Here is a 57,671-nt window from a genome sequence, read left to right as displayed (position 1 = left end):
GGACAATCTTTACTTGATTCCTACTGCTGAGGTTCCAGTAACAAACATCTATCGCGATGTCATTTTAAAAGCAGAAGATTTCCCTGTTAAAAACACAGCTTATTCAGCTTGTTTCCGTCGCGAGGCTGGTTCATATGGGAAAGATGTTCGTGGTTTGAATCGTCTACACCAATTTGACAAGGTCGAGATAGTTCAATTACAGCATCCTGACAAGTCATACCAAGCACTTGATGGCATGGTTGCTCACGTTGAAAACATCATCAAGAAATTGGAATTACCATACCGTTTACTTCGTTTATGTGGTGGTGATACCAGCTTTACTGCTGCTTTAACCTTCGATTTCGAAGTATTCTCTGCAGCTCAAGATAAATGGCTTGAAGTAAGTTCTGTATCCAACTTTGAATCGTATCAGGCTAATCGTTTGAAACTACGTTTTAAAGAAAAGAACGAAAAGAAAACCCAATTGGCTCATACTTTAAATGGTAGCGCATTGGCTTTACCAAGAATTGTAGCAGCTTTATTGGAGAACAATCAATGTGCTGAAGGTATCAGAATTCCTAAGGCTTTGGTTCCTTACACAGGATTCGATATGATTGACTAAATACAATTCAAGCAATTGAATTTGATATACCATTCAAAACCCGAGGGATTTCTCTCGGGTTTTTATATTTTTGATTAAGTAAGTTTCAACAACAAGTACTTTCAGTCACCTTATTTCTTTCATTTGAACAAGTATCTATTATATCTCCTGATTCTAAGTTTACTAATTCCTTCCTTGGTGTTTGCACAGGAAAGAAATAGTCAATTGGCTTATCGATACTTCCAAGATAAAGAATACGAAGCAGCCTCAGGTATTTTTAATGAACTGTATCAAACATCCAAATCGAAATCATACTTCACTTACTATATCACCTGCTTACTTAAACTTGAAAACTATACGAAAGCCGAAAAAGCTGTAAAAAAAGAAATTAGGACTTACCCTGATGACAAAGTTTTCCAGATAGAATTAGGATATATTTATAAAATTTCAGGAGAAGTTAATAAAGCCAATAAGCAGTATAACAAAACCATTGAAAACATTATTCCGAACAAAAGAGAATATATTACGGTTGCCAATGCCTTAAGAGGGAAAGGCGAACATGAGCTTGCAATAAAAACTTATGAACAAGGTCGTAAAATCTTAAAACAAGAACATTTGTTCCATTTTGAAATTGCCAATATTCTTATGTTCCAGCGCAATTTCACTCAAATGCTCGATGAATATATGATTGCCTTGTCGGTTACTCCTGAGATTCTTCAACAAATTCAGAATCAATTACAATCTGCACTATCTCAAGATATCAATTCTGACTTAAATCAAATTCTAAAAACAAAACTGATAAGCCAGGTTCAAAACAGCAAGAATAATATCGTCTTTAAAGAATTACTACTGTGGTATTACACCCAAAAAAAACAATTTGATTTAGCTTTTTCACTTGCTCAATCAATTGATCTCATTAAAAACAATGGTGGTGAAAAATTAAGTCTGCTTGCCAAAATTGCAATGGATAATAAAGATTATCTCATCGCTCAACAGTGCTACAAACTAATCATTGAAAAAGGAACCAAATCGAAGTACTACAATAACGCACTGATAGGGGAACTAGAAAGCATACACCTCTCTCTTGAATCAAATATTGAAACCAAATTGAAAGATTGGCAAGCTCTTTCTGAAGCTTACACCAGCTATTTTAAAAGCATAAAAGATATCAATCAGTCAATACACACATTGATTCGTTTTGCAAACCTAAGTGCTTTTAAATTGAAAGCAATTGGAAAGGCCACAAGTCTACTGAATACGGCTTTAGAGGGACGCAATGTCAAACAAAGCGATAAGGCAAATATCAAACTAGAACTAGCCGATATCACTTTACTCGACAATAAAAAATGGGATGCTATACTTCTCTATTCACAAATTGAACAAAAAAATAAAAACAACCCTATTGGATACGAAGCCAAACTTAAAAAAGCTAAAGTATCCTATTACCTAGGAGAGCTCGATTGGGCAAAAGCTCAATTAAATGTTTTAAAAGGAAGTACATCAAAGTTAATAGCCAATGATGCCTTAGACTTATCTCAGCTAATTTCTGACAACACGACTCTGGATTCTACCTATTCAGCAATGAAATATTTTGCAGAAGTTGACTTGCTTATTTTTCAGGATCAAGTAGACTCTGCGAAGATCATGCTAAATGGTTTCTTCAAAAGGTTTCCTGGACATAGCCTAAGCGACGAAGTACATTACAGAATTTATGAAATACATCATTCGCAGCAACACTATCAAGAGGCTATTAACGAATTAAACATCATTATTAAAGAACATCCATACGAAAATCTAGCAGCAAAAGCGCTCTATAAACAAGCCAAACTTTTTGAACTTCAAGATAGAATAAGTGAGAGTGGAATCAACTATAAAAAAATAATTGTAGATTACCCTGAGAGTATCTATTCCGTAGAGGCTCGAGAGCGTTACACAAATATCAGAAATTCAAATTCACAGTAAAACGTCAATTAATATCAGATTACATAACTCAATTCACAATGATTATTTACAACACTAGCTACATTCTGAACAGCGCAATTGAAAAGGATTTTTGCAAATGGATGAACGATAAATTCATTCCACTGGTCAAAGAAACGGGGACTTTCTCACAGCATTATTTCTGTAAAGTGATGGTCCAACAGGAAGATGGTAGCCAAACCTATTCTTTACAGCTATTCTTCAAAAATAAAGCCCAGCTTGATAAATATAATGAAGTTTTTGAACCAAGATGTAAAGCGATTTTTGCAGCTAAATATCAAACGAATATTCTGACTTTCTCATCAACTATGTTTGAGCAAGACGTCAATCACTAGAATATTGCAAAAGATCATACATCAATTCAAAACAAGAATTTTGAAGAAACAAACACAAGCCTATATTTTTGCTCTGACCGCAATCTTATCATGGTCTACCGTTGCCACCGCTTTTAAAATTGCCCTTATGGGGATGAACTATGTCCATCTATTGGCGATTTCATCTGTAGTTGCTATGATCTTTTTTACCATACTCCTCTTTTTTAAAGGAGATTTAAAATTAGCACTGAGATCGCCTAAATCAGAATTGATTCACTCTGCTCTACTAGGCTTTCTCAACCCTTTTCTTTACTATTTTATTCTACTTAAAGCCTATTCTTTATTATCGGCTCAATTAGCATTGAGTTTAAATTATATTTGGCCCATTACTCTTGTTCTACTCTCTATCCCACTTCTGAAACAGAGAATCGGTATAAAAAGTATTGCGTGCATTCTCCTAAGCTTTATAGGTGTTGTTATTATTGCCAACAAGGGTTCAATTACAAGTATAGAAACGCCCAACTCATTAGGTATCGCATTAGCTTTAGGCAGTTCAATTATTTGGGCTTTATTTTGGATTTTCAACACAAAAGATAGTCGTAAAGATCTTCAGAAGTTGTTCTTAAATTTTCTTTTTGGAACCATCTATAGCCTTATCGCTTTATTTGTTTTAGGTGAATTCAATTGGCCAGATTACAAAAGTCTTGGAGCTGCAATATACATTGGCCTAGTCGAATGTGGTATAGCCTATATATTTTGGCTGAGAGCAATGAAACTAACCACTAGCACAGATAAAATTGGAAATTTGGTCTTCCTAAGTCCATTCATTTCTCTATTCCTGATTCACCTTTTTATTGGTGAAACTATATATCTTAGCACTTGGGTAGGCCTAGCTATCATAGTAACAGGCATACTTCTTCAGAAAATAACCATTAAAAAACAAAAGGTTTGAGCAACGATAGAATTATAATGGGGATTGACCCAGGTACAAATTGCATGGGGTATGCCTTGCTTAAAGTCGTTGAAAAAAAACCTGTGATTTTAATTTCGGGAATCTTAGATCTAAAAAAACTTGGTGATCCCTATTTAAAACTTCAACGAATTTTCAAGCGGACTCTTCAGGTTATAGATGAATATCAACCTGATGAACTAGCTATCGAATCACAATTTTTTGGCAAAAATGTTCAATCCATGCTAAAACTTGGCCGTGCTCAAGGTGTTTGTATTGCAGCCGCTCTACAGAGAGATATTCCTATTTGCGAATATGCTCCTAAAAAAATAAAATTAGCAGTTACAGGAACAGGAACAGCCTCTAAAGAACAAATGGCAACCATAATGGAGCGCTACTTTAACATTCCTAACTTCCCCACTAGTTCTGACGAAACAGATGCAATCGCAATTGCTCTCTGTCATTTCTTTCAAGCTAATCCTCTTTTAAGTTCAAAAAAATCTAACTCTTGGTCTGATTTTATCAAGCAAAATCCCGACAGAGTTAAGTAAAATCGAAAATTTTAGCATAAAAATAGCCGCACATAGGCGGCTAAATATATTTAGATTCGAGTTGATTTCTCTATTTAAAATTTTCGCGAATTTTTGCTGCAACTTCTGATAATTCCTCCTGAGAAGGGCTCAATTTTGGATTTGCAAAATTCAAGTCGCCAATTGCGTTCAAAGGAACCAAATGAATATGTGTATGTGGCACTTCGAGACCAATAACCGCGACACCAATTCGCTTACATTTTATTGATTTTTCAACAGCTTTAGCCACACGTTTAGCAAAAAGATTCAATCCTGCTAAAACCTCATCTTCCAAATCAAAAATGTAATCAATTTCTGCCTTAGGAATGACCAGCGTATGTCCCATTGCCAATGGACTAATATCTAAAAAAGCAAAATACATATCGTCTTCTGCAATCTTATGGCAAGGAATCTCACCATTTACGATTTTTGTGAAAATAGTTGACATAGCTCTTATTTTTTATTTAACCCTTAAACAGATACAAATTACATCGATATATCGACAATTTCAAAAGGGATAACACCGTTTGGCACAGTTATTTCAACCACATCACCAATAACCTTACCAATTAAACCTTTAGCAATTGGGGTATTGATAGACAACTTACCTTGCTTAAAATCAGCCTCAGTTTCAGACACCAAAGTATAGGTCATAACAGCACCATTCTTTTGGTTCTTAATAGTTACTTTATTCAACATCTGCACTTTAGATATATCTATTTTACTCTCATCGATAACACGACTATTCGCCACAATCGTTCTTAATTGTGAAATTTTGGCTTCAAGTAATCCTTGAGCTTCTTTTGCAGCATCGTATTCAGCATTCTCCGACAAATCACCCTTATCAATAGCCTCACCAATTTGTCTGGAAATTTCAGGACGCTCAACAGTCTCCAAATGCTTTAATTCTGATTTTAACTTTTTTAACCCTTCTTCGGTTATGTATGAATATTTAGACATAAATCCTCCTATTATTTTTTTCTATCGTTTATTTGGTTTTCTCTTAATTTACCAATCCAATAGTATATTGCTTACTTGATATAAAAACAAAAAAGAATCCCTGCATTGCGGAACTCTTTCAGGTGCATCTATTTTTAAATTTAACACACCCTTTCTAAAATGAATTGACACTGATATAAAAGTACTAAAAAACTTACTTATATATACTTTCTATCCAATATTTCCTTGTAAATTATAGCTTGTCTCCAATCAAACTCTTCATTTTCTTCAATATCTTCCTCATCCTCTACGAACTTTTCGACGACAACTTCTTTAGAAGAGTTAAAACTCTTTGATTCAACTTTCATTTCAGAGCTTGGCAATTGGTCATCCTCTTCATCTACAAATTCGTCTTGTACAACATGGTAAGGATGTTCCGATTCTGGAGCAAAAGTATTTGCTCCCAATAAGCTATCAAATAGACTCTCAATGCTAGCTGGCATTTCATCTTCAGCCCTTTCTGCAGCACCCTCAAAATTTTCTACTGGTTTCTTCTTTTTCTTAAGAGCTCCTACTATAACAAACAAGGCCATTAAAATGAGATAGAGTATATTTCCCCAATTATCGTCCATACTTGAATTATTAATTCTTATTTTTAAGCCCGATCAATAAAGTCAACTTCCATGAAACCAAGCCAATCAAATTTACATTATTTTTTTCTATTCTTACTGACATTAGTTGGATTTTCTTCTTGTAGCAAGGATACCAATCTTGATAAAATTGTACCCTATGCCCATGTGGAATTTGAATATCTGGATAATGAAAATAAGCTTGGAGCAGTCGGGAACACAATATATTTGGATGAAAATGACATTATAACCTCATCCGCTGGGTATAAAAACCACGGGATCATTTTAGTTAAATTAAATGAAGGTTATGCTGCCTTTGATGCCACATGCACACATGATGTAGAATCACAAGAGCATGTAGAACTTGATGGTGTTTTTGCAGTCTGCCCTATTTGTGACAGTAAGTTCAACATTTTGCAAGGTGGTGAACCCTTTAATGGCTCAGTAGCTCGTTACAATTTAAAACAATACAAAACTTCTAGCAATGGAGCTAGTAGTCATGCAAAAATAAGAGTTTACAACTAAAAAGAGTAGTTAGTTGTTCTGCATACACTCCCAACAATTGCCTATACATACCCAGAAAACAGAAAACTAATTATAAAGAATATTCTAGAATAGGAATTTGAAGTAATTATTGAATAAACCACTTAGTTAAAAAACTAATCTTCACATACTAAAGATATAAAAATCAGAATACAAAGCAAATCGACAAAATCTTCTGTTTGCCATAATTTTTACAAAAACATCTTGCAGTCCATAGTAATATTGCATATTTTCAGTCGCTACTCAAAAAAAAATCTAACTGAAAACCTATGAAAAAATTATTATTACTAACTGTATTGGCTCTTCTTCTGGCTCCAATCAACAGTTTTGCCAGCGAAGCAGATCTGGTCGTGCCAAACTTGAAGCAATCTATCTTTAACGGACTTGGTGGAGTTAATGGATGGGACTTACTTCTTTATGGTATTGTCGTTATTGTTTTGGGCCTTTTATTCGGAATGGTACAATTCAATAAAATCAAGAAATTACCCGTACATCATTCTATGGCAAAAGTTTCAAACATCATTTATGAAACTTGTAAAACTTATTTATTACAGCAAGGTAAGTTCCTTATTATCTTGTTTGCCATTATTGGCGTTGCCATTTCGTATTATTTCCTTGCTTTGGCACACATGTCAGTTTCTAAAACCTTACTCATTCTACTTTGGACTGTACTGGGTATTTTAGGATCCTATGGCGTTGCTTGGTTTGGTATTCGTATAAACACGTATGCCAATAGTAGAACTTCATTTGCAGCCCTTAAAAAACGACCTTTCGATGTGATGTCAATTCCTTTGCAAGCAGGGATGAGTGTAGGCCTTCTCCTTATATGTGTAGAGTTAATCATGATGATTGCCATCCTTCTTTTTATCCCCGGAGAAAGTGCTGGAGCTTGTTTTATTGGTTTTGCGATTGGTGAATCTTTGGGTGCATCTGCCTTGAGAATTGCAGGTGGTATCTTTACAAAGATTGCTGATATTGGAGCAGACTTAATGAAGATTGTTTTCAAAATTGATGAAGATGATCCACGTAACCCAGGTGTTATTGCTGACTGTACGGGTGACAATGCTGGTGATAGCGTTGGACCTACCGCTGATGGTTTTGAGACTTATGGTGTAACCGGTGTTGCTCTTATCACGTTCATTATCCTAATGTTTGGTGAAACAGGAATCCTTCCTAATGTTGAATTTGCATCAACTCTAATTGTTTGGATTTTTGCCATGCGCGTCTTAATGATTTTCACTTCTGTTTTCTCCTATCTAATTAATCAAGCCATTGCAAAAATACGCTTTGCAAAAGAAGAGCGTTTTGATTTCGAATCACCTTTAACTTCTTTGGTCTGGATTACTTCTATTATTTCAATCATTGTAACTTATGCATTAAGCTACATTTTAATAAACGACTTACCAGAAGGCCTTTGGTGGAAATTATCCAGCATCATTTCCTGTGGAACATTGGCTGCTGCAATTATCCCTGAATTTACAAAGGCATTTACCAGCTCAAAATCGCGACACGTACAAGAAGTTGTTACAGCTTCACGTGAAGGTGGTGCTTCTCTGACAATCTTATCTGGAATGGTTGCTGGTAATTTCTCTGCATTCTGGAAAGGGATGGTTATGATGGCACTTATGGCAGTTGCATTTTACACGGTTCAAGATCTAAGTTTATTTGGCGAATATCCTGGTATTTTTGCCTTTGGTTTAGTTGCCTTTGGATTTCTGGGAATGGGACCTGTTACCATTGCGGTTGACAGTTATGGTCCAGTAACCGATAACGCTCAATCTGTATTTGAACTTTCTCAAATTGAAAAAATTCCTAATATTAAAGAAGAGATTAAGAAGGATTTTGGTTTTGAACCTAATTTTATAACTGGGAAGCATAATCTGGAAGAGAATGACTCGGCTGGTAATACATTTAAAGCGACTGCTAAGCCAGTATTAATCGGTACCGCTGTTATCGGTGCTACAACCATGATTTTTGCGATCATTCTTTTACTTAAGAAAACGATTCTTTCAAACGGAGAATCTTTATTACAAATTGAACTCACCGATCCTTCAGTTATTCTAGGTTTGATCACCGGTGGTGCCGTTATTTATTGGTTCTCGGGTGCATCTATGCAAGCTGTTACTACAGGAGCTTATCGAGCAGTAGAATACATTAAGAAGAATATCAACCTTGATAAGGTGGAAGCCGACATCGAAGACTCAAAGAATGTTGTGAAGATATGTACTCAATATGCCCAAACAGGTATGTGGAATATCTTTGCTGTCATCTTGAGTTTGACTTTGGCTTTTGCCTTCTTTAGTCCGAACTTTTTTGTTTCCTATCTGATTTCAATTGCAATTTTTGGTTTATTCCAGGCTATGTATATGGCCAATGCTGGTGGTGCATGGGACAATGCTAAGAAAGTTGTGGAAGTTGATTTAAAGGAGAAAAACACCCCACTTCACGATGCGACAATCATTGGAGATACCGTTGGTGATCCATACAAAGACACCTCTTCGGTAGCACTAAACCCTGTTATAAAATTTTCGACTCTTTTCGGATTATTGGCTGCAGAAATTGCCATTGAACTCATTGTTGAAGCCGACAAAACAGGAACAACTAATATCGCTCCTTATATTGGTGTCGTATTCTTAGCTATAGGTTTGTTCTTTGTATATCGCTCTTTCTACGGTATGAGAATTAAAACGGAATCTGAAACTATAATCAAAACAGAAAAATCTGCTTCTAAAAAATTAGAAACGAGTGATGCACTATAAACCATAGACGATCGTCTGAATTCAACACTTAAAACGAAAGCCGCTAGACATAAAGATCTAGCGGCTTTTATAATATAATATTTGGTTCTTTATTTAAAGAATTCCAATACGGTTTCCTTATCTTTCTCAAGCTGCTCTTTCAATGCATCAATCCCATTAAACATCTGCTCATTGCGAATACGCTTATAAAAATGAATACTAATATTCTTGTAGTAGATATTTTGGTCGAAGTCAAAAATATTCACCTCAATTGATCGATTATCCATTTGATGATTCACGGTAGGACGAAAACCAATATTCAACATGCCTGTGTACATCACATCCTCAATCTCAACCTTCACAGCATAAACTCCATCCTTTGGTACCAGCTTGTAACTTTCTTGAGGATCGATATTTGCTGTAGGGAAACCAATTTCATGACCGAGCTTTTTACCATCAACAACAATGCCTTTAATAAAATAGCGATAGCCTAAATACTTGTTTGTTGTTTCAATATCCCCTTCAGCAAGCGCTTGTCTTATCTTAGTAGAGCTGATATCTATAGTATCAACATTAAGAACTTCCAATTGCTCAATATTGAAATTGAGTTGATCTGCATAAACTTTTAGATCCTCGTAGGTTCCTTTTCGTTTGTGTCCAAATTTGTGATCGTAACCAACAACCAAAGACTTCATTCCTATCTGTCCAACTAATATTTTCTCTACAAAATCAGTATACGATAGTTTTGAAAACTCTTTTGTAAAGGGGTAAACAACTAAATGATCAACACCAGCAACTTCCAATAAAATTTTCTTCTCTTCTAAGGTATTAATCAGTCGAAGTTCATCCTGATGGGTATTCAAAACCAAGCGTGGATGTGGGTAGAATGTAAATATGACTGTTTCGCCATTAACATCTTTGGCCAATTCCTGGAGACGTTTAATCACTTTTTTGTGCCCTAGATGCACCCCATCGAAGGTACCAATAGTGACAACTGGGTTTAAGGCAGAAAAATTATTTAAGTCAGTATGAACCTTCATCAGTTAATTAAAAATTTAAGTCCCAATTTATAATGGGTACAAATTTAAGATTTTACTCGTCTAGGAATTTCGAATAACAAAAGTAGAAAAATTTATAGAAGTATAGCCCTCTTCATGTGATTAACAAGGCAAGAAGAAAAGGCTAAATAATCATAAAAAAATAAGTAAAGTTCAGAATACAATATTTTAAATAAACCGATTTCAATCCTTACGCAAAGCATTGCGGGATAAAACTTTAATCTTGGGTAGAGATTTATATTTGGGAATCATCACTTCCTGACTATCTTTGCCGAGTTTGTATTACAATTAAAACCATTTTAATGATCTCATCAGGAAATTCAGATGCGGGCTACCAAAGTCCCGCAAAGAAAATCGTATTAGGAGTGCAGTTTTTATTTGTTGCTTTTGGAGCAACAGTTCTCGTTCCTCTTCTAGTCGGTATTGACCCGGCAGTAGCACTATTCACAGCAGGAGTCGGCACCCTTATCTTTCATTTGATAACAAAGGGTATGGTTCCTGTTTTTTTAGGCAGTAGTTTTGCCTTTATTGCTCCTATTGTAGCAGCAACAGAGCTTTACGGATTTGCAGGGACTCTTTCGGGACTCATTGCTGTAGGTTTTGTATACGGAATTGTGTCAGGTATCATCAAAGTGTGGGGACTTCGAGTAATCGAAAAGATTTTTCCTGCTGTAGTTGTTGGACCCGTTATCATGATTATCGGATTATCCTTAGCTCCTGTGGCCGTAAATATGGCTAAAACCAATTGGACAATAGCCTCAGTCGTTCTACTTACTGCAATTTTAATTGTAGTGTATGCAAAGGGAATAATGAAACTCATTCCTATTTTCTGCGGAATTATTGTTGGATATATTCTTTCAATCGCATTGGGTGCTGTTGATTTTTCACCTATACAAGAAGCTTCATGGATTGCTTTACCAGAATTTGTAAGACCTGAATTTTCTTGGGGAGCTATTCTATATATGCTACCTGTTGCAGTTGCTCCGGTTATTGAACATGTTGGTGACATGTATGCAATTGGTGGGGTTGCCAATAAGGAATTTGTTAAGCAACCAGGTTTGCACCGTACAATATTAGGTGACGGTATTGCAACTGCTTTTGCAGGTTTCTTTGGAGGACCACCGAACACAACTTACTCAGAGGTTACAGGTGCTATAGCATTAACTAAAATCACGAATCCTGTTATTCTGAGAATTGCTGCTATTACTGCAATTTGTTTCTCAGTAATTGGAAAGGTAAGTGCTTTCTTAAAAACAATTCCACAGGCTGTTTTAGGGGGTATTATGCTTCTTCTTTTTGGTATGATTGCTAGTATTGGTATCAAAACTCTTATCGATGCCAAAGCTGATTTTAGCAAAACCAGAAATCAGGTTATTATCTCTATAATTCTAACTGTAGGTATTGGTGGTGCCCAAATTTCATATGGTACTTTTTCATTGGCAGGAATTGGTTTAGCTTCAGTAGTTGGTGTTATCCTAAACCTGATTTTACCAGACAAATCAAGAGCTATAAAAGGCAGTAAAGTCAAAGCTGCTCCAGTTTCGATTCCTACTAAGTAATCGAATATGAATAATTTAGATAAAATAAAAAGGGAGTGCATGATGCACTCCCTTTTCATTTTCTAAAACATCAACTTAATTAACAGCCTCACCAGTCAATTCCTGTTCTTTCACAAACTTATTGATGATATGAGACAGTTTTGGATAACCAATTTCTTCCAAATCATAATAAACACGAGTCGTAGGCTTCTTAATATTAATGATTCGATTCAGGTCGATTGGTGTTCCAATAATCACAGAATCACAATCGCAGCCATTTATTGTAGCCTCCAGGTCTTTCAATTGCTGATCGGAATACCCCATAGCAGGAAGAATACTACCAATATTTGGATAAATATCGAAAGTTTCCTTAAGCTTACCCACTAGGTATGGACGTGCATCGACTTCCTCACATGCACCAAACTTCCGAGCGGCTACTGTTCCAGCACCAATCTTCATTTCACCATGAGTTAAAGTTGGTCCATCTTCAACAATCAGGACACGTTTTCCCTTTATTATTCCTGGATTATCAACCAATATAGGAGAAGCACCATCAACAACAATGGCTTTAGGATTAACTTTTGCAATACTTTCACGAACAGTTTGTATTCCTTCTGGCGATGCAGAATCCATCTTATTGATGACAACAACATCTGCTAGACGTAAATTCACTTCACCTGGATAGTATGACAATTCAGCTCCAGGTCGGTGTGGATCGGCGACCGTAATAGTCAAGTCAGGCTTGTAAAACGAAAAGTCATTATTTCCACCATCCCAAAGAATGACGTCACAACCAGATGGATCATTTTCAGCAGCTCGAATAATCGCTTCGTAATCAACACCTGCATAAATAATGTTTCCACGACTTACGTGAGGTTCATATTCTTCCATCTCCTCAATGGTACAATTATGCTTCTTTAAATCCGCAACCGTTGCAAAACGCTGAACTTTTTGAGCAACCAAATCGCCATAAGGCATAGGATGGCGAATTGCAATCACTCTTAAACCTTTGGCCATCAATTCCTCAATAACCTTACGTGAAGTTTGTGATTTTCCACACCCCGTACGAGTAGCAACAACAGCAATAACAGGCTTATGACTTCTAATCATGGTATCAGAAGGACCTAGCAATTTAAAATTAGCTCCAGCCGCATTAACAATCGCACTCATATTCATCACTTTCTGATAAGAAACGTCAGAATAAGAAAATACACAATCATCAATTCCATGCACTTTTATTAATTGAGTTAATTCCTCTTCGGCAAAAATTGGAATACCTTCCGGATAAAGACCACCCGCTAATTCTGCAGGATATTTACGCCCGTCAATATCGGGAATTTGTGCAGCAGTAAAAGCGACAACTTTATAATCCTGATTGTTTCTGAAATAGGTGTTGAAATTGTGAAAATCACGACCTGCAGCACCAATGATAATTACCTTTTTAATTGCCATGTTAAACCTCCGTGTTTTAAAAGTTAATACTCATAATATTTTCAACATTAAACAGAACAATATGTTCTATCCCCTTAAATTTATACTTTTAAATGAAAAAGACGAAATTTAAATTCCTCAGCTAAAGACTGTTACTTAACATTAATAAAAGACTTGACTTTTAATTCAAAATTCGATATTTTATATCATCTCGATATTTTGAGGAAACTCATACAATAAATGAATTGAAGGGCTATCAAACTTTCATCCGAAAGCTTATCTTCATAAGAAATTAAAAACAGTTTCATGAATTTCTTAGCACACCTCTTCCTTTCTGGCGAATCTGAAAAAATAATGGTTGGTAACTTTATGGCTGATTATGTGAAAGGCAGAAAGCATGAAAACTACAAAGTTGAAATTCAGCATGGTATTCTGCTACATCGATCCATTGATTCTTATACCGACACACATCCTATTGTTAGCCAAAGTGGACAATACTTTAGAGAGGTTTACAGGAAATATTCAAGTGTTATTACAGATCTAATTTACGATCATTTTCTTGCGAAAAATTGGGAGATGTATCACACACAGCCTTTACCCCTATTTGTATCCAGATGCCATGAAGTTTTGGTGAAAAACTATTTAGTCCTTCCCAGACAAGTGAAGATGTTTCTACCCTTTCTTATTAAAAGTAGAAGATTGGAGACCTATGCAGAAATTGAAGGTCTGAGAACGGCTCTAAATATCATGGTTCGATATACCAGTTTGCCAGAAAAGACAGACTTAGCTATAGATATTCTATTGGAAAATTACGATGCTCTTGAAAGTGAATTCCATTCTTTTATGAAAGACTTAATTGCTTATATCGTAAACGAAAAGGAAATTGAACTAAAACATCTGGTGAAAAAAGCTTAGGATATTTTCAGGTCACGAATCATTATTTGAGTTTCGACCTTACCCATATATTCATTTTCCTGTAAAGAATAACAAATATTGAAAGGTGTGCCCTTTGAAATCTTAGGGTACATTTTACCCATTTGAAATCCAATACCACTCACAACATTGGCATCTCGAATATCATCTACTACAGACAACTTCAAATGCTCCTTATTCTTACCAACCTGACGCGAATAGCCATAATCAACAACGTCTTCACTAATAAAAACAGGTGTCATGTTCTTGGGACCAAATGGCTCAAATTGTTTTAACAGACGGTAAAACTTAGGGGTAATATCTGAAAGCTTGATTTTGGCATCAATTTTAATTTGAGGAACCAACATGTCATCAGAAATATTGTTTTGAACATACTCTTCGAATCGCTGTTGAAATTCCTTGACGTTTGCAAGTTTCATAGTGAGACCAGCAGCATACTTGTGTCCACCAAAATTCTCAAGCAGATCACTACATGCTGATACAGCTTGATACAAATCAAAACCAACAACCGAGCGTGCAGATCCTGTTGCCATCCCATTAGATTCTGTTAAAATAACAGTCGGACGATAATAGGTTTCAATCATTCTCGATGCAACAATACCAATGACGCCTTTATGCCAATTTCTATCAAAAAGAACGGTACTTTTTTTCGATTCGGTTTTCTCAGCTTTATTCAGCCGTTCCAAAGCCTCATCGGTAATCGTATGATCCAGTTCTTTACGATCTTCGTTCATGATGTTGATGCTATCGCCAATCAATACAGCAGCATCTTCTTCTTCAACAATTAAAAGTTGAACCGCATGACGCCCCGATTGAATACGACCAGCAGCATTAATTCTCGGGCCAACTTTAAAGACAATATCATTTACAGATAGATCCTTGGTTACACCAGCTAAATTCATGATGGTTTTAAGACCTAATCGAGGATATTGATTCAACTGAATCAAACCAAAATGTGCCAATACACGATTCTCCCCAACAATAGGAACGATATCCGAAGCCACACTTACAGCAACTAAATCAAGTAACGGGATTAGATTTTCAAAGGGCCAGTTAAGCTGTTGACTCAAGCCTTGCATTAACTTAAAACCAACACCACAACCAGAAAGGCAATCACAGGGGTATTCACAATCGACACGTTTAGGATCAAGAACAGCTACCGCTTCAGGTAAAACCTCATCAGGGGTATGATGGTCACAGACAATAAAATCAACGCCCTTTGCTTTAGCGTAAGCAATCTTCTGCATGGCTTTAATACCACAGTCCAATGCTATTACCAAACTCACTTTACTTTCAGCTGCGAAATCTATTCCTTTCAAAGAAATCCCATAGCCTTCAGAATAACGATCTGGAATGTAATAATCTATATAATCGAAATGTTTTTTTAGGAAGGTATAAACTAAAGCTACAGATGTTGTTCCATCGACATCATAATCTCCATAAATCATGATTCGTTCCTGATTGTTTAAGGCTGTCACCAATCTGGTCACAGCCTTATCCATATCTTTCATTAAAAACGGATCATGCAAATCGTCGAGACTTGGTCGGAAAAATGCTTTTGCTTCGTCAAAAGTTCGGATTCCTCTTTGCACTAGCAAATTTGCAACAACTTCATCGACCCCTAATGACTTAGAAAGCGACTCAATCGTTTCCTCATCTCCCGGCTCATTGATTACCCATCTTTTATCCATAATTCGATCTTTAGATCGGGAAATTAGTCATTTTTAAACGTCATATCAAACAAGTCAGCAATATGATTTTTCAAATTATGTTTTACTTCCTCGATATCAAGCTCTTTACCCAGTTCTTTTTTTAAAGAGGTAACTCCTTTGTCCTGAAAACCACATGGATTTATATATCCAAAGTAGTCCAAATCGGTATTCACATTAAAAGCAAAACCGTGCATACTAACCCATCGGCTTACCCGAACACCTATGGCACAGATCTTTCTGACACTAGGCTTATCAATATCCAACCAAACTCCCGTAGCACCTTCAAGTCGATGACCTTCTAATCCATAATCAGCAATGCAATTGATCACAGCCTGTTCAAGATTATCGATATAGTTTTTGATTCCCATATCGTAAGTTTCTAAATTTAGAATAGGATAACCAACTATTTGACCTGGTCCATGATAAGTAATGTCCCCACCTCTATTAATTTTATGAAAAGTAGCATTCTTAGCTTGTAATTGAATCATATCAAGCAGCATATTCTGCTCTTTACCACTTTTACCGATGGTATACACATGAGGGTGTTCACAGAATAAAAGATAATTATTGCTAAGTTTCTTTTCTTCTGCAGGCAAATCAGCATTAGCCTGCTTCGATTTTAAAACCTCATCGAATAATTCCTCCTGATAATCCCAAGCTTCTTTATAATCTATTGATGACAGATCACGAAATATGGTTGCTTTACTCATCTCAAAAAATGTATTTTGTGTTTGAATCAATCTAAAAACTAAGCTTTGTTTTTCACCAAATCTTTAAGATCCAGAGCTTTTACATGACGCTCTGCATGATATGATGATCTCACTAGAGGAGTACTCTCACAAAAAGTAAAGCCTTTCTCCAATCCTATGGTTTCATATTTCTTGAAGGTTTCAGGCGTGATATATTCTTCAACGGCTAAATGCTGACGCGATGGTTGTAAATATTGCCCGATAGTCATCACCTTAACACCAATAGCCAATAAATCATCCATTACCTGATAAATCTCCTCCTCAGTTTCACCCAAGCCAAGCATAATACCCGATTTAGCAACAATGCCTGCATCTGCAATTTGCTTTAATACCTGCAAACTCAAATCGTATTTAGCACGACTACGAACCTCTGGAGTCAATCGACGTACTGTTTCAAGATTATGAGAAATCACCTCTGGTTTTTCATCAATTACTCTCTGAATATCTTCCTGCTTGCCATTAAAGTCTGGAATCAAAACTTCCAGGGTTGTCGTTGGGTTGTCTTTTCTAATAGCTTTAATAGTCTCAGCCCAAATGCCCGATCCTCCATCCTCAAGATCATCACGATCTACAGAAGTAATAACAGCATGCTTTAGCTTCATCAACTTAATTGACTTAGCCAAACGACGAGGTTCTTTCCAATCAGCTTCAAGTGGCTTTCCTGTTTTTACATTACAGAATTTACAAGCTCTGGTACAGATATTTCCCAGAATCATGAAAGTTGCGGTACCATTCCCCCAGCATTCTCCAACATTTGGACATTTTCCACTAGAACAAATCGTATGTAAACCATGATCGCGAACTATTCCGTTCACATATGAGTAATCATCACCCTTTGGCAATTGTATTTTCAACCAATCTGGTTTTCTCTTCATCTTCATTTTTTCAATATTTACTTCATTCACTTTTGGAACGAATCATTGATCTGTTAAGAACAATATCTCTTAATCTTTCTATAAAAGAAGCTTAATCTAACCCCTTACATTAATTGTTTCAAAACTCAATCCCAACAACTTAGTCAGAATCACAGATTGAATGCAAATTTATATTTTTGAGTCTAAAGAAAGACTGTAATTCAAAAAAAATATCAACTATCCTTCAACAGATAAAAAAAACTTTATTTTTAAAGATTCTAAATACTGTCTAATTTTCGGCAATAATAAGAAATAAATCGCTGATTTCCTCTTAACTAAAGCAGTTGCTCTTAATATTTTGCACATATTATTATATCTTTGCATCCAAATTAACATTATTAGATTAGAGATGAATACGTTAGAACTTAGTGAGCAAGAAGTTATTAGAAGAAATTCCCTGAAAGAACTTCAGGCTTTAGGAATTGATCCATTCCCTGCTGCCGAGTACAAGGTAAACGTGTATAGCGACGAAATTCTTGAGAATTTCGATCCTGAGGCGAATAATTATCAGGAAGTAATCCTTGCAGGTAGAATCATGAGCCGCCGTATTATGGGAAAGGCTTCTTTTATTGAACTTCAAGATGCAAATGGTCGAATTCAGGTTTATATTAGCCGTGACGACATTTGCCCAGATGAGGATAAAACTCTTTACAACACCGTTTTCAAAAAACTTTTGGATATTGGTGACTTCGTAGGGATTAAGGGATACGTATTTAAAACTAAGGTGGGCGAAACGTCTGTCCACACCTCTGAACTAACTGTTCTTGCTAAATCTGTTCGTCCACTTCCTATCGTAAAGGAAAAAGACGGAAAAATATACGATGCTTTTACTGATCCTGAGTTACGTTACCGTCAGCGCTACGTTGATTTGGTTGTTAACCCAAAGGTAAAAGATACTTTTATTAAGCGTTCTCAAATTATCAACTCAATGCGTGAGCTATTCAATAGCAAAGGCTATTTAGAGGTTGAGACGCCAATTCTACAAGCGATTCCTGGTGGAGCTTCTGCTCGTCCATTCGAAACTCATCACAATGCATTGGATATTCCTTTATATATGCGTATTGCCAACGAGCTTTATCTAAAGCGTCTGATCGTAGGTGGTTTTGATGGTGTTTACGAGTTTGCAAAAGACTTCCGTAACGAAGGAATGGACCGTACTCATAATCCAGAATTTACTGTAATGGAAATTTATGTAGCCTATAAAGACTACAACTGGATGATGGATTTTACTGAGGAGATGATTGAGAAAGTTGCTCTTGACCTTCACGGTAAAACCAAACTTGGACTAGGAGATAAAGAAATTGACTTTAAACGTCCTTTCAAACGTATCTCAATGACTGATTCTATCAAACACTTTACTGGGTTTGATATTACTGGCAAGTCGGTTGAAGAATTACGTGGATTTTGTAAAGAATTGAATATCGAAGTTGATGAAACTTTTGGTAAAGGCAAATTGATCGATGAGATTTTTGGTGAGAAATGTGAAGGAAACTACATTCAACCAACTTTCATTACTGACTACCCTGTTGAGATGTCGCCATTGTGTAAAAAACATCGCGATAATCCTGAATTGACCGAACGTTTCGAGTTGATGGTTAATGGTAAAGAAGTATGTAATGCATACTCTGAGCTTAACGATCCGATCGATCAATTAGAGCGTTTCCAGGAACAACTAAAATTAGGTGCTCTAGGAGATGACGAAGCGATGTTCATCGATATGGACTTTGTTCGTGCGCTTGAATACGGTATGCCTCCTACATCAGGTATGGGTATTGGTATCGACCGATTAACCATGTTGATGACAGATTCTCATTCTATTCAAGATGTCTTGTTCTTCCCACAGATGCGACCAGAAAAGAAGGCTGTTGTTGATGGTGATGAAAAATTCATGGACTTAGGTATTTCTAAGGAATGGGTTGAAGTAATCCGCAAAGGCGGATACCAAACGCTTGCTGCTATTAGAGAGGTTAAAGCGTCTAAGTTCCACCAAGAAATTTGTGGAATCAACAAGAAAAATAAGATGGGATTGACTAACCCAAGCCAAGAAGAAGTAGCTGGCTGGTTAGCTTAATTTTTCATTCACATAAGACTAAAACTTTGGAGCTTGAATAAGTTCAGGCTCCACGGTTTTAATCATCCAATGAATTAAAATTGTTCTAAGAAAGAACAATCAGATTTCTTCAAGGTCATTCTATAAAGAATTATAGAGTCATCAAACACCGGGGCCTTGAAACCACTTGCACGATGAATCATACACATCTGCATGATACTATTGAGAACCAAAACCTATTACATGAACGAATCTTCTAAAATAGCCATTATTGGTGGAGGAAGTTGGGCTACAGCCATTGCAAAAATCCTTAGGGAAAATGATGTAGAACTCAACTGGTATATGAGAAATGTCGAGACTAGTTCACAGTTTAAAAAATTGGGACACAATCCTCGCTATCTGACTGATGTTGACTTTGATATCGATAAAATTCGTTTTTATAACGACATCAATCAAATCGTTGAAGATTCGGATTTGATCATATTCGCCATTCCATCGGCTTTTTTAAAGAATGCCCTATCAAATCTAACGGTTCAATTTAAAGATAAATTTATCGTTTCAGCCATCAAAGGTATTGTCCCTGATGAGAACATGATTATTGGCGATTTTTTCCACCATATTTATCAGGTTCCAACTGATAATATCGGTGTTATCTCTGGGCCATGTCATGCTGAAGAGGTAGCTATGGAGCGCTTATCATACCTAACAATTTCATGTCAGGATTCTGAGAAAGCCGATTTCTTAGCTGAAAAGTTGGAGTGTCCCTATATCATGACAACCACATCAGATGATATTTATGGTACTGAATATGCAGCTGTTCTTAAAAATGTTTTTGCAATAGCTGCTGGTATCTGTCATGGTTTGCGTTATGGCGATAATTTCCAGTCGGTTTTAATATCGAACGCTATTCAAGAAATCAAACGTTTTGTAGATACCGTTCATCCTATCACCCGAGATATTAAAAGTTCGGCCTACCTAGGCGATCTTCTGGTAACCTGTTATTCACAATTTAGTCGTAATAGAACATTCGGTACTATGATTGGGAAAGGCTATTCGGTTAAAACAGCACAACTCGAAATGCACATGATTGCCGAAGGTTATTATGCTGTAAAATGTATCAAAGAAATTAACGAGAAATATAAGGTTCACATGCCAATCACTATGGCGGTTTACAATATTCTATATGATCGTATTTCTCCTGCAATAGAAATAACCTTATTGACAGAAGAGTTAAGATAAAAACATCAAATTTATTATTATAAATCTACTCTTCCTTGTGAAATTTTGAGGGGGATGAAACTTAGAGCAGAGTAGAAACTTAATTTCAAGAAAATGGAACATATTAAATTAAGTATCGACAAAACCTTGACCTTTGTAGACAGAGAAGAAATCTTCCAGTACAAAGAAGAAAGTAAAAAGCATTTAACTGCCCTTCATGCAGGAACAGGTAAAGGCAACGAATATACGGGCTGGGTTAACTTACCATCACAAATTACGGCTGCTGAATTGAAAGATATTCAAGACACAGCAAATAACTTAAAAGAGCGCATTGAAGTTCTGGTTGTCATTGGTATTGGCGGATCTTATTTGGGAGCAAAAGCAGTAAACGATGCTTTGGCAAACAACTTTGATATGCTTCAGGCAGACAACGAAAATCCATTGGTTCTTTATGCTGGACAAAACATCAGCGAAGATTACCTTTATGAACTAATGGAGATTCTAGAAAATATCGAATTTGGAATCTGCGTGATCTCTAAATCGGGTACAACAACTGAGCCTGCTCTTGCATTCCGATTGTTAAAAGAATTACTTGAAGAAGGTGTAGGAAAAGAAGAAGCTAAAGAAAGAATCATTGCTGTTACTGACGAATCAAAAGGAGCTCTTCGTACTCTAGCTGATCAGGAAGGTTACAAGACTTTTGTTATTCCTGACAATGTTGGTGGTCGTTTTTCTGTTTTAACTCCAGTAGGTTTACTTCCAATTGCAGTAGCAGGTCACGATATCACAAAATTAGTTGAAGGTGCAAAAGCAATGCAAGAATTCACTGTAGCAACAGAATTTGAAGAAAATCCTGCTCTACTTTATGCTGCAACTCGAAACGTTCTGTATTCTAAAGGGAAAGAGATCGAAATTTTAGCGAACTACAACCCAAAACTTCACAATATTGCTGAATGGTGGAAACAACTATACGGCGAAAGTGAAGGAAAAGAAAACAAAGGTATTTTCCCAGCTAGTGTTGACTTGACTAGTGATTTACACTCAATGGGGCAATACATTCAAGAAGGACAGCGTAACATTTTCGAAACCGTTCTCTCTATAGCTAAAACAAAATATAAAGTTGTTATCCCTAAAGACAAAGACAATCTTGACAAACTTAATTTCCTTGCAGGAAAAAGAGTTGACGAGGTGAATAAAATGGCTGAATTAGGAACTCAACTAGCACATGTTGATGGTGGTGTACCAAATATTAGAATTGAGCTTCCTGAGCTTAATGAATTCTATATTGGTGAGTTACTATATTTCTTCGAAATTGCTTGTGGTGTTAGTGGTTACATTCTTGATGTTAACCCTTTCGACCAACCAGGTGTTGAAGCATACAAAAGCAATATGTTTGCCTTATTGGAAAAACCAGGTTTCGAAGAAGAAACGAAAAAGATTAAAGAGCGATTATAAAAATCGGTTATATAAAACTAAAATGGCTATCTCGAAAGGGGTAGCCATTTTTATTAGAATTTTATTTCCGGATCATGTCTTTTAAAGCAAAGTTGTCCAAAATTCAGGGATACTAAGCTGTCTTCGATACAACCAAGCTTAGGGTATGATCACAGGTTAAGCTGTAATAAAAACAGTTAAATCCAAAACTCAAGTTCACTCTATTTTATTTCACAATAAAAAGTACAGAACATACTCTTTATAAGAATTTATATTTGTTGACCAGGATACGCCTCGAAGCATAATTAAGTTCGGAACAAAACTGGAATAAAGATGGACCAAGGCTGGATCAAAGCTGGGTTAACCCAGTTGTGATACGAAGCTGATACGGAGAAGTTACAAGGCAGACGGTAAGAAAACGGCTTTCTTAAGGAGGGAGAAAAGTGAAAACGTATAAATAGTAATAAGAAGAGCTAATCCACAGAAATTAGGGCGATATGCACAATTTCATTATTGAGAATTTTGAAACCCATGTCGTAAGTTTCAGTAGAGAAAGAAAAACTTCAAAACTATGCTTGCCAGACCATATAATTTAAAACAAATACACGCTTATTACACCTCAATATCATTCTTTCTCATCTTGTAAATTCGGATTCTCTTTCCTGAAAACTGTCCCATAAAGAAAGCAAACAGCATAAAAGGATAGGTGAAAATTTCATAACCCACGTCAAAAAAATGTCGAAATAAAATAACAAAAGGGATCGGTAAATGAATGGCTACAAACCACATCACTGAATACTTCTTAAAACCTTGACGAACATAACCAAAAGGAACATTCACCAAATAAGTCGCTATCATTGCAAATAATAAATTCATCTCCATAGGCATGCAAGTTAGCAATAGATATTAAAAATGAAAATCTAGACTTACCAGTTGACTCGAAATTCAATAAAAAAAACGCGATGGTCAAACTCAAAAAAGACTACGAAATATTTATTTTGCATATCTTTTTATTATCAAAATCTTGAATACATTTGCGCTGAAAATTATTCGTATACCATGAAATTAGCTCAGCAACTAAAAGGATTATTAATAGCCCTCTTAGCAACCATTACATTTTCCAATGTTTACATTTTCAGCAAGCTGGCAATGAGAGATGTGAATTTGGCAAGTTTTGGTGTTTTATGGTTTAGCAGTGCTATATTTTGGAATATACTATATAATTGGTACTATAAAAAACGACATCGCTTTAGAAACCTTTCAAAATCGGCAAAGAAAACTCTTCTGCTTATCGCAGGCTCTGAATTAATAGCCACTTCTGCTTTTTTCTTAGCCATTCAATTAACACCCAATCCAACAATTGTTTCGTTTCTAGCTAACACTAGTCCTGTATTTGTTATTATTATTAGCATCATCTTTTTAAAAGAACGATTTACACTGCTCGAATTCCTAGGAATAATCCTAACGATATTGGGGGTTATTCTAATCAACTATACCGACGCTGGCTTTACAATTGAAATCCTGACGAGACCAGAAAGTCTTGCCACTTATATTTTTGCTCTATTTTATGGGATCAGTTTAATTTTAGCTAAATCGGAAATAAGAACACTCCCTTCAACCATGATTACCTTATACCGCAACTTTGCCTTATTAGGTGGCTTTTTATTATATACAATTTACCTTTTTGAAATACCCCAATATACAAGTCTTTCAATCATCTACATTTCAATAGGCTCATTACTTGGTCCATTCCTAGGTACTATATTAACCTATATAGCCTTAAACTATATAGAGGCTTCAAAAGTAACAATCGTTCTATCAAATCGTAGCTTTTTTATAATAATAGGTAGTTTCTTTATTATGAATATGCTTCCAACACAAAATCAATTTATAGGAGGCATAATCACAATTATGGGAACTTTTGTGATCTCCTGGGCAAGTCTAAAAAAGAAAAAACTAGGTAATTAACCATTGGCCGAGATCAGCTGCAACTTCTGCTTATCCATTATAGTTATCGTTGAACCATTGGTGCTGATAATTCCTTCATTGCAGAATTCTTTCAATATGCGAACGACATTTTCTTTGGCCATTCCTGTAAATTCACCCAACTCCTGTCTGGATAGAATAGGGGCAAATTCATCGGATTTAAATACCTCATCAGCAAGTTCCAGTAGGCCCTCTGCCATTCGTCCTGGCATCTTTTTCTGAGCCAAACTTATCATTTTATAGAAAATCCGCAATGATTTCAGACTAATATCTTTTAAGTAACCTTCGGCAAACAAGGGGTTTTTTTGGACATAGGATTTGATCAAATTCATATCGATAAAACAAGCACTAACATCGGTAAGTGCGACTACGCTATAATGATGCGTTGAGTCAACATAATTTCCTGGCCCTGCTAATAAATAGCCTGGCTTAGCCAAACCAAGAATAATTTTTTTTCCATCGAAACCTTCAAGATATATTTTTGCAATACCCGAGGAAAGAAACACGGCACTAGATGTAGGTGAACCAGCTTTGAAAATCGTTTCGCCAGCAGTAAAACTTGACTGAAACCGACTTTCACTCATTTCTTTCATTTCAGCAGATGTCAAATTCTTAAAATTCGGCCAGGCATGGGGACAAGAGCCACAGCAAACATCAGTTCCTTTTCCAAACATATAGGTTTATTTAGGTATAATTCAAATTCTAATATAGTGATAAATATCAACTCAAGCCAAGATTCACATCGCTATTTTTTCTATTAAGAATCATTATTGCAGTAGATTACTGTCATTGGGTATTATGAGGGATTTTTTTCTGTAATCAGTAGATTTATCGAATAAATTCTTTAATCCCCTAACTTATGAAACGAAAACAATTTAAAATCTGGCTTCTCTTCCTTGCAGTAGGAGCAATATTCGCAGCTTGTGAAGGACCTCAAGGTATTGCAGGTTTAAATGGTACTGATGGTGCTAATGGAACCAATGGTGTAGATGGTACTGATGGCAATGCCACATGTATGGCTTGTCACTCTGGTGAAACCAAATCAAACATCGAAGCACAATTCTCAATGTCTGTACATAGTAGTGGCGTAAATGCTGTTGACTATGCAGGTGGACGTGCTTCATGTGCTGCATGTCACTCTCACCAGGGATTTGTTCAATTTGCTAATAATGGTGAAGTTCTAGGTAATATCACAAACCCAACTGCATGGGAATGTGCAACCTGTCATGGATTACATGAGACAATGGAAGCAACCGATTATGCTTTAAGACTTAAAGATCCAGTAAAGCCTATTTTCGATCCTACAACTACAATGGATCTAAAAGGTAATTCTAATTTATGTGCCAACTGCCATCAATCAAGAAGAGCTGAGCCAAATATTGACAAACCAGGCGATACTTATAATATTACAAGTACCCATTATGGTCCACATCATGGTGCACAAGCTAATGTTGTTGCAGGTGTTGGCTTTGCTCAAATTGCAGGTTCTGTTGATTATCCAGAAGCCGGTTCTGCCAAACACTTAAATCAAGCCTCATGTACAGGTTGCCATATGGCAGAATTTGATGCTGAAGAAGGAGAAGGTGGACACTCATGGAAGCCTTCATTATTAGCATGTAATACTTGTCACGACGCTAGTAATACTGACTTTAATTATGGTGGCGTTAGAACTGATGTTGAAGATAAACTTATTGAACTAAGAGACCAGTTAATTACCTTAGGTGTTGTAGGTGGAGATGACGTTGATGGTTATCACCCAGTTGTAGGAACTTATCCTATGAAACAAGCACAAGCATTCTTTAATTGGGTTGGTTTAGAGGAAGACCGTAGTTTTGGTGCTCACAACCCTAAGTATGTGAAAGCTTTATTGCAAAACTCAATTGAAGCTATGGAAGTTGAAATTGCAGCATTACCATAATTACAACTAAATTAAAATAGATATTTGTGAGGAGTTGTTTAATGTAACATTGAACAACTCCTTTACAGATAAAATCAGATGTTCTATACCAAGACATCATCATTAAAGTAGAGATGGCAAGCTTATTGTTACACCATATAGTGTTATCGAAACAAAGTAAGCATCTCATTTCACTTAAATAATAATCATATGAAAAGATATATCAAAGTACTAGCTTTCCTTTTCATGATTGGATTAGTTGCCTGCGAATACGATTATATCGTTGAAACTGTACCAACACCAGAACCTGACCCGGAAAATCCGATCAGCTTTACTGCACAAGTTGAACCAATCTTTCAATCTAAGTGTATAGGATGTCACGATAGCAGAACACCTATTTTAGTGACAGGTTCTGCTTTTGCGAACCTTACTAACGGAGGCTTCATCAACACTGCCAATCCTGCGGAAAGTAAAGTCTACAAAAGATCAACAGACGGACATGGTCAAAATATGGGTTCACAAGAACGTCTCCTGTTATTAACATGGATTACCGAAGGAGCTAAGGATAACTAATCAAATACATGCAATTATGAGAAAATATATATTTACATTATCATGCCTGCTTGTTTTTGCTTTTGGGAGCGTTCTAGCTCAAGAGACTGAAACGGAAACCAAGAAGGTTGACAAACCAGTTAGATCACCTTTTGAAAGTGGATATTTAATTGATAATCAAACAACAGTTATTCAACCGGTGAACACTTTAGAATTTGCTATACAACACAAATTTGGAACCGTTGAAAATGGACATTCTGATCTTTGGGGTTTATTTGCCTCAGGCGCAAATATTCGCCTTGGATTAAACTACGTTGTGGCGAATAATGTTCAAATCGGCTTAGGTGTTACTAAGGACAAAATGACGACCGATTTTAATGCCAAATGGACTATTCTTGAGCAAACAAGAAACAATACAGTTCCTCTTGCTCTTGCAGTATATGGTAATATTGCCATTGATGGTAGAGATAAAGATCAATTTCACGATGATTTTAAATCTTCTAATCGCTTATCATCTTTTGCTCAAGTTATTGTAGGTCGTAAATTTTCAGATGAACTAAGCTTGCAAACAGGACTTAGTTTCTCTCACTACAATTTAATTAATGAGGGAATGTATCACGACAAAGTTGGTGTGCACTTTAATGGTCGATATAAGGTTTCACCACAGGGTTCGATCATTTTCAACCTTGATATGCCACTTGATCTGGGATACTTAGATACAGAAGCTGATAATTATGAAAATCCAGAACCAAACTTTTCTTTTGGTTACGAAATTTCAACCAGTACACACGCGTTCCAAATTTACATGGGCAACTCTAGTGGTTTAATCCAACAGGATATCATGGTGAATAACCATAGTAAAATTGATATGGACAATTTTATGATTGGCTTTACAATTACAAGATTGTGGAATTTTTAATCACTCAAACTTACAATTATGAAAACATTAAAAAAAATAGTCATGGGATTAACTCTGGTTTTTGCTGGAGCCCTATTTATGGCTTTTGCTTTACCACAGGATAAAAAAATGGGCGGACCATGGGAAATTCCAGCTAAGTACAAAGACATGAAAAATAGTATGAAAGATGATGCCGGTTCATTAAAAATTGGCAAAATGCTTTATACTAAGCACTGTAAATCTTGCCATGGGGGTAAAGGAGAGGCCGACGGTCCTAAGGCGGGTAGTATGAAAACTGCAATTCGTTCTTTTAAATCGGCTGAATTTCAGGCACAATCTGATGGTGTCCTTTATTACCAATCCTTTGTTGGTCGTGATGAAATGCCAAATTACGAGAAAAAGGTATTAGACGATGAAGATAGATGGTCTATCATCAACTATCTGAGAACTCTGAAATAAGATTATCAATTCAAATAAATTCCTGAAGTGCTCTGTATTTCAGGAATTTTAATTTACACTTTATAATATGCGTGTTTCCCAACTAAGGCTTTCTTTACTTCTTATCTTTTTAGCTTCATTTGCATTGAATCTAAAAGCAGATAATGATTGTTTACGATGTCATTCGAATCAAACTCACACCATATATAATGAATGGACCGAGCGAAATGAAAAACGCTTAATGAACCCATATTTTATTCTTGATTCTTTAAGAATAAAGGCAGGTGTACATGGCTCTTTCAAATGTATCGATTGTCATTCCTCAGATTATGAGACCTACCCTCATCAAGGAGATTTAAAATTAGAACCTCTTTCAACCTGTATTGATTGCCATGGAGGAGACGAAAATTTCGCAGATTATAAATTTGAACAGATAGAAGAAGAGTTTAAAAAAAGCACTCATGCTCGTGCATTAGGAGATCAATTTACCTGCTCTAAATGTCACAATCAACATTATTATCAAGCAAAAGCGCGCACAAGCGAAAATGTAAAAGACATTGTTAAGTCTAGCAATGAAATGTGTTTGTCCTGCCATGATGATTCTCCAAGGTATCAATTGGTATCTGAATCGCAAAGTCCAAAACTTATAGAGACTCACAACTGGCTCCCTAATCAGAAACTACATTTCGAAAATGTTCGATGTATCGAATGTCATACAGAAGTTTTGGATTCATTGATGGTATCACACAATATTCTACCCAAAGAAAAAGCCCTTAAATTATGCGTCGAATGTCACACATCAGATTCTCATCTTAATGCATCATTATATAAGTATAAAAATATACAAGCACGTAGTCAGAAAGGTGCGGTTGGCAATATCCTTTCTAATAAATCCTACGTTATAGGGGCCTATCAAAATGAGATCTTAAACCTTTTGAGTATTCTTATTTTCTTGGGTGTAATAACAGGTGTTATTGTGCATACTTTTTTCAGAATCATTAAAAAATAGATTTCATGACTACAGAAGGAAAAATATACTTATACCCTGTATGGTTACGCATTTGGCATGCATTAAATGCTTTAGGAATTCTTGTTTTAATCTATACGGGTTTAAATATGCAGTTTGCGAAGCCTGGCTTTGAGTTGATTCGATTCGATTTAGCTGTTACACTTCATAATTACGCAGGCATAATTGTTTCAATTAGCTATCTGATGTTTTTTATTGGTAATATGATAACATCAAACAAAAAATTTTATAGAATAAAGCCCAAAGGATTACGCAAGCGCTTATTCAAACAAGCACGTTACTATGTATATGGGATGTTTAAAAACGAAGCACCTCCTTATCCAATTTCAGAAAAAAGAAAATTTAATCCAATCCAAAAATACACCTACGTTGCAGTCATGTATCTCTTAGTCCCTGTTATTATTATTACAGGTATTGCCCTACTGTTTCCCGAACTTATTATTGAAGAAGCATATAATATGAGTGGTATCTTTTTAACAGCCTTACTGCATGCTATTATTGGATTCTTTATTTCCATATTTCTTATTATCCATTTGTATTTTGCTACAATTGGAAAAAAACCAACCAGTAATTTTAAAAGCATAGTAACAGGTTGGCATTAATAAAACACAAGTCATTATAAATGTTTCGGTATGTATTTCTATACCGAAACAACTTGACTGTGCAGGATGATTATAGGGCGATTACCTCCCAATAAGTATCGGGAGGATAACTTAAATCTGAAACCGATGAAACTCCCCAACTCAGCCAGAAACTGGCTATCCCTTCTTGGAGCAGGAATTGCTGCAATGAACCTATTCATTATTGGATTCTTACTGGCTTTATCCTTCTTTTACAATTTAGGTAGCTCGTATGTAGGTCTCTTTATCTACATTATTCTCCCCATGTTTTTTGTTGGTGGTTTAATTCTGATTCCTATTGGAATGATCAGAACCAACCGTAAATTAAAAAAACATTTACTCGCTGAGGATAAGTTAGAATGGCCCAAAATCGATTTCAATGACCCGAAAACCCGAAATGCGAGTGTCGTTTTTATCGTCGGGACCGTTTTTATATTGATCATCTCATCTATGGGGAGTTATCATGCCTTTCATTACACCGAGTCGGTTGAATTTTGTGGAAAGCTTTGCCATCAGGTTATGGCACCAGAACATACTGCCTATCATCAATCATCACATGAGCGTGTAAAGTGTGTTGAATGTCATGTGGGAGAAGGATCAGGTTGGTATATGAGAAGTAAACTTTCTGGTTTATATCAGGTATATTCTGTGCTAACCAAGAAATATCCTAAACCAATCCCCACCCCCATAGAAAATTTACGTCCAGCTCGCGAAACTTGTGAACAATGCCATTGGCCTCAAAAATTCTACGATAGTAAGTTGAAGAACAAAAAATCGTATTTGGCAGATGAAACCACTACAGATCACAACATCTTCATGAAAATGAAAACCAGCGCTAATATTAGTGCTAAGGGGCTTTCTGAAGGTATTCACTGGCATATCAATCCTGATGTGAAAATTGAATATATTGCGTCAACAAGAACCCGGGAGACCTTACCTTGGGTAAGATATACAAACCTTAAAACGGGTGAAGTAAAACTCTATCTTGAGCCTGACAATTTACTCAGTCAGAAAGAAATTGACAGCCTTAAAACTCGTACAATGGACTGTTTGGATTGTCACAACCGTCCATCTCACGACTATCATGTTCCGCAAAATTTTATTGATGAGCTAATTTCATCAGGAGAAATATCCAAACAATTACCTGATATAAAAGTGGTTTCGATGGATATCCTAAATCAGGATTATCCTAGTACTGATAGTGCCATGATAGCTATCAGAAGTCAAGTTTTAGAATATTACGAGGTTATGTATCCTGAGATGTTAGAATCGAACAAAGCTGAAATCACCAATACGATTACTGCCATACAAAAGGGTTACAAATCCAATATATTCCCAGAGATGAGAGTGAATTGGAAAGCCTACCCTAACCATTTAGGCCATTTAGAGACAAACGGTTGTTTCCGCTGTCATAATGACAAACACGTTACAGATAAAGGAGAAACGATATCAAGAGATTGTAATTTATGTCACGATATTGTTTCACAAGGCAAAACAGGAGAAATGGAAATGTCAACACTTCAGGCTCCTCTTGAATTTAAACACCCTATTGATATCGATAAACAATGGGAAACCAAGCTTTGTTCTGAGTGTCATAACCAACTGTATTAGATTACAAATTGAAACAAAAAGAAACTCTCATTCCGATAAAGAATGAGAGTTTTTATATAGGGTCAATTTAATTTGAGACTTCAACAATCAGATAATCTTTTAATTTCAGATCCTTAACCAAATGTTCTGCCTGAGCACTATGAGCGAACGGACCTAAGCGATATTTGAATAAATTCTTATCTTTTAACTGATGAAGGTAAACCATATTATCAGCTAAATCAGGAATCAGTTGATTCTTAAATAGCCCAAACTGTATGTAATAACGATAGTTTAAAGAGATAGTTAAAACTCTTTCTTTACCTTCGAGACTATCAATATGAATATAAGTTGTAGGCAATTGTAATTTCTGAATTTGTTTTTGAAAAGCCAGAGCTTCCTTCTCACTAAAAAAACGAGCTAAAGGATATTGGTTTAAATTTTCGAAAACAAGTTGATACGTTTTTACTTGCTTGGTAATAGGTGTTTTCTCTTTTACAATATCACCGCCACTTCGCTCAACCTGAATAACCTGACTCTTATCGAGATTCGTCTTCTTATATACAAAGCTAAAAACAGCAAGAGATACAAGTATAGTGACAGATACAATAAGTCGAATCAAGTTTTTTTTCTTCTTGACTTCAAGTTGTTGTCTGTCCAACTCTTTTAAAAGAGCATTAATTCTTACCTGTGAGTCCTCCTGACTTCCCATTAAATTAAATAATTTTCAAATTGAGAATCAACATTAATAAAATGTCTGAATCCTATTTATTATTTATACTAGAATAAACCTATAAACCAACCCAAGGTTGAATTTTAACATGAGTTAAAAGTAATAAAATTTATTTATGTATGATATAAAAAAAATGGAACTCATCGAAGAATCGAGGGTTCCATTTATATTTGAAAGTTCCATCTTCCTTGAGGAAATTAGAACTATACGTGCTTCAAAATATCTTCTAAATTTTCAAATCGTGCTTTATAGTCATTCAGTGAACGTATAATCACTTCTTTAGCTTCATCAAGTCCATATACGTGCGTAATTTCGGCTTCGCTATCCAAACCTGGCATATCCTTATAAGTTAAAAAATAATGCTTTAATCGGGTTATAATAACCTCAGGGCAATCAGAAATATCATTGTAACTACCGTAGGTTGCATCGTTCTTTAAAACGGCAATAATCTTATCATCAGCCTCATTACCATCGATCATACGGAAACCGCCTATAGGACGTACCTCAGCAATAATATCGCCATGAGCAATCGCCTTCTCGGTCAACACGCAAATATCCAACGGATCGCCATCACCTTTAATATCTTTTTTTCCCGATTTCTCACTACAATACTCCCCTACTAACTTACCACAATACGACTGAGGTAAAAAACCATAAAGGGCAGGTACAACATTGGAATATTTTTGCGGACGGTCGATTTTCAAAAAACCACTCACCTTATCAACTTCATACTTAACCGTGTCAGTTGGCACCATTTCGATAAATGCCATCACCGAATTCGGTGCATCATCGCCAACATCAATCCCGTGCCAAGGATGCGACTTATAACGTAAGCCCATCAATCGGCCAATAGGATCATTTAATTTATTTCCCATTAGTCTATATTTTTCAATTTCAATACCAAACAGTTACCTGTTTGCAAAATTTGTATAACAAAAGTAAGAAAACAATATACAAAACAAGCCAATAGGATTTATCTTTTCCCCAATTTGTAAAAATTGAGTATTTAACGCCAATCTAAAGTGAGGTTCCTTCTATACTGCTGGTCGTGCTTTACGCTGCAACTCCTCGCCCCACCCCTCAAAAAGCCAAATGAACTGCGAGATTTCCACTACTTCCGATAGCTATCGGACTCCTAAGCCAAGACCATTAAGCTAGTTATCAGTTGGATTTTCGTAAATGTTAATAGTTATCCAATAACTGTACAAATTACACCCAAGCCAGAGCAAAACAAAAGGGGAAATCCAAGGAGTGTCCAGTAAATTCATAACTCTTAATTCAACATTAAATATCACCCTCCCCAACCATCACGATCCAAACTTCGGTACTGAATAGCTTCAGATAAATGATCGGTCTCAATAGTCTCAGAGCCTTCCAGGTCGGCAATTGTTCGCGAAACTTTAATTACAAAATTTCATTGTAAGTCGATTATTTTTCATTTATATTTAGGCAAACAATTTAATATGAAAGCAGTTATATACGCAAGAGTAAGTTCAACAGATGACTCTCAATCATTCGATCGTCAAATTGATGATTTAAAACGTTGGGCTCAGTATTTAAAATTAGACATCTCTGCAATATTTGCAGAGAAAATATCAGGTTTTAGAAAAGGGTTGGATGAAAGGATTGAATTCAATAAAATGCTTGATTACATTCAGGATAATAATATCAAGCACATAATGGTTAGTGAATTAAGCAGATTATCTAGACGATATATTGATATCGTAAATTTTATTGATGATTGCACTAAAAAAGGTATAGCAATTCATATACAAAAAGAAGGGTTATCAACATTAAATGAGAATGGAGTTGAAAATCCAACTGTCCAAATGATGACAGGAATGCTTTCCAGTATGGCACAACAAGAATCCATTTCATTAAGTCATCGAATTAAATCGGGAAAACAATTTGCAGCAAGTCAAGGAGGATGTTTTAGTGCTAAAATTTATGGTTACGATAAAGGTTCTGATGGCAAGCCTGTTATTAATGAAGGAGAATCTATTCTCGTTAAAAAAATGTTTGAATTACTACTTAATGGTGTTGGAGTAAGGACGATAGTAAACTATCTTAATGAAAATTACGAAACAAAAGAATGGAAAACTGGAAGTGTTCATTCAATCGTACGTAACTCCTTTTATTGTGGGAAAAGAAAATATAATGATTCAATCATTAAAGTTCCAGCGATTGTTGATGAAGAAACATTCAATGCAGCACAAAAATTTATCGATGAAAGAAAGCGATTTGCTGGACGAATTGGTGTCCATGTTAATCCTTTCGCCTCATTCATAAAGTGTAAATGTGGTGCAACAATGAATCAAATCATCATAAAGTCAAATAATATAAATATTTATCGCTGTTCTAAAAAGTGTGATACGAAATCTGTTAATAGACCATTCTTAATCCAGGAAGTACGAAACGTACTAGAAAGTAATGCAAGTCTATCGAAAGATGAATTAGTTAGATCAGATTTAAAACAAAAAATCGATACTAATAATGCCAATCTTACCACACACCTAAAAAGAAAACGAGCATTAAAAATAATGTCTGAAAAAAACTATGAAAGATTATTATCTAGTAAGATTGATGATGTTAAATACGATGCTTTTGAGCGCAAATTTGAGTATGAATTATCTCAAATAGAGATTGATATGAAAGATTTATATGAAACCAATAGAGCGCTTCAAAACAGTCTTGACAACGAAATAATACATTACAGTGATAATCATGATATTTTTAAATCACAATTATTAAAGATATTAGAATGGATAGAAATCGGAGACGATTTTGCTGTTGTTAAAATAAAAGGTTGGGCAAAAGCAATGATACCAATATATCGTGGACATCAATTATTTGCATATAAGAAATCTTTAAAGGAAAATAATGGACAAAATAAATATACAACTCTTGATTGGGACAATTTGCCTTTCGAAGATCATGCAGATACAGAAGAGCTTAATGAAGGTGTTTACCCTAAAGTAAGGAGGATAAAAAAAATAATTCGAGAAAATGGAGTTAAAACATATCAGTATTGGGATGAATAATGTAAAATAAGATTAACATTCATAAAGAAAATTGTCAGATATGTTCTATTTTTAAACATTGAAACAAGTAAAAATTTCATACATGATCTAAACAAAAGATAATATACTACATATAAAGAGTTTGCGTTACTAATTATTTCTCTATACGAAAATCTGGAAAATTTAATAGAAGAGGAAATGGTTGAGTTGACGCGCCTGCATGGGCGTGTTCTATTCTGCTGTGTTTAATCTTCTAGGGTGTTTCCAGATACCTCGTATTATTAAATCATTAGTAGAGGTTCACGCCCTCTTTCAATTTACATAGAGCACTATCCGTATCCGAAAGAACCTTATGGATTCATTATTTTATTTAAAGAATCAATATGAAAAAACTATCTCTTTTAGTCATTATTATCGCGTTAGTAATGTCATTTAATTCTACTGCTCAAGTAGCACCAGTAGGAAAGAAAACTCTTGAAGTAAAAGAAACATTCACTAACGAATATTTAAAAGAAATTACGAATATCGGATTAAGTTCCGCAGTAATTAATGCTCTAAACAAAAGAGTTCCAAAAAAATTAGAAAAATATGGATTCAGTAATATTGCAATTGAGGAAATTGGAAAAGTAAACGGTGTTACTAATTTAAAATTCCAAACAAATATCATTGATAATACGACAGGTAATCGATTTAAAATTCGATTGAACTCTATGACATATAGTCCTCAATATATAATCAAAGAGATAAAGCCACTTAAAACAAAAAAAGTAGTTATCAAGGAAAATATCGAGGATTATTGTAATAGCATAATTGTAGAGAAGGATAAATTTACAAATAAAACCAAATATCATTCACCATACATCAATCCAATATCATTCCTACGAGTTCAAACTGATTCTTCAATAACCAACTATATGAGTATTCAGGTTTCTGGAAGTACAATTAATGTAGGAATTAAAGGTGTTATAATTCTTTTTAAAGATGGTACAAAAATAGAAAGACCTAATGTTGAAGTAGATTCAAAAGTCAGTCGCAATGGTGGAGGATTTACATATTCAGCATTCTTTAATCTAGAGAAAGAAGAAATTGAAACTTTATCGCAAAAGATAATATCTGATGTGAGATTATACATCTATGATAGTGAAATAAAAGATGGTATTAAATATCAAGAGTATTTAAAATGTATTGAGAAAATGTAGTTTGCAAATATTGACATCCTGCATTATTAATAGAAAAGGCAAGCTTCATAAACGATCTTTATGAAGCTTGTCTTTTTTTTATATTCAAACTATCCAATCCCATACAGTAATTTCATTTTTAATCATGATTTACGGCGATATAACACACGATCTTTTTCAAATGATATAGAATGCTACATCAAGATCAAAACGCTTTATATCATTGTTTTCTTAATGAATTAAATATATTCTTGATTTCGTTATTTTTTCAAAAATATAATGTTTCGATTATACACATTAACATTTAAATTGTGCCTTAAATCGTCTAATAACTGTAATAAAAAAAAAAGATTAGACTATAAAGTCTAATCCTGTAAATGTTTCCTACTTTGTGTTGCAATAAAGTGAATTTAATCAGATACTTTATGTGCTTGTTAGATTTCTGCACATTCTTTAGATATAACTTTACCTTTATTCTTTTCACACTCTTCAATCTGCTGTTTAATACATTCTGCCATAAAGTTCCCAAAATTTACAGGAACAGCATTACCAATCATTTTATAAGCGTCAGCAACTTTGGAATAATAAAAAATAAAATCATCAGGAAAAGTCTGAATTCTTGCACATTCTCTTACACTTAAACGTCTATACAAATGTTCTTGTCCTTCAACAAATTTCCGTTTATCCTTTTCAACAAGTTCCATAGTTGGAGCTTGAGGATGTATAGGAGCATGTCTACCACCAGCTTGAATTGTAAATGATTGTTCATCCCATTTTCGCACACGATTTCTAGACATAAACATAGTCGAAAATCCACCTATCATGTATTCATGATTAGGTATAACGCAAGACATTTGGTTTGTATGATTTTTCTCTAAAGCAGGAACTGCATTTTCTTTTAGATCACCTATGGTAGTTAACAAATCAACTTTGGGATAAGTGATGTTTGGAAATTCAAATTTAAACCCAAGGTCTTTTCTAATTCCTACAAAAAACACACGTTTTCTATCCTGTGGAACATTATAATCACAAGCATTTAATAGTTGAAAAGAAAGTTCGTATCCTGCATTTCTAAACATTTCCTTAATATTCTCAAGAGCATCTTTATGTCTAGGTAATAACATTCCACTAACATTCTCTGCTAAAAAGAATTTTGGTTGTTTAGCTTCTAAGATTCTTATAAAGTCGAAAAATAATTGACCTCGTTTATCATTTATTCCTCTTAAAGCACCTGCTTCACTCCAGCTTTGACATGGCGGTCCTCCAATAATTCCATCGCATTCAGGAACCTCATCAGACTTAATATCAACAATACTTCTCCTGTCTAGAGTAGTCTGTTTATGATTTTTCTCATATGTTTCCCAAATAACTTTATCGTATTCATTTGCCCATATTACATCAAATCCAGCCTTTTCAAATCCCAAATCTAATCCGCCTGCTCCTGCAAAAAACGAAACTACTTTCATATTTTAACTTCTTTTTGTTCTAAGTATTTAACCTTCTCTTTGACCATTGTAAATATAGCTTCATTACAATTGTTCTCATAAAGAGTTTTTGCAATTATGTCACCTATATACTCTTGTCGTATTACATCTTCTCTAATATTAAATATTTCAGATAATATAATTAATCTTTTTTCGTCGAAATCTCTTTTCCCATTTTCGATCTTACTTAAATTAGCAGAATCTAATCCAAGTAACGCCGCAAGTTGCGTTAAAGTTAATTCTTTTTCATTTCTGAGTTTTCGAATATATTCGCCAAATGTAATCTTCATAGAGATGTCTTATTTCGACTTGTCATTATTTGACAAATATATTTAAATTATTCGTAATATTTTACATTTTCCAAAATGGTTTTAATCGACTTAAAATTTCCATCATTTATATTTAATATTTTAAGGAGTTTTCTAATATTCTTACCAATACTATTTGCTGACGTGCTTAATGGAGAATCAAATACAATTTCGCCATTAAGTTTCGAATCATCTATAAACCAATTCACATAAACAGCTAATGGTCGATTCCCATCCCATTTATCTGGGGTCATTCTATAATTTACAGCCTTACACGCAAAATAAATACTTTGTGTTTTAGCATAATCAGCGATGGGTCTCAAATCGTTTATTATGGTTTGAGTAGTCAATGTTGGATTTTTCTTTAGTTCTAATATACAATTTGCAACACCTGAATTAGCTACTATTCGACCATTAACATTGGAATTCTTTTTTGAACAATCAAGATTAGAACCTGAATAAACATCTATTTTTTGTGCGTCATTAAGTTTCATCAATCCTGATTTAGCTCCACTTTTACAATTAAGCAATTCGAATTTCCAACCTATCTTTAATGTCTTCGCTACGGTGCGCCCATATTTATTGATAGTTATTAAATAATCATCACGAAATTCATCTTCGATGTCACTTATTGAATCACTAATAATATCTTGAGCATCATCCCCTAGTATTTGTATCGCTCTATCTAAACTAATTTTGTTTTCAAGAAAATCAGCATTATGCTGTTTTATTGATATTTTTAGTTCAATAGAATTATTGTTAGAATCATTTGCCAAGATATAAAGATCTGTTTTACCTTCTCCCTTTGGAGGTCTTGGCTTACCTGATTCCAAAACTGTATAATTTTTAGAATCAAGTGTGAAACTTGTTCCTGCAGTAAATTGATCTAGTATGTCTGTTTCCGTTTGTGAAAATTGTACTGTCATAATGTATTTTTTTGATTTAAATCAAAAGTAACATTATTATGAAACAATTAACATTTAGAGTATACCTTAAACATTAATAGCAAACTTCAAGCAGATTCATCTCAAAGAATCTTATTTTAGTGCGATATTAAATTTAAACCTTATAGTAGCTTAAAGGTTTATAGAAAATGAGTAAGACAAATTGAATTGATTATCGAAATAAGAATAATGGATCGAACGAAAATATTGAAGAACGAATTATTAATACATGAAGCGTCAAACATTATACCGCATGTGAAAAATTGGATTTATAATGGATGTGCAAGAAAGTATCGGACTCTTCTAAAAACTTATTTTAATGATGATGAAATTATAAAAACTAAAATCACTGAAATTCTATTTCTTCTTTCATATTTAACAAACATTGATTCTCATTCAGGTGGCAATGGGTCAATTAAAACTCGACACAAGCATATTAATTTAATTCAAAATAAGATATTAACAGAGTTGTCTTTCGAACACACATGGCGATTTGTTGAAATCATAGTTGATGCAAGTCAATATTTCTGTCTTAATGAGAGTGGAGATGATAATTCAGGTACATACAAAAGACAAGTATTCTATTCTTGTAATATTCCCAATGACATCTTAAACGATATTTCCGTTCAGTCATACAAGTCATTTTTCCCTTCTCCATTGACAGAACAACCAGTTGATTGGAAATACGAGAACAATACAATCAGCGGAGGATATCAGCATATACAATATGAAATGATCAGATCACATGTCCGAGATATTGACTATTCGTTATACTCTAAAAATGTATTTGATTCTATAAATTACATCCAGTCAACAGCATGGTGTATAAATGAATCGGTCTTAATGAGAATAGAACAAGATCTTGTAGAACCAAGGTATAACGATTTTGTAAAGTTTAATAAACCAGATAATAAAAGTTGCAAATTAGAAATTGATCTAAATGATAGCTCTCTAAAGATAAGTGAATCTGAAAGAGCAAAGATTAAAGATAATCGAAAAATATATTTACAATCACTCGAATTATATAAAGCTTATTACAATCAATACGAATCAGCATTAAGCAATTATCGAACTCACAAATTAGCAATTAAACTTGCAAAAAAATATATTGATAAAACAATATACTTTCCTCACTCATATGATTCAAGAGGAAGAATCTATCCTATTCCATCAATATTATCTCCTCAAGGGACAGATGCTATTAAAGCAATGCTTGAATATGCTCAAGGAGAACAATTAACAAAAAATGGTGAAAATTGGTGTTGGGCTTATTTAGCTTCGCTCTATGGCGATGATAAATTGCCATTTACACATAGAGTTCAAAGAGGAAAAGAAATGCTTAATACCTCCTATAAACAAGCTGATAAACCATATCAATTCCTATCGCATCAAATAGAAATGCAAAATTTCATCAACGATTCTAATTACAAAATTAAAACCAGAATTCATCTTGATGCATGTAACAGTGGTAGTCAATTTACATCTGCAATCACAGGAGATATAGCAGGTTGTGAGGCAACAAATGTTATACCGACGTTTGATAAAAATGGGAATCAAAAAAGAGAAGATATTTATATTCGTATAGCTGAAACATCAATCGATCTAATAGATGATGAATTAAATGAGCTGAAATTCAAAATGAATATGAAAAATGAATTCCAACATGAAGATAAAATTGAGAAATTGGAAATATTGATGAAATTATTAGAAACCAACGGAAGAAGCATATGTAAAACCCCCGTTATGATTTCAAATTATGGAGGTACTACAATTGGTATGTCTGATTTAATATGGAAAAGTATTATTCAAAACAATATTGACACTCATTGGATAACAAAGGAAAGTGCATTACATCTATCAAGGATTATTGGAGAAGCAATCTATGGAGAATTAAACGGAGGTAAAGCATTCGAAAAGTATATTCAAGAAATGAATTCAATTTTAACAAAGTCCAATAAAGCTATAAGTTGGAAAACATCTGATGGCTTTATGGTTAACCATGTTAAATACAAAGAAGCTAGTAAAAAACAGATAACATTGAAGCTTCCAAATTCAGAAAAACAAATTAATATTTTTCAAAAAGATCGTTCATCAATAATCGATTCAAAAAAAATGAGGAGAGCAATTAGTCCAAATTTCATTCATTCACTTGATGCGGATTTATTGAGACGAGTTGCATTAAGATTACGAAATAATAACATTAAATCCTCTGATTGGATACATGATTCATTTGGCTGTCATCCAAATCATGTAGATAAGATGTTAGTTATTATCAAGAAGGAATTTATTGCATTAATTAAAACGAATCCAATAGAGTTTCTTCATGAACAATTAATTTCTCAATTAGATGACAGTACAGCACAAGTCAAGAAAATTGACAAAATAAAACTTCCTTATCAAAACGATAATAAAAATACGATTGAAATTAAACTCGACTTAATGAAGAAGAATGAATATTTTTTTAGTTAGAACTGATACACAAAATCATTAATATGCGATTCACAAGATTCGAATCAATTACTGTATTCAATCTCAAAAACGATTATTTTCACTTCTTGATTTAATAAAACCCCTTGAGGAACAAGGTGGTTTACTCAGATTACTTGCAAAAAGGCGCAATTTTATTATCTATCTGATTACATTAACGTTATATCTTTTTGACAATTATTAATCATTAAAATTTCATTTAAAAACGTTACATTTCCATATGTATTCATCTCATTTTTAACATTAACATATAAAAACAATTACTTAAATCTTTTCTTGTTATATCTTATATATTAGGTTAAAACTATCCTTTGATTATCAAGACTTTAAAAGAATGTTAAAATCAAGCTATTAAAGAATTTAATTTTTGGTCAACCGATTTTACAGTCACAAATGCTTTACCAGTTAGTTTCGAAATTTTATTTAAACTCAAACCATCCTTGAGAAGGCTAACGACATCTTTATGTCGTTTTAAATAATCTTTATCTGACATTACAGCACCACGTTTTCTTCCTTTATAGATATCACCTTTAACTTTTGCAATATTAATTCCTTGCATTTGACGTTCTTTAATTGCATTTATTTCGATGCTTGCAACAGAACTTAATAAGTCAATAATCATCTTTGCAATTGCATTCAATGTTCCGTCTTCATTTAGCAGATTCATTTGAATGTTCTCAGCATAGACTTGTACTTTTCTATCAACAAACCAATTCAATTGATTTTGGATATCTATTACGTTTCGTCCAAGTCGATCTATTGAACTAATATGAACATAGTTAATATATCCTTTTTCAATATCCTCCATCAATTTTATTGCTGCAGATCTTTTACTGAATGGAATTAAACCAGACAACTTATCTTCATACAGCTTATATTCTTTACAACCCACATTTTGCCTTGCTGTATTTTGTTCCAATGTCGATACTCTTATGTACTTTGCTTTCATTGTATTTATCATCATGCTGATAAAGATACCGACTTATAATGAAATTTTGTGACTTTTAAAATTCGATCGTAGGCCCGAGCTGAAAGACCAACTTTTTCCATGGCAACTTTCAAAAGCTGCATACCAGCTTCGTTGGGTCGACAGTATTTACGCAGAAGTCGAGAACTCATCATGGCATTGGAATGAATGCCTTCCTCATCGACAAAACGTGCGGATTGAACCTGACGAGCGAGCTCTACCCTTTCTCTAATAACTGAGGACTTTTCAGAAAGTCGTTCGTCTGAAATTTTATCGAAGGAAACGGGTGTCACCTCAATGTGAATATCGATTCGATCGAGAAGAGGCCCAGAAATTCGACTCAAATATTTTTGAACCATACCTGGGGGACAAAGGCAATCTTTATCTGGATGATTATAAAACCCGCAAGGGCAGGGATTCATTGATGAAATCAACATCGTACTTGCCGGGTAATCAACCGTAAACTTGGCACGTGAGATTGTAATCGTTCTATCTTCTAAAGGTTGTCGCATGACTTCGAGCACCGTTCTTTTAAATTCAGGTAATTCATCGAGAAAAAGCACACCATTGTGTGATAAACTAATTTCACCGGGTTTGGGAATTGTTCCGCCCCCAACCAGTGCGACATCGGAAATCGTATGATGTGGACTTCTAAATGGTCGTTTAGTCATTAAACCACTTCCCTTTTCAAGCGTGCCAGCTACCGAATGTATTTTTGTAGTTTCTAAGGCTTCCTGTAAACTTAGTGGAGGTAAAATACCTGGAATACGCTTTGCCAGCATTGTCTTTCCAGAACCTGGAGGGCCAATCATTATGATATTGTGTCCACCAGCTGCGGCAATCTCAAGGGCTCTTTTTACATTTTCTTGTCCTTTTACATCTGCAAAATCATGTTCAAAATGATTCAGATGAGAATAAAACTCTGCTCTTGTATCTACTTCTGTAATGACCAACTCAGCCTCTCCATTAAAGAAATCAATCAGTTCCTTAATATTCTCAATGCCATAAACCTTTAAATTATTGACAACTGCCGCTTCTTTCGCATTTTCCTTTGGTAAAATCAAACCTTCAAAACCTTCTTCTCGGGCCTTTATAGCCATAGGTAAAACACCTTTAATAGGCACTAAACTTCCATCCAAAGAAAGCTCACCCATAATCACATATTTTTGCAAGTCTGGACATTTAATTTGTTCAGTAGCCGTTAATATTCCAACGGCTAAGGGCAAATCATAGGCCGAGCCTTCCTTCCGAATATCAGCAGGTGCCATATTAATAATGATCTTTTTACCTGGAATTTTATAACCAACTTCTCTTAAAGCAGAATCAATACGCTGCTGGCTTTCCTTCACGGCATTATCGGGTAAACCAACCAAAGAAAAACGAACGCCATTAAAAACATTAACTTCAATTGTGATGGTGGTGGCATGAATTCCATACACAGCACTTCCGTAGGTTTTGATGAGCATTTGACCTAATTTTTAAACGATTAGATAATATAAGGAGACTTTAAATTAATGATTTATGTTGAGTTAAATAAAAATATTTTTCAGATTAAGCTTTTTAAAAGCTAAAGTCTGTTTCGATATTCCTATTCGCAAATAGTTTTCAACAGAGATGTTAATAAGTTGATTCTCGAAATATTTAGAAGAGAGAAACATTCTTCCGTTGGAAAGTTTAACTTTAAACTAATTTTAAGAAAAAATTTGAACAACTATGCGCCAATATCTCGAATTGCTAGAGAAAGTGACTCAGGAAGGTAACCAAAAGGGTGACCGAACAGGAACCGGAACAATTAGTATTTTCGGTCATCAAATGCGATTCGACCTATCAGAAGGCTTTCCTGTACTTACAACCAAAAAACTACATTTAAAATCCATCATTCATGAGCTTTTGTGGTTTTTGAATGGCGATACCAACGTCAAATATCTACAGGACAATGGGGTGAAAATTTGGAATGAATGGGCTGATGAGAATGGCGACCTAGGGCATGTTTATGGCTATCAATGGCGTTCATGGCCTAAAGCTAATGGCGAACATGTTGATCAAATTTCTCAATTGGTAAATGATATTAAGAACAATCCAAACTCACGCCGATTAATTGTAAGTGCCTGGAACGTTGCCGATATAGAAAATATGGCTTTACCTCCTTGTCATGCCCTATTTCAATTTTACGTGGCTGATGGCAAATTGTCCTGTCAGTTATATCAGCGTAGTGCCGATATCTTTTTAGGTGTGCCTTTTAATATTGCCTCTTATGCCCTACTAACCATGATGATGGCCCAGGTTTGTGATTTAGAAGCAGGCGATTTTATTCATACATTAGGTGATGCTCATATTTACAACAATCATCTAGAACAAGTTGATCTACAATTGACTCGGAAGCCTAAAAAGCTGCCTCAAATGAAAATCAATCCTGATGTTAAAAGTATTTTTGATTTTAAAATCGAAGACTTTAGTCTGGAAAACTACGAAGCTGATCCCCACATAAAGGGAGCTATTTCAGTCTAGTCTCATTTAAATGGTTAAATTGCTAAAGAGTTAAACTGAATAAGGTATTGGGATTTAAGCATCTGAGTTTTAATCACAAATTCACCCATTAACTCTTTCACTCATTAACGAACTTATACATTCACCAACATACCACTATTATGCCTATATCGATCATCGTAGCAGCTTCTCAGAACAATGTTATTGGAAAAGATAATCAACTGATTTGGCGATTATCTGCCGATCTAAAACGATTCAAGGCTTTAACAACAGGACACCATATTATTATGGGACGCAAAACATTCGATTCAATAGGAAAACCGCTACCAAACCGAACCTCAATAATAATTACCCGTCAGGCGGATTATAAGGTAGAAGGTTGCATTGTGGTTAATTCTTTGGAAGAAGCTCTTGCTATAGTTCCTGCCGATCAGGAAGCTTTTATTATTGGTGGTGGTACCATTTATAAAGAAGCTATTGACAAGGCAGATAAATTGTATCTAACATTAGTGCATAGCAAATTTGATGGAGATACCTTCTTCCCTAAGCTTGAAGCAAAAATCTGGAATAGCGTAAAACGTGAGGATTATATGCCTGATGCTAAAAATGAGTACGCCTATTCTTTTATTGATTACGAGAGAAAATAAAGTATGATTGAACTAAAAGCTTTAAACAAGCTTCATATCTCTTCCTTTTACAAATGGCTTAATGATAGTGAAAGTATCAGATATTCACTCTCTGCTTTTCAGAAAACAAACAGCCCAGACGAAGTGGATGTTTGGTTCCAATCTGTTCTTGAAGACACAAAAGGTTTAAACCTTGGAATTTTCTTGAGAGACAGTGAGCAATTAATTGGGTTTACCGGTATTTGCAAGATTTCAAGACTAAACAAATCAGGAGAATACTTCATTTTTATCGGTGACAAGTCACAATGGAATAAAGGTATTGGATGCGAGGTGACAAGGCTGGTTCTTAAAATTGCCTTTTGCGAAAAGGGACTGAACCGATTGATGCTAACGGTATCGGAACCAAACATTGGCGGATTAAAAGCCTATCAAAAAGCAGGATTCACACCAGAAGGAAAACTCAGGCAGGCTTGCTTTAGGGATGGAGCCTATCACGACAAGATTATCATGTCAATTCTAAAAAATGAATATCTTAAATCGGTTAAAGCATAAAAACAAAAAAGTCTGGTTAATCACCAGACTTTTTTTGTTTTTATATAGAATGCAAACTTAAGCTATTCTCAAATGTTTCATGTTGGTTTTTTCTAATTTCCCAGCAGCATACTTAGCATCAATCATAACTGTTTTTTCATCTGAAGTTGGTAATTCGAACATAGCATCCATCATAATTGCTTCGCATATTGAACGCAAACCACGTGCCCCTAATTTGTATTCCAAAGCCTTATCAACGATATATTCCAAAGCACTCTCGTCGAAAGTCAATTCAATATCATCAATCTTAAACAGCTTATTGTATTGCTTAACAATTGAATTTTTAGGCTCAGTTAGAATATTTCGAAGTGCCTCGCGATCCAAAGGCTCTAAATAAGTTAGAACAGGTAGACGACCAATAATCTCAGGTATTAAACCAAATGATTTTAAATCCTGTGGAGCTATGTATTGCAATAAATTTTGCTGATCAACTTTCTCAGCAGTTTTACTCGCGTTAAAACCAACAACAGCCGTATTTAAACGCTGAGCAATTTTACGCTGAATACCATCAAAAGCACCTCCGCAAATAAAAAGAACATTCTTTGTATTAACAGGTATCATTTTTTGATCAGGATGCTTACGACCGCCTTGTGGTGGAACATTGATTATAGATCCTTCAAGCAATTTCAATAAACCTTGCTGAACACCTTCACCAGAAACATCACGAGTAATTGATGGGTTATCACTCTTACGTGCAATTTTATCAATCTCATCGATAAATACAATCCCTTTTTCAGCAGCCTCAACATCGTAATCTGAAGCTTGTAAAAGACGTGTTAGAATCGATTCGATATCTTCACCAACATAACCTGCTTCAGTCAAAACTGTCGCATCAACAATCGTGAATGGTACGTGAAGCATTTTAGCAATCGTTCTTGCCAAAAGCGTTTTACCTGTTCCTGTTTCTCCAACTAGAATGATATTCGATTTTTCAATTTCGATCTCCTCATCATCCTCTTCCTGAAGTAGCCTTTTGTAATGATTATAAACGGCAACCGAAAGATATTTTTTAGCATCATTCTGACCAATAACATACTGATCAAGGAAAGCTTTAATTTCAGTTGGTTTCAACAACTGAAGGTCGGTCAAGTTAAGATCAGAATTAATTTTTGCCTCTTCCTTAATGATCTCGTGTGCTTGATCGATACAACTATCGCAAATGTGACCACTGATTCCCGCAATTAAAAGATTGGTATCTTTTTTATCTCGCCCACAAAATGAACATTTATCCATAAGTAAAATATAGTCTTTTAGCTTGTCGATGTCAGATATTAAACATCATTAAACCAAGTTGTTTACAATTAAATAGATCTTCGTATTTTCAAAATACGATTCCTTCTTATATTAGAAATGCAAAGTTAAGCATTTTAAGCTAAACTCTGCATTTCCTAGATTTTTATGATTTTTCAAGCCTTATTTCTTAGGCTCTCTTAACAAAACTTCGTCAATCATACCATACTCTTTTGCTTCATGAGCAGTCATCCAATAATCACGATCAGAATTTTTCTCAACCTTATCAAAAGGCATTCCTGAATGATCTGAAATAATGGTATAAAGTTCCTTCTTCAATTTCATAATCTCACGGGCAGTAATTTCAATATCAGAAGCCTGACCTTGAGCACCACCCATAGGCTGATGAATCATCACACGAGAGTGTTTCAAAGCTGAACGCTTTCCTTTTTCTCCTGCTGTTAACAAGACAGCACCCATTGAAGCTGCCATACCTGTACAAATAGTTGCGATATCGCAATTGATATACTGCATGGTATCGTAAATACCTAAGCCTGCATGTACCGAACCACCTGGTGTATTAAAATAGATCTGAATATCCTTATTGGGTTCAGTTGACTCTAAAAATAATAACTGAGCCATGATAATATTAGCAACATAATCATCGATAGGCACACCAAGAAAGATGATTCTATCCATCATCAAACGTGAAAACACGTCCATAGAAGCAACATTTAACTGACGTTCCTCAATAATAGTAGGAGAAATATATGAATTACTGATAGAGGTATATTTATCTAATGAAAGACTGCTAATTCCTCTATGCTGAGTCGCAAACTTTTTAAATTCGTCTTGTGGTATCATAGGATGAAAATATTTAATTTGAGTTTTGATTGGATAAACCTCCCAAAACAAAAGACTATTATTTAATGTACAATTACAACATTTAAGTTTAGCTAAATTAGCTAAAAAAAATGCTTTTATATACATCACTTATACAAAATGCTGAATAAAAAACAACCACGCTCATTAGAGCGTGGTTGCAAATGTATTTATTCTATAAATGCTTATTCAAACATTTTGTTGAATTCTTCAGTCGAAACTTCTTTATCTTCAACCTTAATAGTATTCTTAAGGTACTCAATAACTTTGTCATCTAATTTACGATCCCAGATTTTTCTAGCCTCGTCTTTATTCTCTAACATTTGCTTAGCATAGTTCATCAAGTACTCTTCTGGCACTTCCATCATACCATACTGCTGGAATTGCATTAAAGCTTGTTTCTTAGCAAATTCAACAACCTCTTCTTCACTTACTTTAAGATCGTTTTCTTTTACTAACTTATCTTTAATTAACTGCCATCTGATATCATCCGAATAGTTTTCGAAATCGCTTTCTACTTGCTCTGCAGTCATCTCTTTGTTAGTCGCAATAATCCAACGCTTCAAGAAAGCAATAGGAAGTTCGATTTTTGCTTTCTTAACCAATTTCTCTTTAGAGTCAATTAAGAATTTATAATCGCTATCGTTAACCAACTGAGCCTCGATATCTGCTTTAATTTGATTTCTGAATTCTTCTTCAGAAGCAACTTTTCCTTCACCAAATACTTTATCGAATAACTCCTGATTCATTTCAGCAGGAACAAACTTAGAAATATTTGTAATTGTATATTGGAAATCAGATTCAAGAGTTTCAGCCATTTCTGGAGCAACACCTAGCATAGAAGCTAAATCAGATCTATTAGGGAATGCCTTTGCAGGATTAAAAGTAATAATCTGGTTTACGTTAGCACCTACGAATTTCGCTTTAGACTCTTCGTCTTTCATATATTCCAATGAAATAGCAACATCTTCACTTACGATACCCTCTTCAACAAGATTTCCTTCAGCATCAAGTTGAGCAAAGTTTCCTTTAAGGATTTCTTTGTCTTCAACAACTTCGGCATCTTCGTTAGAACCAAAACGACGAGCGTGCATATCTACACCATTCTGAATCATTTTCTCATCAACTGCAATTTTAAAGAAGTTGATTTTATCTCTTTTGCTTAGGCTAAGAGTATACTCAGGAGCCAAAGCAATATCGAATGCAAATTCAAACTCAGTATCTTTCTCCCAATTGATATCCTTTTGCTCAGTCTCACTAGGAAGAGGCTCACCTAAAATATCCAACTTGTTTTCTTCGATAAACTTATATAGTTCTCGACCAAGAATTTTATTTACTTCATCAGCTAAAACCGGAGTACCATACATTTTTTTAATCAAACCCATTGGCACTTTACCTGGACGGAAACCATCGATACTTGCTTTTCTACGGTGTTCCTTAAGCACAGAGTCAACTTGACTCGCATAATCTTCCTTTACTAACTGTAATTTAATTACAGCATTCAAATCATCAGTGTTGGTTCTTGTGATATTCATTTTTCAGCTATTAGAATGATAAACCCTTTAAAATTGCAAAAAACCGCCTCAAGCATGATGTTTTCACATCTTCAGAAGGGCGGTTTAAGGTTATTTCTCTGTGTGCGGATGAAGGGACTCGAACCCCCACGCCTTACGGCACTAGATCCTAAGTCTAGCGCGGCTACCAATTACGCCACATCCGCGGGTTAATTGCGGTGCAAATATATGTGTCTTTTTTTATTTGTGCAATAGTATTTTTGAAAAAAAACAAAGTTTCTTAATATTTTTTATTTTCTGGCTTTTTAAGCCTGACGGATCAAAATTAATCAACTTTAAAAACTTCTCCTATCTTAATCTATTTCAAACGAATAAGACATAAGCATCGTCTTTTTCAAAAAAAAACAGTCATTTCTATTTTTGACGTCTTAACTCAAAATTCTTTCCTAAGTATACTCGACGCACATCTTCATCATTAGCTAACTCTTCTGCAGTTCCAGATTTAAGGATATTGCCTTCGAATAATAAATAAGCTCTTTCAGTAATCGAAAGAGTTTCCTGAACATTGTGGTCAGTAATTAAGATACCAATATTCTTGTCCTTTAGTTTACGAACAATATCCTGAATATCTTCTACCGCAATTGGATCAACACCAGCAAATGGTTCATCTAAAAGAATAAATTTAGGCTTAATCGATAAAGCTCTAGCAATCTCAGTTCTTCTACGCTCACCACCTGAAAGCTGAATTCCCAAACTCTTGCGAATCTTCTGAAGGCTAAACTCATTTAGCATTTCTTCCAATCGCTGCTCTTGATATTCTTTTGTGAAATCAGACATCTGCAATACAGCTTTAATATTGTCTTCAACACTCAACTTACGAAATACCGAGGCTTCCTGAGCCAAATAACCAACACCCATTTGAGCTCTTTTATAGACAGGCTCATTTGTAATTTCTCTATCGTCAAGATAAATCCGCCCACCATTGGGCTGAATCAATCCAACAATCATATAGAATGATGTTGTTTTACCAGCACCGTTAGGTCCTAGCAATCCAACGATCTCACCTTGCTTCACTTCTACCGATACACCTTTAACAACTGTACGGCTTTTATATTTCTTTACTAAATTTTCAGCTCTTAAAATCATAAAAAATCTTTAGGTTTTGTCCCCGAGTTGTGCAAATATATGAAACTGTAGGGAATAGTCTTAGGCTGATATGTTAATATATCTTGTCAAAATAAATTTCACACTTAGAATGTCATCTGAAACATGGCACGAATACCAAATTCTTCGAAATCCTGATTGGGATTTGGCTCCAAATGATTTAATCTCCACATGGCATCAACACGGAAAAATTTGAAAATATTTTCAATGCCTACGCTGGCTTCAAAATACGGATCTTTTACATCTGACAAACCTGCAGGGAAAATCATTTTAGCTTCGCTGTTTGTCAAAGCGCCATTATTCTTATCGGATAATGTTCCCCAAAGACCTTTAGCTGTAACAACAGAACGCCACTTCAATTTTTTAAACAAAGGAATTCGATTCAGAATAAAACCATGAAAATGATGTTCTAATGATAAGCTCACGTATTGATCACTGGCAAACTCAAAATAATTCATCATATTAAATGCATAAGGGTCGAAAGCATAGGTTTCATTTCCTTCGTGCAAAGATAATAAGGGGTATGGGACCTTACCAAACAATTTAGAAGCCGTTGCTAAATATCGCAACTTACCTAAAGGTTGTAATTCCAGTGTATGATCGACACTTAAATCAGCCTTAAAATATTCATGATTACTCCCTAGTAAATTCTTAACTCCCATTGTCAAGTAAAGATTCACAATAGGCACGGGCCCGCCAAAATGTACTCTTTCAAATTCACCCATCACCACCTTCTCATTCCTAGTCCATCGTGTTCTAAGTTCAATTTCGGAAGCTTTAATTCCAGCTATTGGCAAGTCTCCATTAGGAGAAACAAAAGGTACAATTGGAGTTGGAGAAATATCCCGATAACGGAATTTCAGGGTATTCATAAAACCTTGAAACCATTCCTTTTCGTAATGCGCCTCAAACTGATTAAGCATAGTTAGCTTATTGTTTGGGTTTCTCTTAAGTAATGAGGCTAATATATTACCCTCTGTGAAAGCATTCGGACTCTTTCCAAGCTGATGAATATCATGCTTCCACTGCATACCAAAAGTCTCTCGTGGTAATTTATTAATCATGTATAAGAATCCCAAGCCATACTTTAATCGGTTGTCTTTATCTCCATAAGCGAGATGTGCATTATACATGACCTTAGTACTGAAATCATTGGATGTTCTTCCGCCAAACATGAAGCGATTCCCTTCAATTTCATTAAATGAATAGAGCTTGTAATATGGTCCGTACTCAAAATTCCCCTTCGTATAATAGCCTGTCACAAAAGTTTGAATAATGTCTATAATATTTCTGTATAATGGCACATTTTGAATGGAATCAACCATGGCATAAATCCCTGATTCTCGCTTCGAAAGTTTAAAAGGTCGAGCATTATCCCAATAGGTGGCCTCTTTACCAAGTGCATCATCATTAACAATGACATTATTCTCAAGTTTGACAATCTCTTTACGAATCGGCACATTCAACTTCACATCACGATATGAAATCGTTTTTCTCCCAAAAAATCCCATCTGAGAAGTTGAATCCCTATCCGTCAACATAAAATCAACAAATAAATTCTGTTTTTTCAGGAACCATGTAGAATCATTTAGCTTCTGGTATTCATTGGTACTCACCAAGTCTTTAACCCAATTCAGGTTTACATCTTTGGTAATACGCATTTTCATTATATCAATAGCAAAAGTTGTATCAGCCACCCAAAAATCACCAACAAAACAAGGATCTAATTTTCTTTTAGGCTTAAACGACATATGGTAAGACCAATTACCATCACGGTAAGCACTGTCGGTCAAATAATACTTGTAATAACTCAATCCTCCATCTGCAATAGGACTCACAAAGCCTTTATTAAATAGGTCAATAAAGTTATCGTAGATATTAATATTCTGATGCAACTGACCTGTAAACTGAGCCAAACTTGCATTATCCTCTATACCCGACATTTGAGATGCCTTAATAACTTCTCGCTCAAGCTTAGGACTTTTTCTATAATAATAGTCAGATAGGGATTCGGTAATAAAAACAGGTAAATAGGACTTACCTGTCACAACAGAAGTATCAACATAATCGAAGACAAACTGAAACTGGCGCATGATTTTTTTATTCTTAAAATCTTCACCAATATTATTTAAATCCATTTCCATTTTCGTGTAAGTCTCATATTGATATGACTCTAGACGTGATGGATTGTTCTTCTTTTTGCGTGCAATAATCTTCCTCAATAGAATATGAGCCGGATTCTCTCCAGGCAATATTCTAATTTCCTGCAGGGAAACTGCTTCGGAATGTAGCTCAATATCCAGAGTCTGAAAAGTTCCTTTAAGAACCTTAAAAGCCCTCCCTTTATAACCAACAAAAGAGATATGCAAGGAATCTGTGGGAGTACGAGTTTCAAGGAAATAATTCCCATCAAAATCTGTAGTCGTACCAATAGTTGTCCCCTTAAAAGCGATATTAACAAATGGTAATGGCTCTTGAGTATCGGCATCTATAACTTTGCCTCTAAGCTTTGTAACCTGAGCAAATACAGGCTGACTTATTCCTACCCCCATCAGAATAAACAATAACAATACTAATCCTTTAGATAACTTCCGCATGTATACATTAATAGATGAACATGAATGATGATTCTTGTAATTTAAGAAAAATCCCTAACATTATTAGGGATTCAAAATTAACAATAAATCCTTCCTGACAGAAGAACTAATCTAAATAGTTTTTATTGCTTAGACAATTTATTCAAATTCTTTAGCCTGCTGTTTTTGAATACGTTTAGAAATACCAATCCCTACTTCATATAAAACCAATAATGGCAAACAAACCAAAATTTGAGAGAAAATATCTGGTGGCGTTATAATAGCTGACAAAATCAATATTAAAACGATAGAATGCTTTCGATATTTCCTTAGAAATTCAGGACTTACCAAACCAATTTTACTCAAAAAGAAGATTAAAATAGGTAATTCAAAAATAATCCCACTCGCTAAAACGATTGAGGTAATAGTTGAAATATACGACGTTAAATTAATCTGATTCATCACCTGAGACGACACATTATAGGATCCTAAAAAGTGAACGGATAAAGGTGTGATCACATAGTAACCAAAAGAAACTCCAAGAGCAAATAAGAAACTGGTATAAAAAATCGATCCTCTGGCATGTTTCTTCTCGGTAGAATATAAAGCCGGTCTTACAAAACGCCAGAATTCAAAAAACAAATAAGGGAAACCTGCGATTAAACCTATCACCAGAGAGACGCTTATATGCGTTGCAAACTGACCTGCCATATTGATATTAATCACCTGAAAAGGCTTAGTATTGATCTTTAAGGATTCAATGCCAGTATAATCTGCAAAAAGAGCAAACATTCTATTTGTGAAGAAATCAACATTCTTAGGAGCTAATATAATTTGATCAAAAATGAAATCATAAAATACGAAGGCTGTTATAGCAAATACCAATACGGCCAATACGGCACGAATTAGGTGCCAACGCAACACTTCTAAGTGTTCCAGGAAACTCATTCCATCTTCTTCTTTCTCTGACATATAAAACCAATTACGATAAACAACTACTCAATTTGTGATTAAATGATACCAATCTACACAATACCTTCTTTTAAAATATCATGAAGATGAACTAAGCCAATATACTTGTTATCCTGACAAACAACCAATTGGGTGATGCTATTTTTCTCCATCAAATGAAAAGCATTAATTGCCAATTCATCCTTACCAATTGTTTTAGGAGATACCGACATAATATCCTTCGCTTTAAGAGGTTTTAGATCCTCATACCGCTGCATCATTCTACGCAAATCACCATCTGTAATTATTCCTAACAGCATATTTTCTTCGTCAATAACTGCAGCTGCTCCCATTCTCTTCGAAGAGATTTCAAGAATAACCGAACGAATATCGTCATTTAATTTTACTCGAGGAGCAGTTTGTTTAACAATTAGATCATTCACACGTAAATATAACTTTTTGCCTAAAGCGCCACCCGGATGATATTTTGCAAAATCCTGAGAACTAAACTGACGACTTTCAAGCAATGACACTGCTAGAGCATCGCCAATCACCAATTGAGCAGTCGTTGAATTTGTTGGTGCCAGGTTATTAGGACAAGCCTCTTTATCCACCACAGCTTTAAGTACATAATCTGATTGCTTTGCCAGAAAAGAATCCAAACCAGCAACCATGCCAACTAAAACATTTTTCATGTTTTTGATCAAAGGAGCCAAAACCTTGATCTCTGGCGTATTTCCACTCTTGGATATACAAATAATAATATCATCAGGTCTAATCATCCCTAAATCACCATGGATGGCATCAGCCGCATGCATAAACATTGAAGGTGTTCCCGTAGAGTTTAAAGTTGCAACAATTTTGTTAGCAATATTCGCACTCTTCCCAATTCCAGTTACTACAACGCGCCCCTTACTCTTTAAAATAAGTTCAACAACTTTTGCGAAGTCATCATCAATATAATCAACAAGTTGACTTATAGTTCTCGCTTCCTCTTGAATTGTATTTATTGCTATTTTTTTTATTTTATCCAGTGAATTCAAAACTTATCAGTATTAAATTATTAATGTTCTATTTACCCCCAAATAAAGGCTTAAAAAAGAAAAAAAGTTAAAAGCTGTTAAAAGACTTTAAGTTTTTGTTTTCTTCAAATGTTTATCTAAATTTAAATACAAAAGTATTCATTTATTGAATAAAAAAGACTGAACTGAGGTAAAAATCACACCTTTAAAAGCTAAATCTGCAAAACATTTTTATTAGCTTCGCAGGTTCTCAGCGATATGAAAATAAGCAACAGATAATATTAGAATTATTTTTTTTCACAATTCAACACGAAGCATTTTTCAGTGTAAAAAAAGATATTGTTAATATTTAATGACAACAAATTACAGAAGATGAAAACGGAGTTTGAGCTAGTTAGTCATTTAAAAAAGAATTTTGGTTTTGACACTTTCAAAGGAAGTCAAGAAGAAGTTATAAATAATGTTCTTAATGGTAATGATAGTTTTGTACTAATGCCTACTGGTGGAGGTAAATCACTGTGTTATCAATTACCTGCTATGATGCTGGAAGGAACAGCAATAATTATATCCCCATTAATCGCCTTGATGAAAAATCAAGTTGATGCCATGAGAAATTTTGGCGAAGATGATGGGGTTGCACATTTTATGAATTCGTCCCTTTCAAAATCAGCGACATTAAAAGTTAAGGAAGATGTTATCGAAGGCAGAACAAAACTATTGTACGTTGCTCCGGAATCATTGACCAAAGAAAGCAATATTGAATTTCTAAAAAATATCAAAATTTCTTTCTACGCTGTAGATGAAGCACATTGTATTTCGGAATGGGGACACGATTTTAGACCTGAATACCGTAAAATAAGACCTATTGTTGAAGAAATTGGGAAAGCTCCAATTATTGCCTTAACAGCAACAGCGACGCCTAAAGTTCAACATGATATACAAAAAAACCTTGGCATGCTAACTGCTAAAGTTTACAAATCATCCTTTAACCGTTCGAACCTTTACTATGAGGTGAAACCTAAAGTTGAAGCCACAAAAGAGATTATCAAGTTCATTCGTAAAAATGAAGGTAAATCAGGCATCATCTATTGTTTAAGCCGAAAAAAAGTCGAGGAACTAGCAGAAACACTTCAAGTTAATGGAATTAATGCTGTTCCTTATCATGCTGGTATGGATTCAGCGACTCGATCGGGCAACCAAGATAAATTCCTAATGGAAGATATCGATGTTGTTGTTGCAACCATCGCCTTTGGTATGGGAATCGACAAACCCGATGTGCGCTTTGTAATACACTACGACATTCCCAAAAGCTTAGAAGGCTATTATCAGGAAACAGGTCGTGCCGGTAGAGATGGAGGAGAAGGCCATTGCCTAACTTTCTACAGCTATAAAGACATCCAGAAGCTTGAAAAGTTTATGCAAGGTAAACCGATCGCTGAGCAAGAAATTGGCAAACAGCTTCTTTTAGAAACCGTCTCTTACGCTGAATCAGCAGTTTGCCGACGTATTGTCCTACTTCATTACTTTGGCGAAACTCATACTGAAGAGAATTGTGGCAGTTGCGACAACTGCCTACACCCTAAAAAAGAGTTCCAAGGTGAGGAATATGTAGTTAAGGCTCTCAATGTTGTCAAAACAGTCAAAGAGAGGTTTAAAATCGATCATCTGGTAAATATCTTAACCGGAGAATCAAACTCTTCGACAAAATCATACAAACACGACGAACTTGATATCTTTGGTTGTGGTAAAGACAAAGATCAGCATTTTTGGAATATGGTTTTCCGTCGTGCTCTAATCCATTTGTTTATTGAAAAAGACATTGAGCAGTATGGGGTTATAAAAATTAAGAAGGAAGGACACAAATTCTTAAAAAATCCTACTCCTTTTATGCTTACGGATGATCATGCATTTAATGAATCAGACACAGACACTCCAAAATCAACAGGTACAGCTGCAGTAGACACTACTCTTTTAAAGATGCTTAAAGATCTTAGAAAGAAAATATCGAAAATCAAAGACACTCCACCATACGTTATCTTCCAAGATCCTTCACTTGAAGACATGGCTATTCAATATCCTATTAATATTGAAGAAATGTCGCATATACAAGGTGTTGGAGCTGGTAAAGCAAAGCGTTTTGGCAAAGAATTTGCTGAATTAATTGCCAAGCACGTTGAAGAGAATGATATTGAACGTCCTCAAGATATGGTTGTGAAATCTATCG

At 34.9% G+C, this 57,671-nt stretch carries 52 protein-coding genes and 1 tRNA gene (2 of these 53 only partly in view); 27 read left to right on the top strand and 26 right to left on the bottom strand.

The window, feature by feature from the left end:
* From serS to ruvC, 5 genes are all read left to right on the top strand, one after another.
* Window positions 1–601, top strand: partial view of a serine--tRNA ligase gene (gene serS / locus DWB61_RS02225; RefSeq protein ID WP_125029258.1) — the 3' portion only. It extends 674 nt beyond the left edge of the window; only the last 601 of its 1,275 coding nucleotides appear in the window; the start codon falls outside the window, past its left edge; the stop codon is at window positions 599–601.
* A 123-nt stretch (window positions 602–724) separates the two neighbouring features.
* Window positions 725–2,542 carry a tetratricopeptide repeat protein gene (locus tag DWB61_RS02220; RefSeq protein ID WP_125029257.1) on the top strand — a complete coding sequence of 606 codons (1,818 nt, stop codon included), beginning with the start codon at window positions 725–727 and terminating at the stop codon, window positions 2,540–2,542.
* Between the two features lie 38 nt (window positions 2,543–2,580).
* The gene (locus DWB61_RS02215) at window positions 2,581–2,895 is read left to right on the top strand and encodes a DUF4286 family protein (protein ID WP_125029256.1); all 315 of its coding nucleotides are present in this window, start codon (window positions 2,581–2,583) and stop codon (window positions 2,893–2,895) included.
* Between the two features lie 40 nt (window positions 2,896–2,935).
* Window positions 2,936–3,826 (top strand): DMT family transporter, encoded by an 891-nt coding sequence (locus DWB61_RS02210; protein ID WP_158614347.1) that lies wholly within the window; start codon window positions 2,936–2,938, stop codon window positions 3,824–3,826.
* Window positions 3,823–4,374 (top strand): crossover junction endodeoxyribonuclease RuvC, encoded by a 552-nt coding sequence (ruvC, locus tag DWB61_RS02205; protein WP_225423343.1) that lies wholly within the window; start codon window positions 3,823–3,825, stop codon window positions 4,372–4,374. The genes DWB61_RS02210 and ruvC overlap by 4 nt, the downstream gene beginning before the upstream one ends.
* Window positions 4,375–4,444: 70 nt before the next feature.
* Here the strand turns inward: ruvC and DWB61_RS02200 are convergent, their stop codons facing one another.
* From DWB61_RS02200 to DWB61_RS02190, 3 genes are all read right to left on the bottom strand, one after another.
* Complete coding sequence (locus DWB61_RS02200; protein ID WP_125029254.1) at window positions 4,445–4,840, bottom strand: HIT family protein; 396 nt, start codon at window positions 4,838–4,840, stop codon at window positions 4,445–4,447.
* Window positions 4,841–4,878: 38 nt separating this feature from the next.
* The gene (gene greA, locus DWB61_RS02195; RefSeq protein ID WP_125029253.1) at window positions 4,879–5,352 is read right to left on the bottom strand and encodes a transcription elongation factor GreA; all 474 of its coding nucleotides are present in this window, start codon (window positions 5,350–5,352) and stop codon (window positions 4,879–4,881) included.
* A 197-nt stretch (window positions 5,353–5,549) separates the two neighbouring features.
* Window positions 5,550–5,963: a hypothetical protein gene (locus tag DWB61_RS02190; RefSeq protein ID WP_125029252.1), complete on the bottom strand. Its 414-nt coding sequence runs from the start codon at window positions 5,961–5,963 to the stop codon at window positions 5,550–5,552.
* 51 nt (window positions 5,964–6,014) lie between these two features.
* Between DWB61_RS02190 and DWB61_RS02185 the strand changes: the two genes are divergently transcribed.
* On the top strand, window positions 6,015–6,485 hold the full coding sequence (locus DWB61_RS02185; protein WP_125029251.1) for a Rieske (2Fe-2S) protein: 471 nt from the start codon (window positions 6,015–6,017) through the stop codon (window positions 6,483–6,485).
* A gap of 287 nt (window positions 6,486–6,772) precedes the next feature.
* Window positions 6,773–9,262, top strand: a complete 2,490-nt coding sequence (locus DWB61_RS02180) for a sodium-translocating pyrophosphatase (protein ID WP_125029250.1) — start codon at window positions 6,773–6,775, stop codon at window positions 9,260–9,262.
* Between the two features lie 89 nt (window positions 9,263–9,351).
* On the opposite strand, the gene DWB61_RS02175 is transcribed toward DWB61_RS02180, so the two are convergent.
* Window positions 9,352–10,281, bottom strand: coding sequence for a bifunctional riboflavin kinase/FAD synthetase (locus DWB61_RS02175; RefSeq protein ID WP_125029249.1), 930 nt, complete (start codon window positions 10,279–10,281; stop codon window positions 9,352–9,354).
* Window positions 10,282–10,601: 320 nt separating this feature from the next.
* Between DWB61_RS02175 and DWB61_RS02170 the strand changes: the two genes are divergently transcribed.
* Entirely contained in the window at window positions 10,602–11,858 is a 1,257-nt protein-coding gene (locus DWB61_RS02170) for a uracil-xanthine permease family protein (RefSeq protein WP_125029248.1), read from the top strand.
* A 75-nt stretch (window positions 11,859–11,933) separates the two neighbouring features.
* On the opposite strand, the gene DWB61_RS02165 is transcribed toward DWB61_RS02170, so the two are convergent.
* Entirely contained in the window at window positions 11,934–13,289 is a 1,356-nt protein-coding gene (locus DWB61_RS02165) for a cyclic 2,3-diphosphoglycerate synthase (RefSeq protein ID WP_125029247.1), read from the bottom strand.
* A gap of 285 nt (window positions 13,290–13,574) precedes the next feature.
* Here DWB61_RS02165 and DWB61_RS02160 point away from each other — a divergent pair, with 285 nt between their 5' ends.
* Window positions 13,575–14,183, top strand: coding sequence for an acyl carrier protein phosphodiesterase (locus tag DWB61_RS02160; RefSeq protein WP_125029246.1), 609 nt, complete (start codon window positions 13,575–13,577; stop codon window positions 14,181–14,183).
* Here the strand turns inward: DWB61_RS02160 and recJ are convergent.
* From recJ to lipA, 3 genes are read right to left on the bottom strand one after another with little or no spacing between them, the layout of a single operon-like run.
* The gene (gene recJ, locus DWB61_RS02155) at window positions 14,180–15,892 is read right to left on the bottom strand and encodes a single-stranded-DNA-specific exonuclease RecJ (RefSeq protein WP_125029245.1); all 1,713 of its coding nucleotides are present in this window, start codon (window positions 15,890–15,892) and stop codon (window positions 14,180–14,182) included. The genes DWB61_RS02160 and recJ overlap by 4 nt on opposite strands.
* Window positions 15,893–15,915: 23 nt before the next feature.
* Window positions 15,916–16,623, bottom strand: coding sequence for a lipoyl(octanoyl) transferase LipB (lipB, locus tag DWB61_RS02150; protein ID WP_125029244.1), 708 nt, complete (start codon window positions 16,621–16,623; stop codon window positions 15,916–15,918).
* A gap of 38 nt (window positions 16,624–16,661) precedes the next feature.
* Window positions 16,662–17,567, bottom strand: a complete 906-nt coding sequence (gene lipA / locus DWB61_RS02145) for a lipoyl synthase (protein WP_125029243.1) — start codon at window positions 17,565–17,567, stop codon at window positions 16,662–16,664.
* Between the two features lie 358 nt (window positions 17,568–17,925).
* On the opposite strand from lipA, the gene lysS reads away from it, so the two are divergent.
* The 3 genes from lysS to DWB61_RS02130 all read left to right on the top strand — a co-directional run bounded on the left by lysS (window position 17,926) and on the right by DWB61_RS02130 (window position 22,299).
* Complete coding sequence (gene lysS / locus DWB61_RS02140) at window positions 17,926–19,647, top strand: lysine--tRNA ligase (protein WP_125029242.1); 1,722 nt, start codon at window positions 17,926–17,928, stop codon at window positions 19,645–19,647.
* 222 nt (window positions 19,648–19,869) lie between these two features.
* Entirely contained in the window at window positions 19,870–20,865 is a 996-nt protein-coding gene (locus DWB61_RS02135) for an NAD(P)H-dependent glycerol-3-phosphate dehydrogenase (RefSeq protein WP_125029241.1), read from the top strand.
* A gap of 93 nt (window positions 20,866–20,958) precedes the next feature.
* Window positions 20,959–22,299: a glucose-6-phosphate isomerase gene (locus DWB61_RS02130; RefSeq protein ID WP_125029240.1), complete on the top strand. Its 1,341-nt coding sequence runs from the start codon at window positions 20,959–20,961 to the stop codon at window positions 22,297–22,299.
* Window positions 22,300–22,890: 591 nt separating this feature from the next.
* Here the strand turns inward: DWB61_RS02130 and DWB61_RS02125 are convergent.
* Window positions 22,891–23,160 carry a hypothetical protein gene (locus DWB61_RS02125; RefSeq protein ID WP_225423342.1) on the bottom strand — a complete coding sequence of 90 codons (270 nt, stop codon included), beginning with the start codon at window positions 23,158–23,160 and terminating at the stop codon, window positions 22,891–22,893.
* 177 nt (window positions 23,161–23,337) lie between these two features.
* Here DWB61_RS02125 and DWB61_RS02120 point away from each other — a divergent pair, with 177 nt between their 5' ends.
* Entirely contained in the window at window positions 23,338–24,246 is a 909-nt protein-coding gene (locus DWB61_RS02120; RefSeq protein WP_125029239.1) for a DMT family transporter, read from the top strand.
* Here DWB61_RS02120 and DWB61_RS02115 read toward each other — a convergent pair.
* The gene (locus DWB61_RS02115; RefSeq protein WP_125029238.1) at window positions 24,243–24,938 is read right to left on the bottom strand and encodes a Crp/Fnr family transcriptional regulator; all 696 of its coding nucleotides are present in this window, start codon (window positions 24,936–24,938) and stop codon (window positions 24,243–24,245) included. The genes DWB61_RS02120 and DWB61_RS02115 overlap by 4 nt on opposite strands.
* 185 nt (window positions 24,939–25,123) lie before the next feature.
* Here DWB61_RS02115 and DWB61_RS02110 point away from each other — a divergent pair, with 185 nt between their 5' ends.
* The 7 genes from DWB61_RS02110 to DWB61_RS02080 all read left to right on the top strand — a co-directional run bounded on the left by DWB61_RS02110 (window position 25,124) and on the right by DWB61_RS02080 (window position 31,307).
* The gene (locus DWB61_RS02110) at window positions 25,124–26,182 is read left to right on the top strand and encodes a hypothetical protein (protein WP_125029237.1); all 1,059 of its coding nucleotides are present in this window, start codon (window positions 25,124–25,126) and stop codon (window positions 26,180–26,182) included.
* Between the two features lie 189 nt (window positions 26,183–26,371).
* Window positions 26,372–26,734 (top strand): hypothetical protein, encoded by a 363-nt coding sequence (locus tag DWB61_RS02105; RefSeq protein WP_125029236.1) that lies wholly within the window; start codon window positions 26,372–26,374, stop codon window positions 26,732–26,734.
* Between the two features lie 16 nt (window positions 26,735–26,750).
* On the top strand, window positions 26,751–27,632 hold the full coding sequence (locus DWB61_RS02100; protein ID WP_125029235.1) for a DUF5777 family beta-barrel protein: 882 nt from the start codon (window positions 26,751–26,753) through the stop codon (window positions 27,630–27,632).
* An 18-nt stretch (window positions 27,633–27,650) separates the two neighbouring features.
* Window positions 27,651–28,070 (top strand): c-type cytochrome, encoded by a 420-nt coding sequence (locus DWB61_RS02095; protein WP_125029234.1) that lies wholly within the window; start codon window positions 27,651–27,653, stop codon window positions 28,068–28,070.
* 220 nt (window positions 28,071–28,290) lie between these two features.
* Window positions 28,291–29,058 carry a cytochrome c3 family protein gene (locus DWB61_RS02090; protein ID WP_158614346.1) on the top strand — a complete coding sequence of 256 codons (768 nt, stop codon included), beginning with the start codon at window positions 28,291–28,293 and terminating at the stop codon, window positions 29,056–29,058.
* Between the two features lie 5 nt (window positions 29,059–29,063).
* A complete protein-coding gene (locus DWB61_RS02085) occupies window positions 29,064–29,678 on the top strand; it encodes a cytochrome b/b6 domain-containing protein (RefSeq protein ID WP_125029232.1) in 615 nt (204 codons plus the stop codon).
* Between the two features lie 126 nt (window positions 29,679–29,804).
* Window positions 29,805–31,307, top strand: a complete 1,503-nt coding sequence (locus DWB61_RS02080) for a NapC/NirT family cytochrome c (protein WP_125029231.1) — start codon at window positions 29,805–29,807, stop codon at window positions 31,305–31,307.
* A gap of 67 nt (window positions 31,308–31,374) precedes the next feature.
* On the opposite strand, the gene DWB61_RS02075 is transcribed toward DWB61_RS02080, so the two are convergent.
* The 3 genes from DWB61_RS02075 to DWB61_RS17955 all read right to left on the bottom strand — a co-directional run bounded on the left by DWB61_RS02075 (window position 31,375) and on the right by DWB61_RS17955 (window position 33,421).
* Window positions 31,375–31,995: an SPOR domain-containing protein gene (locus DWB61_RS02075; protein ID WP_125029230.1), complete on the bottom strand. Its 621-nt coding sequence runs from the start codon at window positions 31,993–31,995 to the stop codon at window positions 31,375–31,377.
* A 224-nt stretch (window positions 31,996–32,219) separates the two neighbouring features.
* A complete protein-coding gene (locus DWB61_RS02070; RefSeq protein ID WP_125029229.1) occupies window positions 32,220–32,891 on the bottom strand; it encodes an inorganic pyrophosphatase in 672 nt (223 codons plus the stop codon).
* Between the two features lie 416 nt (window positions 32,892–33,307).
* Window positions 33,308–33,421: a magnesium chelatase subunit ChlI family protein gene (locus DWB61_RS17955; RefSeq protein ID WP_125029275.1), complete on the bottom strand. Its 114-nt coding sequence runs from the start codon at window positions 33,419–33,421 to the stop codon at window positions 33,308–33,310.
* 58 nt (window positions 33,422–33,479) lie between these two features.
* Here DWB61_RS17955 and DWB61_RS02060 point away from each other — a divergent pair, with 58 nt between their 5' ends.
* Both DWB61_RS02060 and DWB61_RS02055 read left to right on the top strand, forming a co-directional pair.
* Entirely contained in the window at window positions 33,480–35,057 is a 1,578-nt protein-coding gene (locus DWB61_RS02060; protein ID WP_125029228.1) for a recombinase family protein, read from the top strand.
* A 362-nt stretch (window positions 35,058–35,419) separates the two neighbouring features.
* Window positions 35,420–36,235, top strand: a complete 816-nt coding sequence (locus tag DWB61_RS02055) for a hypothetical protein (RefSeq protein WP_125029227.1) — start codon at window positions 35,420–35,422, stop codon at window positions 36,233–36,235.
* A gap of 413 nt (window positions 36,236–36,648) precedes the next feature.
* On the opposite strand, the gene DWB61_RS02050 is transcribed toward DWB61_RS02055, so the two are convergent.
* Genes DWB61_RS02050 through DWB61_RS02040 form a run of 3 tightly spaced genes read right to left on the bottom strand, consistent with a single transcriptional unit; the run spans window position 36,649 to window position 38,932 of the window.
* A complete protein-coding gene (locus DWB61_RS02050) occupies window positions 36,649–37,680 on the bottom strand; it encodes a DNA cytosine methyltransferase (RefSeq protein ID WP_125029226.1) in 1,032 nt (343 codons plus the stop codon).
* Window positions 37,677–37,988 carry a helix-turn-helix domain-containing protein gene (locus tag DWB61_RS02045; protein ID WP_125029225.1) on the bottom strand — a complete coding sequence of 104 codons (312 nt, stop codon included), beginning with the start codon at window positions 37,986–37,988 and terminating at the stop codon, window positions 37,677–37,679. The genes DWB61_RS02050 and DWB61_RS02045 overlap by 4 nt, the downstream gene beginning before the upstream one ends.
* Before the next feature lie 47 nt (window positions 37,989–38,035).
* Entirely contained in the window at window positions 38,036–38,932 is an 897-nt protein-coding gene (locus tag DWB61_RS02040) for a hypothetical protein (protein WP_125029224.1), read from the bottom strand.
* A gap of 207 nt (window positions 38,933–39,139) precedes the next feature.
* On the opposite strand from DWB61_RS02040, the gene DWB61_RS02035 reads away from it, so the two are divergent.
* Window positions 39,140–41,419 (top strand): DNA-directed RNA polymerase, encoded by a 2,280-nt coding sequence (locus DWB61_RS02035; protein WP_125029223.1) that lies wholly within the window; start codon window positions 39,140–39,142, stop codon window positions 41,417–41,419.
* A gap of 361 nt (window positions 41,420–41,780) precedes the next feature.
* On the opposite strand, the gene DWB61_RS02030 is transcribed toward DWB61_RS02035, so the two are convergent.
* Together DWB61_RS02030 and DWB61_RS02025 are read right to left on the bottom strand one after the other, a co-directional pair.
* Entirely contained in the window at window positions 41,781–42,386 is a 606-nt protein-coding gene (locus DWB61_RS02030) for a recombinase family protein (RefSeq protein ID WP_158614345.1), read from the bottom strand.
* A gap of 11 nt (window positions 42,387–42,397) precedes the next feature.
* The gene (locus DWB61_RS02025; protein ID WP_125029221.1) at window positions 42,398–43,870 is read right to left on the bottom strand and encodes a YifB family Mg chelatase-like AAA ATPase; all 1,473 of its coding nucleotides are present in this window, start codon (window positions 43,868–43,870) and stop codon (window positions 42,398–42,400) included.
* A 247-nt stretch (window positions 43,871–44,117) separates the two neighbouring features.
* Here DWB61_RS02025 and DWB61_RS02020 point away from each other — a divergent pair, with 247 nt between their 5' ends.
* The 3 genes from DWB61_RS02020 to DWB61_RS02010 all read left to right on the top strand — a co-directional run bounded on the left by DWB61_RS02020 (window position 44,118) and on the right by DWB61_RS02010 (window position 46,069).
* Window positions 44,118–44,912: a thymidylate synthase gene (locus tag DWB61_RS02020; protein WP_125029220.1), complete on the top strand. Its 795-nt coding sequence runs from the start codon at window positions 44,118–44,120 to the stop codon at window positions 44,910–44,912.
* 140 nt (window positions 44,913–45,052) lie between these two features.
* Window positions 45,053–45,538, top strand: a complete 486-nt coding sequence (locus tag DWB61_RS02015; protein ID WP_125029219.1) for a dihydrofolate reductase — start codon at window positions 45,053–45,055, stop codon at window positions 45,536–45,538.
* 3 nt (window positions 45,539–45,541) lie between these two features.
* Window positions 45,542–46,069, top strand: a complete 528-nt coding sequence (locus DWB61_RS02010; protein WP_125029218.1) for a GNAT family N-acetyltransferase — start codon at window positions 45,542–45,544, stop codon at window positions 46,067–46,069.
* Between the two features lie 57 nt (window positions 46,070–46,126).
* On the opposite strand, the gene clpX is transcribed toward DWB61_RS02010, so the two are convergent.
* From clpX to DWB61_RS01970, 8 genes are all read right to left on the bottom strand, one after another.
* Window positions 46,127–47,341: an ATP-dependent Clp protease ATP-binding subunit ClpX gene (gene clpX / locus DWB61_RS02005; RefSeq protein WP_125029217.1), complete on the bottom strand. Its 1,215-nt coding sequence runs from the start codon at window positions 47,339–47,341 to the stop codon at window positions 46,127–46,129.
* A 180-nt stretch (window positions 47,342–47,521) separates the two neighbouring features.
* Complete coding sequence (clpP, locus tag DWB61_RS02000; protein WP_125029216.1) at window positions 47,522–48,202, bottom strand: ATP-dependent Clp endopeptidase proteolytic subunit ClpP; 681 nt, start codon at window positions 48,200–48,202, stop codon at window positions 47,522–47,524.
* A 203-nt stretch (window positions 48,203–48,405) separates the two neighbouring features.
* A complete protein-coding gene (gene tig, locus DWB61_RS01995; RefSeq protein ID WP_125029215.1) occupies window positions 48,406–49,755 on the bottom strand; it encodes a trigger factor in 1,350 nt (449 codons plus the stop codon).
* A gap of 103 nt (window positions 49,756–49,858) precedes the next feature.
* Window positions 49,859–49,940, bottom strand: a tRNA-Leu gene (locus tag DWB61_RS01990).
* Window positions 49,941–50,148: 208 nt separating this feature from the next.
* On the bottom strand, window positions 50,149–50,880 hold the full coding sequence (lptB, locus tag DWB61_RS01985) for an LPS export ABC transporter ATP-binding protein (RefSeq protein ID WP_125029214.1): 732 nt from the start codon (window positions 50,878–50,880) through the stop codon (window positions 50,149–50,151).
* Window positions 50,881–50,984: 104 nt separating this feature from the next.
* Window positions 50,985–53,495, bottom strand: coding sequence for a DUF5686 and carboxypeptidase-like regulatory domain-containing protein (locus DWB61_RS01980; protein ID WP_125029213.1), 2,511 nt, complete (start codon window positions 53,493–53,495; stop codon window positions 50,985–50,987).
* 138 nt (window positions 53,496–53,633) lie between these two features.
* Entirely contained in the window at window positions 53,634–54,446 is an 813-nt protein-coding gene (tatC, locus tag DWB61_RS01975; RefSeq protein ID WP_125029212.1) for a twin-arginine translocase subunit TatC, read from the bottom strand.
* Window positions 54,447–54,499: 53 nt separating this feature from the next.
* Window positions 54,500–55,468, bottom strand: a complete 969-nt coding sequence (locus DWB61_RS01970) for a KpsF/GutQ family sugar-phosphate isomerase (protein ID WP_125029211.1) — start codon at window positions 55,466–55,468, stop codon at window positions 54,500–54,502.
* 351 nt (window positions 55,469–55,819) lie between these two features.
* On the opposite strand from DWB61_RS01970, the gene recQ reads away from it, so the two are divergent.
* On the top strand, window positions 55,820–57,671 hold the 5' portion of the coding sequence (recQ, locus tag DWB61_RS01965) for a DNA helicase RecQ (protein WP_125029210.1). 326 nt of this gene lie beyond the right edge of the window; only the first 1,852 of its 2,178 coding nucleotides appear in the window; the start codon lies at window positions 55,820–55,822; its stop codon lies beyond the right edge, outside the window.

It is taken from the genome of Ancylomarina euxina, assembly GCF_003863355.1.
GTDB lineage: Bacteria > Bacteroidota > Bacteroidia > Bacteroidales > Marinifilaceae > Ancylomarina > Ancylomarina euxinus.
This window is presented reverse-complemented; position numbering and strand designations above follow the sequence as displayed.

Bases quoted from the DNA above. Each gene is read 5' to 3' on its own strand.
- DWB61_RS02135 (WP_125029241.1), top strand. From the start codon at position 19,870: ATGAACGAATCTTCTAAAATAGCCATTATTGGTGGAGGAAGTTGGGCT.
- DWB61_RS02160 (WP_125029246.1), top strand. From the start codon at position 13,575: ATGAATTTCTTAGCACACCTCTTCCTTTCTGGCGAATCTGAAAAAATA.
- DWB61_RS02175 (WP_125029249.1), bottom strand. From the start codon at position 10,281: ATGAAGGTTCATACTGACTTAAATAATTTTTCTGCCTTAAACCCAGTT.
- DWB61_RS02030 (WP_158614345.1), bottom strand. From the start codon at position 42,386: ATGAAAGCAAAGTACATAAGAGTATCGACATTGGAACAAAATACAGCA.
- DWB61_RS02215 (WP_125029256.1), top strand. From the start codon at position 2,581: ATGATTATTTACAACACTAGCTACATTCTGAACAGCGCAATTGAAAAG.
- DWB61_RS01980 (WP_125029213.1), bottom strand. From the start codon at position 53,495: ATGCGGAAGTTATCTAAAGGATTAGTATTGTTATTGTTTATTCTGATG.
- DWB61_RS02115 (WP_125029238.1), bottom strand. From the start codon at position 24,938: ATGTTTGGAAAAGGAACTGATGTTTGCTGTGGCTCTTGTCCCCATGCC.
- DWB61_RS02015 (WP_125029219.1), top strand. From the start codon at position 45,053: ATGCCTATATCGATCATCGTAGCAGCTTCTCAGAACAATGTTATTGGA.
- DWB61_RS02060 (WP_125029228.1), top strand. From the start codon at position 33,480: ATGAAAGCAGTTATATACGCAAGAGTAAGTTCAACAGATGACTCTCAA.
- clpP (WP_125029216.1), bottom strand. From the start codon at position 48,202: ATGATACCACAAGACGAATTTAAAAAGTTTGCGACTCAGCATAGAGGA.
- DWB61_RS02080 (WP_125029231.1), top strand. From the start codon at position 29,805: ATGAAACTCCCCAACTCAGCCAGAAACTGGCTATCCCTTCTTGGAGCA.
- lptB (WP_125029214.1), bottom strand. From the start codon at position 50,880: ATGATTTTAAGAGCTGAAAATTTAGTAAAGAAATATAAAAGCCGTACA.
- DWB61_RS02110 (WP_125029237.1), top strand. From the start codon at position 25,124: ATGAAACGAAAACAATTTAAAATCTGGCTTCTCTTCCTTGCAGTAGGA.
- DWB61_RS02085 (WP_125029232.1), top strand. From the start codon at position 29,064: ATGACTACAGAAGGAAAAATATACTTATACCCTGTATGGTTACGCATT.
- DWB61_RS02075 (WP_125029230.1), bottom strand. From the start codon at position 31,995: ATGGGAAGTCAGGAGGACTCACAGGTAAGAATTAATGCTCTTTTAAAA.
- DWB61_RS02010 (WP_125029218.1), top strand. From the start codon at position 45,542: ATGATTGAACTAAAAGCTTTAAACAAGCTTCATATCTCTTCCTTTTAC.
- DWB61_RS02055 (WP_125029227.1), top strand. From the start codon at position 35,420: ATGAAAAAACTATCTCTTTTAGTCATTATTATCGCGTTAGTAATGTCA.
- DWB61_RS02020 (WP_125029220.1), top strand. From the start codon at position 44,118: ATGCGCCAATATCTCGAATTGCTAGAGAAAGTGACTCAGGAAGGTAAC.
- DWB61_RS02180 (WP_125029250.1), top strand. From the start codon at position 6,773: ATGAAAAAATTATTATTACTAACTGTATTGGCTCTTCTTCTGGCTCCA.
- recJ (WP_125029245.1), bottom strand. From the start codon at position 15,892: ATGGATAAAAGATGGGTAATCAATGAGCCGGGAGATGAGGAAACGATT.
- DWB61_RS02120 (WP_125029239.1), top strand. From the start codon at position 23,338: ATGAAATTAGCTCAGCAACTAAAAGGATTATTAATAGCCCTCTTAGCA.
- DWB61_RS02090 (WP_158614346.1), top strand. From the start codon at position 28,291: ATGAACCCATATTTTATTCTTGATTCTTTAAGAATAAAGGCAGGTGTA.
- DWB61_RS02040 (WP_125029224.1), bottom strand. From the start codon at position 38,932: ATGACAGTACAATTTTCACAAACGGAAACAGACATACTAGATCAATTT.
- DWB61_RS02200 (WP_125029254.1), bottom strand. From the start codon at position 4,840: ATGTCAACTATTTTCACAAAAATCGTAAATGGTGAGATTCCTTGCCAT.
- DWB61_RS02105 (WP_125029236.1), top strand. From the start codon at position 26,372: ATGAAAAGATATATCAAAGTACTAGCTTTCCTTTTCATGATTGGATTA.
- tig (WP_125029215.1), bottom strand. From the start codon at position 49,755: ATGAATATCACAAGAACCAACACTGATGATTTGAATGCTGTAATTAAA.
- clpX (WP_125029217.1), bottom strand. From the start codon at position 47,341: ATGGATAAATGTTCATTTTGTGGGCGAGATAAAAAAGATACCAATCTT.
- DWB61_RS02170 (WP_125029248.1), top strand. From the start codon at position 10,602: ATGATCTCATCAGGAAATTCAGATGCGGGCTACCAAAGTCCCGCAAAG.
- DWB61_RS02100 (WP_125029235.1), top strand. From the start codon at position 26,751: ATGAGAAAATATATATTTACATTATCATGCCTGCTTGTTTTTGCTTTT.
- DWB61_RS02070 (WP_125029229.1), bottom strand. From the start codon at position 32,891: ATGGGAAATAAATTAAATGATCCTATTGGCCGATTGATGGGCTTACGT.
- DWB61_RS02045 (WP_125029225.1), bottom strand. From the start codon at position 37,988: ATGAAGATTACATTTGGCGAATATATTCGAAAACTCAGAAATGAAAAA.
- DWB61_RS02165 (WP_125029247.1), bottom strand. From the start codon at position 13,289: ATGGCAATTAAAAAGGTAATTATCATTGGTGCTGCAGGTCGTGATTTT.
- DWB61_RS02050 (WP_125029226.1), bottom strand. From the start codon at position 37,680: ATGAAAGTAGTTTCGTTTTTTGCAGGAGCAGGCGGATTAGATTTGGGA.
- lysS (WP_125029242.1), top strand. From the start codon at position 17,926: ATGAATACGTTAGAACTTAGTGAGCAAGAAGTTATTAGAAGAAATTCC.
- DWB61_RS02095 (WP_125029234.1), top strand. From the start codon at position 27,651: ATGAAAACATTAAAAAAAATAGTCATGGGATTAACTCTGGTTTTTGCT.
- DWB61_RS02035 (WP_125029223.1), top strand. From the start codon at position 39,140: ATGGATCGAACGAAAATATTGAAGAACGAATTATTAATACATGAAGCG.
- DWB61_RS02130 (WP_125029240.1), top strand. From the start codon at position 20,959: ATGGAACATATTAAATTAAGTATCGACAAAACCTTGACCTTTGTAGAC.
- lipB (WP_125029244.1), bottom strand. From the start codon at position 16,623: ATGAGTAAAGCAACCATATTTCGTGATCTGTCATCAATAGATTATAAA.
- tatC (WP_125029212.1), bottom strand. From the start codon at position 54,446: ATGTCAGAGAAAGAAGAAGATGGAATGAGTTTCCTGGAACACTTAGAA.
- DWB61_RS02185 (WP_125029251.1), top strand. From the start codon at position 6,015: ATGAAACCAAGCCAATCAAATTTACATTATTTTTTTCTATTCTTACTG.
- DWB61_RS02125 (WP_225423342.1), bottom strand. From the start codon at position 23,160: ATGGAGATGAATTTATTATTTGCAATGATAGCGACTTATTTGGTGAAT.
- greA (WP_125029253.1), bottom strand. From the start codon at position 5,352: ATGTCTAAATATTCATACATAACCGAAGAAGGGTTAAAAAAGTTAAAA.
- DWB61_RS02190 (WP_125029252.1), bottom strand. From the start codon at position 5,963: ATGGACGATAATTGGGGAAATATACTCTATCTCATTTTAATGGCCTTG.
- DWB61_RS02025 (WP_125029221.1), bottom strand. From the start codon at position 43,870: ATGCTCATCAAAACCTACGGAAGTGCTGTGTATGGAATTCATGCCACC.